Source organism: Salicibibacter cibarius (genome assembly GCF_016495725.1).
GTDB classification, from domain to species: Bacteria; Bacillota; Bacilli; order Bacillales; family Marinococcaceae; genus Salicibibacter; species Salicibibacter cibarius.
Map to the genome: position 1 here is coordinate 3,568,927 of NZ_CP054705.1, position 57,671 is coordinate 3,626,597.

Annotated in this window: 55 protein-coding genes and 2 pseudogenes (2 of these 57 only partly in view); 17 read left to right on the forward strand and 40 right to left on the reverse strand. The window is 46.4% G+C overall.

Features of this window, described 5'->3' with window-relative positions; genetic code table 11:
- The 4 genes from HUG15_RS18010 to HUG15_RS18025 form a co-directional block, all read right to left on the reverse strand.
- A protein-coding gene (locus tag HUG15_RS18010; protein WP_200124427.1) for a GMC family oxidoreductase crosses the window boundary here: on the reverse strand, positions 1 to 81 show its 5' portion. It extends 1,662 nt beyond the left edge of the window; 81 of the gene's 1,743 nt are visible here — the first part of the coding sequence; its start codon is at positions 79 to 81; its stop codon lies off the left edge, out of view.
- A gap of 31 nt (positions 82 to 112) precedes the next feature.
- Positions 113 to 883, reverse strand: coding sequence for a gluconate 2-dehydrogenase subunit 3 family protein (locus tag HUG15_RS18015; RefSeq protein ID WP_200124429.1), 771 nt, complete (start codon positions 881 to 883; stop codon positions 113 to 115).
- 169 nt (positions 884 to 1,052) lie between these two features.
- Positions 1,053 to 2,564, reverse strand: a complete 1,512-nt coding sequence (gene glpK, locus HUG15_RS18020) for a glycerol kinase GlpK (protein ID WP_200124430.1) — start codon at positions 2,562 to 2,564, stop codon at positions 1,053 to 1,055.
- Between the two features lie 19 nt (positions 2,565 to 2,583).
- Positions 2,584 to 3,291, reverse strand: a complete 708-nt coding sequence (locus HUG15_RS18025; protein ID WP_200124431.1) for an MIP/aquaporin family protein — start codon at positions 3,289 to 3,291, stop codon at positions 2,584 to 2,586.
- A gap of 332 nt (positions 3,292 to 3,623) precedes the next feature.
- Here HUG15_RS18025 and HUG15_RS18030 point away from each other — a divergent pair, with 332 nt between their 5' ends.
- Positions 3,624 to 4,343, forward strand: a complete 720-nt coding sequence (locus tag HUG15_RS18030) for a type II toxin-antitoxin system prevent-host-death family antitoxin (RefSeq protein WP_200124432.1) — start codon at positions 3,624 to 3,626, stop codon at positions 4,341 to 4,343.
- Between the two features lie 497 nt (positions 4,344 to 4,840).
- Here HUG15_RS18030 and HUG15_RS18035 read toward each other — a convergent pair whose 3' ends face one another.
- From HUG15_RS18035 to dnaE, 12 genes are all read right to left on the reverse strand, one after another.
- Positions 4,841 to 4,978 carry a MerR family transcriptional regulator gene (locus tag HUG15_RS18035; protein ID WP_200124433.1) on the reverse strand — a complete coding sequence of 46 codons (138 nt, stop codon included), beginning with the start codon at positions 4,976 to 4,978 and terminating at the stop codon, positions 4,841 to 4,843.
- 179 nt (positions 4,979 to 5,157) lie between these two features.
- Entirely contained in the window at positions 5,158 to 5,388 is a 231-nt protein-coding gene (gene tatA, locus HUG15_RS18040; RefSeq protein ID WP_281393622.1) for a twin-arginine translocase TatA/TatE family subunit, read from the reverse strand.
- 499 nt (positions 5,389 to 5,887) lie between these two features.
- A complete protein-coding gene (gene mdh / locus HUG15_RS18045; RefSeq protein ID WP_200124436.1) occupies positions 5,888 to 6,826 on the reverse strand; it encodes a malate dehydrogenase in 939 nt (312 codons plus the stop codon).
- A 21-nt stretch (positions 6,827 to 6,847) separates the two neighbouring features.
- Positions 6,848 to 8,110, reverse strand: coding sequence for an NADP-dependent isocitrate dehydrogenase (icd, locus tag HUG15_RS18050; protein ID WP_200124438.1), 1,263 nt, complete (start codon positions 8,108 to 8,110; stop codon positions 6,848 to 6,850).
- A gap of 135 nt (positions 8,111 to 8,245) precedes the next feature.
- Positions 8,246 to 9,364, reverse strand: coding sequence for a citrate synthase (gene citZ / locus HUG15_RS18055; RefSeq protein ID WP_200124440.1), 1,119 nt, complete (start codon positions 9,362 to 9,364; stop codon positions 8,246 to 8,248).
- A gap of 242 nt (positions 9,365 to 9,606) precedes the next feature.
- A complete protein-coding gene (locus HUG15_RS18060) occupies positions 9,607 to 9,999 on the reverse strand; it encodes an FxsA family protein (RefSeq protein ID WP_200124442.1) in 393 nt (130 codons plus the stop codon).
- A 47-nt stretch (positions 10,000 to 10,046) separates the two neighbouring features.
- Positions 10,047 to 11,801: a pyruvate kinase gene (gene pyk / locus HUG15_RS18065; RefSeq protein WP_200124444.1), complete on the reverse strand. Its 1,755-nt coding sequence runs from the start codon at positions 11,799 to 11,801 to the stop codon at positions 10,047 to 10,049.
- A 345-nt stretch (positions 11,802 to 12,146) separates the two neighbouring features.
- Positions 12,147 to 13,106, reverse strand: a complete 960-nt coding sequence (gene pfkA, locus HUG15_RS18070) for a 6-phosphofructokinase (RefSeq protein ID WP_200124446.1) — start codon at positions 13,104 to 13,106, stop codon at positions 12,147 to 12,149.
- A gap of 12 nt (positions 13,107 to 13,118) precedes the next feature.
- Entirely contained in the window at positions 13,119 to 14,072 is a 954-nt protein-coding gene (gene accA, locus HUG15_RS18075; protein ID WP_200124448.1) for an acetyl-CoA carboxylase carboxyl transferase subunit alpha, read from the reverse strand.
- Positions 14,050 to 14,937, reverse strand: a complete 888-nt coding sequence (gene accD / locus HUG15_RS18080) for an acetyl-CoA carboxylase, carboxyltransferase subunit beta (protein ID WP_200129045.1) — start codon at positions 14,935 to 14,937, stop codon at positions 14,050 to 14,052. Before accD ends, accA begins: the two co-directional genes overlap by 23 nt.
- An 86-nt stretch (positions 14,938 to 15,023) precedes the next feature.
- Positions 15,024 to 16,220, reverse strand: coding sequence for an NADP-dependent malic enzyme (ystJ, locus tag HUG15_RS18085; protein WP_200129046.1), 1,197 nt, complete (start codon positions 16,218 to 16,220; stop codon positions 15,024 to 15,026).
- A 170-nt stretch (positions 16,221 to 16,390) separates the two neighbouring features.
- Positions 16,391 to 19,690, reverse strand: a complete 3,300-nt coding sequence (gene dnaE, locus HUG15_RS18090; RefSeq protein ID WP_200124450.1) for a DNA polymerase III subunit alpha — start codon at positions 19,688 to 19,690, stop codon at positions 16,391 to 16,393.
- A 141-nt stretch (positions 19,691 to 19,831) separates the two neighbouring features.
- Between dnaE and ytrH the strand changes: the two genes are divergently transcribed.
- Positions 19,832 to 20,170, forward strand: a complete 339-nt coding sequence (gene ytrH, locus HUG15_RS18095) for a sporulation membrane protein YtrH (RefSeq protein WP_200124452.1) — start codon at positions 19,832 to 19,834, stop codon at positions 20,168 to 20,170.
- Entirely contained in the window at positions 20,167 to 20,670 is a 504-nt protein-coding gene (ytrI, locus tag HUG15_RS18100) for a sporulation membrane protein YtrI (protein WP_200124454.1), read from the forward strand. Before ytrH ends, ytrI begins: the two co-directional genes overlap by 4 nt.
- A 99-nt stretch (positions 20,671 to 20,769) precedes the next feature.
- Here ytrI and HUG15_RS18105 read toward each other — a convergent pair whose 3' ends face one another.
- The gene (locus HUG15_RS18105) at positions 20,770 to 21,717 is read right to left on the reverse strand and encodes a DHH family phosphoesterase (protein ID WP_200124456.1); all 948 of its coding nucleotides are present in this window, start codon (positions 21,715 to 21,717) and stop codon (positions 20,770 to 20,772) included.
- A gap of 91 nt (positions 21,718 to 21,808) precedes the next feature.
- Between HUG15_RS18105 and HUG15_RS18110 the strand changes: the two genes are divergently transcribed.
- Positions 21,809 to 22,132 (forward strand): YtpI family protein, encoded by a 324-nt coding sequence (locus HUG15_RS18110; protein ID WP_200124458.1) that lies wholly within the window; start codon positions 21,809 to 21,811, stop codon positions 22,130 to 22,132.
- A 348-nt stretch (positions 22,133 to 22,480) separates the two neighbouring features.
- On the opposite strand, the gene HUG15_RS18115 is transcribed toward HUG15_RS18110, so the two are convergent.
- The 7 genes from HUG15_RS18115 to HUG15_RS23415 all read right to left on the reverse strand — a co-directional run bounded on the left by HUG15_RS18115 (position 22,481) and on the right by HUG15_RS23415 (position 27,953).
- Positions 22,481 to 23,788 (reverse strand): DRTGG domain-containing protein, encoded by a 1,308-nt coding sequence (locus HUG15_RS18115; RefSeq protein ID WP_200124460.1) that lies wholly within the window; start codon positions 23,786 to 23,788, stop codon positions 22,481 to 22,483.
- A 112-nt stretch (positions 23,789 to 23,900) separates the two neighbouring features.
- Positions 23,901 to 24,161 carry a hypothetical protein gene (locus HUG15_RS18120; RefSeq protein ID WP_200124462.1) on the reverse strand — a complete coding sequence of 87 codons (261 nt, stop codon included), beginning with the start codon at positions 24,159 to 24,161 and terminating at the stop codon, positions 23,901 to 23,903.
- Positions 24,162 to 24,299: 138 nt separating this feature from the next.
- A complete protein-coding gene (locus HUG15_RS18125; protein WP_200124464.1) occupies positions 24,300 to 24,980 on the reverse strand; it encodes a metal-dependent hydrolase in 681 nt (226 codons plus the stop codon).
- A gap of 57 nt (positions 24,981 to 25,037) precedes the next feature.
- Positions 25,038 to 26,174, reverse strand: coding sequence for an alanine dehydrogenase (gene ald, locus HUG15_RS18130; protein WP_200124466.1), 1,137 nt, complete (start codon positions 26,172 to 26,174; stop codon positions 25,038 to 25,040).
- A 368-nt stretch (positions 26,175 to 26,542) separates the two neighbouring features.
- A complete protein-coding gene (locus tag HUG15_RS18135) occupies positions 26,543 to 26,935 on the reverse strand; it encodes a hypothetical protein (RefSeq protein WP_200124468.1) in 393 nt (130 codons plus the stop codon).
- Positions 26,936 to 26,976: 41 nt separating this feature from the next.
- A complete protein-coding gene (locus HUG15_RS18140) occupies positions 26,977 to 27,741 on the reverse strand; it encodes an SDR family oxidoreductase (RefSeq protein WP_200124470.1) in 765 nt (254 codons plus the stop codon).
- Positions 27,742 to 27,818: 77 nt separating this feature from the next.
- The gene (locus HUG15_RS23415; protein WP_281393555.1) at positions 27,819 to 27,953 is read right to left on the reverse strand and encodes a hypothetical protein; all 135 of its coding nucleotides are present in this window, start codon (positions 27,951 to 27,953) and stop codon (positions 27,819 to 27,821) included.
- A gap of 92 nt (positions 27,954 to 28,045) precedes the next feature.
- Here HUG15_RS23415 and HUG15_RS18145 point away from each other — a divergent pair, with 92 nt between their 5' ends.
- The 5 genes and pseudogenes from HUG15_RS18145 (at position 28,046) to HUG15_RS18165 (ending at position 34,779) form a co-directional block, all read left to right on the forward strand.
- A complete protein-coding gene (locus HUG15_RS18145) occupies positions 28,046 to 28,522 on the forward strand; it encodes a universal stress protein (protein ID WP_200124472.1) in 477 nt (158 codons plus the stop codon).
- A gap of 191 nt (positions 28,523 to 28,713) precedes the next feature.
- Entirely contained in the window at positions 28,714 to 29,340 is a 627-nt protein-coding gene (locus tag HUG15_RS18150) for an RNA-guided endonuclease InsQ/TnpB family protein (RefSeq protein ID WP_200124474.1), read from the forward strand.
- 681 nt (positions 29,341 to 30,021) lie between these two features.
- A pseudogene (ltrA, locus tag HUG15_RS18155) lies at positions 30,022 to 31,823 on the forward strand (group II intron reverse transcriptase/maturase).
- 690 nt (positions 31,824 to 32,513) lie between these two features.
- Positions 32,514 to 34,286 (forward strand): group II intron reverse transcriptase/maturase, encoded by a 1,773-nt coding sequence (ltrA, locus tag HUG15_RS18160; RefSeq protein ID WP_200124476.1) that lies wholly within the window; start codon positions 32,514 to 32,516, stop codon positions 34,284 to 34,286.
- Between the two features lie 133 nt (positions 34,287 to 34,419).
- Positions 34,420 to 34,779, forward strand: coding sequence for an RNA-guided endonuclease InsQ/TnpB family protein (locus HUG15_RS18165; protein WP_200124478.1), 360 nt, complete (start codon positions 34,420 to 34,422; stop codon positions 34,777 to 34,779).
- A 213-nt stretch (positions 34,780 to 34,992) separates the two neighbouring features.
- Here the strand turns inward: HUG15_RS18165 and HUG15_RS18170 are convergent, their stop codons facing one another.
- A complete protein-coding gene (locus tag HUG15_RS18170) occupies positions 34,993 to 36,294 on the reverse strand; it encodes an IS91 family transposase (protein ID WP_200124480.1) in 1,302 nt (433 codons plus the stop codon).
- Between the two features lie 140 nt (positions 36,295 to 36,434).
- On the opposite strand from HUG15_RS18170, the pseudogene HUG15_RS18175 reads away from it, so the two are divergent.
- Positions 36,435 to 36,662: pseudogene (locus tag HUG15_RS18175) on the forward strand (zinc ribbon domain-containing protein); the annotation flags it as partial.
- Between the two features lie 207 nt (positions 36,663 to 36,869).
- On the forward strand, positions 36,870 to 37,169 hold the full coding sequence (locus HUG15_RS18180) for a helix-turn-helix domain-containing protein (protein ID WP_200124484.1): 300 nt from the start codon (positions 36,870 to 36,872) through the stop codon (positions 37,167 to 37,169).
- A gap of 254 nt (positions 37,170 to 37,423) precedes the next feature.
- Here HUG15_RS18180 and HUG15_RS18185 read toward each other — a convergent pair whose 3' ends face one another.
- The 8 genes from HUG15_RS18185 to HUG15_RS18220 form a co-directional block, all read right to left on the reverse strand.
- Positions 37,424 to 38,311: a DUF1186 domain-containing protein gene (locus tag HUG15_RS18185; RefSeq protein ID WP_200124486.1), complete on the reverse strand. Its 888-nt coding sequence runs from the start codon at positions 38,309 to 38,311 to the stop codon at positions 37,424 to 37,426.
- A 137-nt stretch (positions 38,312 to 38,448) separates the two neighbouring features.
- The gene (gene argH, locus HUG15_RS18190; protein WP_200124489.1) at positions 38,449 to 39,831 is read right to left on the reverse strand and encodes an argininosuccinate lyase; all 1,383 of its coding nucleotides are present in this window, start codon (positions 39,829 to 39,831) and stop codon (positions 38,449 to 38,451) included.
- Positions 39,828 to 41,033 (reverse strand): argininosuccinate synthase, encoded by a 1,206-nt coding sequence (locus HUG15_RS18195; RefSeq protein ID WP_200124491.1) that lies wholly within the window; start codon positions 41,031 to 41,033, stop codon positions 39,828 to 39,830. The genes argH and HUG15_RS18195 overlap by 4 nt, the downstream gene beginning before the upstream one ends.
- A gap of 211 nt (positions 41,034 to 41,244) precedes the next feature.
- Positions 41,245 to 42,093 (reverse strand): EcsC family protein, encoded by an 849-nt coding sequence (locus tag HUG15_RS18200; RefSeq protein ID WP_200124493.1) that lies wholly within the window; start codon positions 42,091 to 42,093, stop codon positions 41,245 to 41,247.
- A 13-nt stretch (positions 42,094 to 42,106) separates the two neighbouring features.
- Entirely contained in the window at positions 42,107 to 43,102 is a 996-nt protein-coding gene (locus tag HUG15_RS18205) for a class I SAM-dependent methyltransferase (protein ID WP_200124495.1), read from the reverse strand.
- 91 nt (positions 43,103 to 43,193) lie between these two features.
- The gene (gene tpx / locus HUG15_RS18210; protein ID WP_200124497.1) at positions 43,194 to 43,694 is read right to left on the reverse strand and encodes a thiol peroxidase; all 501 of its coding nucleotides are present in this window, start codon (positions 43,692 to 43,694) and stop codon (positions 43,194 to 43,196) included.
- Between the two features lie 98 nt (positions 43,695 to 43,792).
- Positions 43,793 to 44,227: a GerW family sporulation protein gene (gene ytfJ / locus HUG15_RS18215; RefSeq protein WP_200124505.1), complete on the reverse strand. Its 435-nt coding sequence runs from the start codon at positions 44,225 to 44,227 to the stop codon at positions 43,793 to 43,795.
- Between the two features lie 5 nt (positions 44,228 to 44,232).
- Positions 44,233 to 44,805: a DUF2953 domain-containing protein gene (locus HUG15_RS18220; RefSeq protein ID WP_211202262.1), complete on the reverse strand. Its 573-nt coding sequence runs from the start codon at positions 44,803 to 44,805 to the stop codon at positions 44,233 to 44,235.
- A 234-nt stretch (positions 44,806 to 45,039) separates the two neighbouring features.
- On the opposite strand from HUG15_RS18220, the gene HUG15_RS18225 reads away from it, so the two are divergent.
- On the forward strand, positions 45,040 to 45,318 hold the full coding sequence (locus HUG15_RS18225; RefSeq protein WP_200124509.1) for a YgaP family membrane protein: 279 nt from the start codon (positions 45,040 to 45,042) through the stop codon (positions 45,316 to 45,318).
- Between the two features lie 540 nt (positions 45,319 to 45,858).
- Here the strand turns inward: HUG15_RS18225 and HUG15_RS18230 are convergent.
- From HUG15_RS18230 to HUG15_RS18255, 6 genes are all read right to left on the reverse strand, one after another.
- The gene (locus HUG15_RS18230; protein ID WP_246516396.1) at positions 45,859 to 46,407 is read right to left on the reverse strand and encodes an RDD family protein; all 549 of its coding nucleotides are present in this window, start codon (positions 46,405 to 46,407) and stop codon (positions 45,859 to 45,861) included.
- A gap of 14 nt (positions 46,408 to 46,421) precedes the next feature.
- Positions 46,422 to 47,435, reverse strand: coding sequence for a signal peptide peptidase SppA (gene sppA / locus HUG15_RS18235; protein ID WP_200124511.1), 1,014 nt, complete (start codon positions 47,433 to 47,435; stop codon positions 46,422 to 46,424).
- A gap of 47 nt (positions 47,436 to 47,482) precedes the next feature.
- Positions 47,483 to 49,072, reverse strand: a complete 1,590-nt coding sequence (locus tag HUG15_RS18240; protein WP_200124513.1) for an amidohydrolase — start codon at positions 49,070 to 49,072, stop codon at positions 47,483 to 47,485.
- 102 nt (positions 49,073 to 49,174) lie between these two features.
- Entirely contained in the window at positions 49,175 to 50,377 is a 1,203-nt protein-coding gene (thiI, locus tag HUG15_RS18245; RefSeq protein WP_200124515.1) for a tRNA uracil 4-sulfurtransferase ThiI, read from the reverse strand.
- Positions 50,374 to 51,525, reverse strand: coding sequence for a cysteine desulfurase family protein (locus HUG15_RS18250; RefSeq protein ID WP_200124517.1), 1,152 nt, complete (start codon positions 51,523 to 51,525; stop codon positions 50,374 to 50,376). Before HUG15_RS18250 ends, thiI begins: the two co-directional genes overlap by 4 nt.
- Positions 51,526 to 51,808: 283 nt before the next feature.
- A complete protein-coding gene (locus tag HUG15_RS18255; protein ID WP_200124519.1) occupies positions 51,809 to 53,533 on the reverse strand; it encodes a septation ring formation regulator EzrA in 1,725 nt (574 codons plus the stop codon).
- Between the two features lie 163 nt (positions 53,534 to 53,696).
- Here HUG15_RS18255 and hisJ point away from each other — a divergent pair, with 163 nt between their 5' ends.
- Positions 53,697 to 54,530 carry a histidinol-phosphatase HisJ gene (hisJ, locus tag HUG15_RS18260; RefSeq protein WP_200124521.1) on the forward strand — a complete coding sequence of 278 codons (834 nt, stop codon included), beginning with the start codon at positions 53,697 to 53,699 and terminating at the stop codon, positions 54,528 to 54,530.
- Between the two features lie 54 nt (positions 54,531 to 54,584).
- Positions 54,585 to 54,833 carry an AbrB/MazE/SpoVT family DNA-binding domain-containing protein gene (locus tag HUG15_RS18265; protein WP_200124523.1) on the forward strand — a complete coding sequence of 83 codons (249 nt, stop codon included), beginning with the start codon at positions 54,585 to 54,587 and terminating at the stop codon, positions 54,831 to 54,833.
- Positions 54,834 to 54,936: 103 nt separating this feature from the next.
- Here HUG15_RS18265 and refZ read toward each other — a convergent pair whose 3' ends face one another.
- The gene (gene refZ / locus HUG15_RS18270; RefSeq protein ID WP_200124525.1) at positions 54,937 to 55,575 is read right to left on the reverse strand and encodes a forespore capture DNA-binding protein RefZ; all 639 of its coding nucleotides are present in this window, start codon (positions 55,573 to 55,575) and stop codon (positions 54,937 to 54,939) included.
- Between the two features lie 147 nt (positions 55,576 to 55,722).
- Between refZ and HUG15_RS18275 the strand changes: the two genes are divergently transcribed.
- From HUG15_RS18275 to panD, 3 genes are all read left to right on the forward strand, one after another.
- Positions 55,723 to 56,208, forward strand: coding sequence for a GAF domain-containing protein (locus HUG15_RS18275; RefSeq protein WP_200124527.1), 486 nt, complete (start codon positions 55,723 to 55,725; stop codon positions 56,206 to 56,208).
- Positions 56,209 to 56,506: 298 nt separating this feature from the next.
- Complete coding sequence (gene panB, locus HUG15_RS18280) at positions 56,507 to 57,358, forward strand: 3-methyl-2-oxobutanoate hydroxymethyltransferase (RefSeq protein ID WP_200124529.1); 852 nt, start codon at positions 56,507 to 56,509, stop codon at positions 57,356 to 57,358.
- Positions 57,358 to 57,671: the 5' portion of an aspartate 1-decarboxylase gene (gene panD / locus HUG15_RS18285; RefSeq protein ID WP_200124531.1), read on the forward strand. Its footprint extends 70 nt past the window's final position; the window shows 314 of its 384 coding nt (coding positions 1–314); the start codon lies at positions 57,358 to 57,360; its stop codon lies off the right edge, out of view. Before panB ends, panD begins: the two co-directional genes overlap by 1 nt.

A 57,671-nucleotide genomic window follows, 5' to 3' on the forward strand; every position in this document is an offset into this window, starting at 1 on the left:
GCTAAGTTCGGCAGCTATAATTCCTCCCGTCCACCCTACCCCTACAGTCACAACATCCACTTTATCCATTTTTTCAACCACACAAAACACTCTCCTTCATATGGAAAAGTATTTAACTTTCGCTCAAACTTATCGGTTCTATTACAATGAATTCATCTTCTTCAACCATGTCCCGATAAGACGTTTGCACGCCCGGAAATTCTTTCATCCTCCACCCTTCCATATTTTTATTGCCTCCATGCATCGGATCGGAATATACCCCTTCTAACGTGGTTTGCCTTAGCAGTGAAAAAAACTTAGATGACTCCACACGATTAAGTGTGACTTCATCATTTTCAAATGATCCCAATATTTCTATTTGCTGTTCTTCATCTAAGTCAGGAAAAGCTTCTCCATAATTATCATTACTAATTTTATTCATTTTACGGATACCTTGGAGAAAAATTTCTCCTTTATTTAATGGAGATTCTCCATCTTGAAAAGGTTTTACCATATAAACGTCTAAGTTTTTCCCCCACGGCCCTGCAAGTTGTTTATCAATAAAATAGGGAACGCCCAATGCGATTGCACCAGGACCGAGATCATCTTCCGGAAAAATTCTTTCCGTTGCCGTACTCAGTACATCAAAATCTTGCTGACGTAGGAAAAATTGACGAGCTTCACTATAATTTACCTGCTCCCTTTCATCCCCTTCCCTATCTTCACTAGCTGTTTCTGCACCTGTTCCTAACCATTGATTTCCTAGTACACCACCTAATAATCCTCCCCCAACGATCCCTCCGGTAACGAGCCCCGTATTCTTAATAAACGCCCGACGGCTAATTCCTTCCTTCGGATTTCCCTCGTTGTTCTGATTTTCTGGATTCGTATTATTCTCTGCCATTGTCCACACCCCTTTGCTCAATCGTTCAGTACTATATCGTACTATTATCAGGCGGCCAGTTTACTTAATGTTATGATGACATTACAATAATATGACACTTGTCAGAGTCCGCAAAAAAACCATAGGGTGGCTTTTAAACTAAGTTCAGCCACCTCTATGGTCTACTTTTTTATACGTCATGGTTTTCCGGCTTAAAAACCATCGTCGCTTCCACGGCTTTTTTCCAGCCGCCATACAGCTTTCTACGTTCCGTATCTTCCATGGCCGGTTCGAATGATTGATCTACTTTCCATTTCTTCGCAATATCTTCTTTGCTGTCCCAGATACCGACTGATAAACCGGCCAAATAAGCGGCCCCCAAGGCTGTTGTTTCACTGACGGTCGGCCGTTCCACCGGTGCATTAAGGAGGTCACTTTGGAATTGCATGAGGAAATTGTTTTCAGCAGCACCACCATCGACACGCAACTTTGTCGAAGGAATGCCCGCGTCTTTTTCCATCGCTGCCATGACATCTTTCGTTTGATAGGCTAAGGATTCCAAGGTTGCCCTAACGATATGGGCCTTCTCCGTTCCTCTCGTAATCCCGAACATCGCTCCGCGTGCGGCACTATCCCAATAAGGTGTGCCCAATCCAACGAAAGCAGGCACAAAATAAACACCTTCAGACGAGGTTACGCGCGTGGCAAAATCTTCGCTATCCGGCGATTGATCAATCATATTTATGCCATCCCGAAGCCATTGAACGGCAGAACCCGCTACGAAAATACTACCTTCCAACGCGTACTCAACTTTGCCATCGAGCCCCCAGGCAATTGTCGTTAACAACCCGTTTTCGGATATGACTGCTTCTTCACCCGTGTTCATCAAAATAAAGCAACCGGTGCCGTACGTATTTTTCACCATCCCTTTTTCAAAACACGCTTGCCCGAATAAAGCCGCGTGCTGATCGCCGGCCACACCGGCAATCGGCACTTTTGCGCCAAAGAAATGGTAATCAACGGTTTCCGCATACACTTCCGACGAGGATTTCACTTCAGGTAGCATATTTTTCGGAATGTCTAAAATATCGAGAAGTTCTTGATCCCATTCCAAACTATGAATATTAAACATAAGCGTGCGCCCGGCGTTCGTATAGTCCGTCACGTGTGCCGCGCCTCCACTTAGCTTCCAAATAAGCCACGTATCGATAGTGCCGAATAACAGGTCACCGTTCTCTGCTTTTTCCCGCGCGCCTTCAACATTATCAAGGATCCATTTTACTTTTGTTCCTGAAAAATAAGGATCGAGCAAAAGCCCGGTTTTTTGTCTAAACGTTTCATTCAGCCCCTCTTCCTTCAACTGATCAACAATCGGTTCTGTTTGCCGGGACTGCCACACGAGCGCGTGATAAACCGGTTTGCCCGTATGTTTATCCCAAACAACCGTTGTCTCCCGCTGATTCGTAATCCCGATACCGGCGATTTCATTCGGCTGAATGTCCACTTCAGTAAAAAGACCAGCGATAACCGCGAGGACAGAACCCCAAATTTCATTCGCGTCGTGTTCGACCCATCCCGGCTTTGGAAAGTGCTGCGTGAATTCTCTTTGCACCGAGTGAACTTCCTGACCTTCGCCGTCAAATAAAATCGTCCGTGTACTTGTCGTTCCCTGATCAATTGCTAAAATATGATTTTTCGCCATGATTTTTCCTCCTTCTTTTTTATCCTAACAGCAATACGTACAGCACTGCACCAAGAACTGCTCCAACGATTGGGCCAAATACCGGTATCCATGCATATTTCCAATCAGACGATCCTTTTCCATGAATCGGCAAAACAAAGTGTGCGAGCCGCGGTCCAAAATCTCGGGCAGGATTAATCGCGTATCCTGTTGTCCCGCCGAGTGATAACCCAATCGCAACAATTAAAAGACCGGTAGAAATCGGTTCCAAGCCATCTGTAAATGTATTTGCTCCAATTCCAAGAAGCGCAAACAACAACATAGCCGTGCCGATCACTTCACTCAAAAAGTTGGAAGGATAATGCTTAATTGCCGGGTCTGTCGCGAATGTTCCTAATTTCGCACCTGGATCATCTGTCGCTTTCCAATGAGGAAGGTAATGAAAATAGATGATGACCGCGCCAACAAAGGCGCCGACGGTTTGACCGACAATGTAAAAAGGCACTTGCGACCATGGAAAATCACCAATTGCCGCGAACCCAAGCGTTACCGCGGGATTAATGTGACCGTCACTCACTGTTCCGGAAACATAGACACCGAGAGCGACAGCAAGCCCCCATCCGATGGATATGCCAACCCAGCCCATCCCTTCGGATTTTGTATATTTCAGTACATTGCCGCCGACAACCCCTGCACCAAAAATAATCAGTACCATTGTGCCGATTAGCTCCGCCAGCATTTCATACATAGGCTTCTCCCCCTTTGCCATAAAAAAACGGACAATTCTTTACAGGTTACTTTATCTACCATAACCTATAAAAAACTGTCCGCTCTTTTCTCAGCAGTTTTCATCATTAACTTTGATTATAATGATACAGCATGCAAAAATTTTTGTAAACCCTTACAGCCTTTTTGATAATGCTAAGTTTCCAAGCCCAGTGTACAAGCATTTAAGGCGCTCGTTAAAAATTAGAGGTGCATGCGCATCTCTTTTTTGCGTTTTCATTTTAGCTAATATATTGATTACTTGCCTAATAATGTATATAATATAAGAAAATTAGCTAAAAGGGAGTGGTACAGATGAGAGTGCCTTCAACAAAAACGCAAAATAATTTCGGGAAATACTTGAAGTACGTAGAAGCGGGTGAGGAAATCATTGTAACGAAAAGCGGGAAAGCCACAGCCAAAATCTCCCCCTGTCATGACGAGGACATTGTCAGTGAAGAACGGTCAGAATACCGGTCTTCGGGGGATTGGGTGACTTATGACGAATTTCTGGAGTTAACGGAAGGATCGGAACAAAGATTTGAATTAATTGACGGCATCATCTACAACCTGGCCTCCCCTTCCTATAAACATCAACACGCAGTTGTGGAACTCCAAGGCACATTTTACAATTGGTTTAAAGGAAAAACATGTGAATCGCTCACATCCCCGTTTGACGTGACTTTTTTTAAAGAGGAAGACAACATTTGTGTCGTTCAACCGGATATTATGGTCATCTGTGACAAGGAAAACCTGGATGAGAATGACAAATATCATGGGACGCCAACCCTTGTGGTGGAAGTGTTATCACCTTCCACAAGAAGCAAGGACATGTTGAAGAAGCTTGAGTTATATAAGCAATGCGGCGTGAGAGAGTACTGGATTGTCGACCCAATCAATGAACACATTTTGATTTACTCACTGGAGGACAATGACATTGTCAACAACAAAACCTATTTAAAAGAGGCTCACCGCACGGTTCGATCCGACGTATTTGCCGGGTTGCAAGCGGATTTGCAGGATGTGTTTGCATAATGGCGTTATTGGCGGTTTTTAACTACATTTTCATCAGTCAGTTGCGGCCACACGCTTATGCCAAGGGGGCTTCAGATTAACGCAGTGGAAAGAACCGCAAAGGATTGACATCATATCCTTATACCGTCTGAACATTGCTCTTTTTCCTTCAGCTCTTTGTTTTTTATCCAGTTCCAGGTCATCACATGGTTAAGTTCTGCAATAATCCATGGAGGCCAAATAGGTTTAAAGAGGTGCTCAAAAGCAGTGGCAACTAAATGCTTTCTATTTTTTGGAAAGCAGGACGGATGTATCTAACACAGCAATGATGGTCATTTATTTTCTGGTTCCTCTCACAGAAGTCTACCCATTTTCCTATCTGACATTTAAGACAAATCCCTTTTTGTCAACTCAAAGTCCAAATCAGACATATCATCAAACCGCTTTTTAGGTTCTGAAACGTCTTGACGTTTTCATCTCACGATTTCAACAAACGTTGAATGGTTTCGGCCCACCTTTTACCCGCCCAACTTGCTTTCGGCGACCCAACGTTTCACGGTATTTACAGAACTTACGCTTAATATTTTCTTTGCTTCACCTGTTGTCATCCAATCAGATTGCATAATTTTTTCTACAGATTCTGTTGCCGATTCCATGTCCTCTACACCGTCCTTTCTATGTTCTTTATCTTCATTATTGTCAAAATTATCAATAACTCACAAACAGTATATCCATCAAATCCTTGTCTTACCTTTTTTTAGAACTCCTATAAAGTTCCTTTCAACATATAAAAACCACCGCCCGCAAGCAATGGTTTTATATATATGTTCTGATTTTACGACTGCTTCTGAGATTCGGACGTTGTGTTCGCCGTTTCTTCATTGATTTCTTTTCTTTCCGGTTCGGGCGGGTCATCTTCCATCATCTGTGAGGTGGATTTTTTGAATTCATTCAGTGTTTTTCCAAAAGCACCGCCGATTTCCGGTAGTTTCTTCGGACCAAAGATCAAGAGGGCGATCAAAAGGATGAGAATGAGACTGGGGATGCCAATATTTGGAAGCACAATGTTTCCTCCTTTTTCAACATAGCTGTATCTTTACGACTTAGTGTGACCACAAAACCATGCACTATACTTTATATCTATCGTATCACACAAATAGCTAATTGGACATGGTATAGCTTTCCCATTCTACAAAATTTTTATCCCGATGGTAAGCGCCCCTGCGGAAGCGGGATGGCAAATGACGATTCCTCGGTTTCTGTCAGGGATCCCACGGGGTGTGTAGTTCCTTTCAAAGTAATGCTACTTATCTTTGAGGAATTACCAGGGATATATTATTCCTCTCAAACCAACGCTCCTTACTCTTGAGGGATTACATCGCGCTTGTTTTACCTTTCAGAGCGGTGTGCCATTATTTTGAGGGATTACTTGGGGTTTATTACCCTCGATCCAGTCTTATAGCCACGAACATGAGACCGACTTCCGGCTCCCGATGCTGACTCCCATTTTTTACCCCTATGGATGTCAAAAGACTGAACGCGCACAACGTTCAGCCTTTCATTATTTACTTCAACAGTTTCATGACATTTTTTACGGAGTCCACGGATGTGGAGAGGTCCTGTTTTTCTTCCTCCGTAAGATTCAGTTCGATGACTCGCTCGACACCATCGCCCCCAAGGACGGTCGGGACGCCAACATAAAGATCATTATAGCCATACTCGCCTTCGAGATAAGCAATCGTCGGCAATATACGTTTTTTGTCTTTAACGATCGATTCAACCATTTGCGTTAATGCAGCGGCCGGCGCATAATAAGCGCTTCCGTCGCCGAGCAGTGAAACAATTTCACCGCCACCTTTACGCGTGCGTTCAATGATTTTGTCGATACGGTCTTGGGATAGCAAGTCCATTAACGGTACACCGCCAACACTTGAGTAACGAATCAACGGTACCATGTCATCGCCATGGCCCCCGAGGACAAATCCTTGTACGTCTTCGACCGACATGCTTAATTCCTGGGCAATAAACGCGCGGAAACGAGCCGTGTCCAAAACGCCTGATTGGCCGATTACCCTGTTCTTCGGTAAGCCGGATGCTTGGTATACTGCATACGTCATCGCATCCGCAGGATTTGTCAGTACGATAATGTACGTATCCGGTGAATATTTTACAATTTGCTCGGTAACGGATTTCATGATGCCGGCATTTGTGTTAACGAGATCATCCCGGCTCATACCCGGTTTCCGGGGAATGCCCGCAGTAATAACCACGACATCAGAGCCCTCCGTGTCTTTGTAATCGGAAGTCCCGGTCACATTCACGTCTGCACCTACGACAGGGGTGGATTCAAGCATGTCGAGAGCTTTCCCCTGTGTTGGACCCTCTTTATCCGGGATGTCCACGAGGACAACGTCTGCAAGCTCTTGTTGCGCAACATTAAGGGCCGTTGTAGCGCCTGTAAAGCCGCTACCGATCACAGATACTTTTCTACGTTTAATAGTCATTGATCTGCCTCCTTGGAATCCTTACATGTTCTTGATGAGTTCATCCGCAAACCCGGAGCATTTCACTTCTCTTGCGTTATCCATTAACCGAGCAAAATCATACGTAACAACTTTGTTGCCAATGGTCGTGTCCATGGACTTTGTAATAAGGTCGGCCGCTTCATTCCAGCCAAGATGGCGGAGCAACAATTCTCCGGATAAAATCAACGATGATGGATTCACTTTATCCTGACCCGCGTATTTAGGGGCAGTGCCATGTGTCGCTTCAAAGATGGCATGGCCGGTATCATAGTTAATGTTCGCTCCCGGCGCGATACCAATGCCGCCTACTTGGGCTGCTAAAGCATCAGAAATGTAGTCACCGTTTAAATTCATCGTCGCGACAACATCATGTTCTTTCGGGCGCGTAAGGATTTGCTGCAAGAAAATATCGGCGATCGCTTCTTTTATGATAATTTTCCCTGCTGCTTCCGCTTCGTCCTGCGCTTTGTTGGCTGCCTCTTTGCCTTCTTTTTCTACGATTTCATCGTAAGTTTGCCAAGTGAACACTTGATCACCGAATTCACGCTCTGCGAGCTCAAAGCCCCAAGCTTTGAAGGCTCCTTCCGTGAACTTCATAATATTCCCCTTATGAACAAGCGTTACGTTTTTGCGATTTTCGTCAATGGCGTATTGAATCGCAGAGCGAACGAGACGTTCCGTTCCTTCTTTAGAAATCGGTTTGATGCCGACGCCGGACGTTTCCGGAAAGCGAATGTTCTCTGATCCCATCTCATTTTGGATAAAATCGATCACTTTTTGCGCTTCAGGTGTTCCTTCTTGGTACTCAATGCCGGCATAAATATCCTCCGTATTTTCGCGAAAAATCACCATGTCCACTTCTTCCGGACGCTTTACCGGGGAAGGCACACCTGAATAGTGGCGAACCGGTCGCAAACAAGTGAACAGATCCAATTTTTGGCGAAGAGCAACGTTCAAAGACCGGATGCCGCCGCCGGTGGGTGTTGTAAGCGGACCTTTAATGGCGATTAAGTTTTCGCGAATCGCTTCCAACGATTCTTCCGGGAGCCACTCTCCTGTCTTATCATGAGATTTGCCGCCAACGAGGATTTCTTTCCAATCGATTTTTTTCTTGCCATCATAGGCTTTCTCTACAGCCGCATCGATGACACGGGAAGCTGCCGCCCAAATGTCGGGACCCGTGCCGTCTCCTTCAATGTATGGGATGACGGGGTTATCCGGCACATTTAATCTTCCATTGTTTACTGTAATTTTGTCAGACATTACAAATTCCTCCCAGAAAAAATTAAATCTCGCGCATCGGCTATAAGTAGCCGATACTTTACCCTAAGGGTGACTTCATGCGCTAGTCAATATCATAATCCCTACAGTAAGGGTTGAAACCTGAAGCATCACACGCTACGAACGTTCATCCAATGGAATATATTTTTGCGTATCCGGACCGACATATTCCGCACGCGGGCGAATGAGACGATTGTCGGCATACTGTTCCAAAATATGCGCGTTCCAACCTGCCGTCCTGCTCACAGCAAAAATAGGGGTGAATAGATCGTGGTCAACGCCTAAACTGTGGTACACAGATGCTGAATAGAAGTCCACATTCGGAAGCAATCCTTTGTCATTGACCACTTTTTCCTCAATAGCCACAGACATGTCATACCACTTCGATTCTCCGGCGATCTCTGTCAATTTCTTCGACATGTCACGCAAATGTTTCGCACGCGGATCCCCGCTTTTGTAAACACGGTGACCAAATCCCATGATTTTTTCTTTTTTGTCAAACAATCCCTGAATATGGTCTTCAACGCGGTTGACTTCCCCGATTTCACTTAACATAGCCATCACACGTTCATTGGCACCGCCGTGCAAAGGACCTTTTAATGCACCGATGGCAGCGGTGATTCCGGAGTAAAAATCAGACAATGTCGCTACACACACGCGCGCTGTAAAAGTGGATGCATTTAATTCATGATCTGCATGCAAAACGAGCGCTTTGTTTATCGCATCAACGGCAACATTTTCCGGTTCCTCACCATTCAACATATAGAGAAAATTTGCGGCATAGCCAAGATTTTCTTTTGGTTTAACCGGTTCTTTCCCGTTTCGGATTCTTGCAAATCCGGTCACAAGTGAGGCAATCTTTGCCTGCAATCGCAAGGCAATCCGTTTTGCGGCGTCTTCTTCGACTTCGTCCGCTTCCTTGTCGTAAAGGCCCAATTGCGAAACCGCTGTCCGTAATGCCGCCATCGGATGTACATCGGCAATTGGATAGGCTTTCATATCATTAAATATTTCATTCGGCACTGACATATTAGCCACTAAATCGTTCGAGAATGTCTCCAGCTCCGTTTTGTTCGGCAGCTTGCCATTCCATAATAAGTATACCACTTCTTCAAAGGACGAGTAATTAGCCAGATCATCAATATGATAACCTTGGTATGTGAGAACATCGTCAATAATCGAGCTTACGCTCGAAGTTGTAGCTACGACACCTTCCAGGCCGCGCGTTTGGCTCATAAAAAACCTCTCCTTTACACCTGAGAATCCGATGACCGGCGGACACAACGGCTTGTCCGTATCTTCAGCACAGCAAGGGCCACTCTGTTACATTTGGCCACCGGTTTTTTCACCATCCTCTATTATATACATTTTTGTAGGATTTGTGAATGAATAGTCCTTATTCTTTACGACAAATTGTGATTCATGCTTTTTTACGAAAGACAACGCCGTAAATTATCGTGTAGGAGTAAACAGTGGATTCAACGTCGGATAACCATTATATTTCGATTCATCAGCACTTTATTGAAAAAATAGCGGACGAAGCCTTTGATATACGTTCGCGTAAACGGAAGGATGAGCATAAAGCCAAGAAGGTCAGTGAGAAAGCCGGGGGCGATGAGCAAAAAACCGCCGAAAAGAATACAGATGCCATCAAGCGCAACGCCAGTCGGCGTTTGCTGATTTTGTATTTGCAGTTGCAACACTCGCCATGTTTGCCTGCCTTCTCTTCGCGCCAACCATATACCGAGGACACTTGTGAGGACCAGGAGGAACAATGTGGGCCAAAAACCAAGTGCTCGTCCAACTAACCAAATGACGATGATTTCAATAATCGGGATCGCGAGTAATAAAAGAATGAACAACCTCGCCAAAAATAACCCTCCTTTGGCTGATAAAATCTACTAATAGTTCCGTTCGCTTATAAAACACTGGCATGTCCCCTGTAAATATCTCCACGTGCACTGTCTAACGTTAATTCTTCTCCATCTTCGAAGCGTTCAACGGCGCGCTCGACACCAACGACAACGGGAATCCCGAGGGTTAAGCCGACAACGGCAGCGTGGCATGTCAAACCACCTTCTTCGGTGATGACGGCCGCTGCTTTTTCAAAAGCATTCATCATCTCTTTGTCCGTCGAAGGCGCGATTAAAATATTCCCTTCTTCCATTTTATCGTTCGCTTCTTGGGCGTTGCGGGCGACAACGGCTTTCCCGGATGGATTTGTCTGGCCTATTCCTTGCCCTTTCGCGGCTACTTCCCCGATGACGTGGACTTTCATCATATTGGTTGTCCCAGTTTCTCCTACCGGAACGCCGGCAGTGATCACAACGAGGTCGCCATGTTTGACCACTCCGGATTTAAGGGCTTCACTCACGGTTATGTCAAACATTTCATCGGTGGTAGCCACTTTTTCGCCAAGCAATGGGTAGACGCCCCACACGAGGTTTAAGCGTCTGAGCACACGGATGTCGCTCGTAACGGCTATGATTTTTGATTTAGGTCGGTATTTGGAAACGAGCCGTGCCGTATAGCCGCTTTCCGTCGCTGTAAGAATCGCGGATGTATCCAAGCTTAACGCTGTTCTCGTAACCGCTTGGCTGATCGAATTTGTGATCGTGGTCCTGCTTTCTTTCGTCCGGTTATCCAACACCTCTTCATAGTTTAACGCGGACTCCGCCTTAACAGCAATACGACTCATCGTTTCAACCGCTTCGACCGGGTAGTCGCCAGCAGCCGTCTCTCCCGACAACATAATCGCATCCGTGCCATCGAAGATCGCGTTCGCGACATCACTTGCTTCCGCTCTGGTGGGGCGAGGGTTTGTCGTCATCGATTCAAGCATTTGTGTGGCTGTAATGACCGGCTTTGCCAGATTGTTGCTGTAACCAATCAACTTTTTTTGAATGAGAGGAACTTCCTCGGGGGGGATTTCCACGCCTAAATCGCCTCTTGCCACCATGATCCCTTCGGAAACTTCGAGGATTTCTTCGATGTTTTCGACCCCCTCTTCGTTTTCGATTTTGGGAATAATGGGGGTATTTTCAGCTTGATGAAATTCTAGTAATTCCCTGATCTCAAAAACATCGGCCGCTCTTCGAATGAATGAAGCGGCAATAAAATCGATGCCTTCCTCAAGTCCAAAGCGGATATCTTCGGCATCTTTATCTGTCATTCCCGGTAAGTTTACTTTAACTTTCGGCAAATTGACGCCTTTATTATTTTTTAATATGCCATCATTCATGACGGTTGCCTCGACGTCATTTCCGTCAACGGCTTCCACCTGCAATTCAATTAACCCATCGTCTAGGAGGACGGTGTCACCGGAGGTGAGGTCTTTCGCTAAATCTTTGTATGTAACGCCTATTCGCTTTGCATTTCCCGGGATATTCTCACCTGTGAGACGAACGACGGACCCTTTTTGCAAGTGCACCTTTCCATTTTCCATTTCATACGTGCGAATTTCAGGCCCTTTCGTATCCAATAAAATCGATATTTCTTTTCCTGTCTCCGCTGCCGCTTCTCGAATCATCCGTATTCTCGCGCGGTGTTCTTCATGATCTCCATGGGAAAAATTGAGACGGGCAACATTCATCCCGGCATCAATCAACTGTTTCAAAGTTTGTTTATCCTCTGATGCAGGGCCGATCGTTACAACGATTTTCGTTTTTCTCATCATAACAAATCCTTTCAGGTTTTAGAGGTGGGAAGTGAGGAGAGGGGAACCCCAAGTGCAACGTGCCGGACAAAATACTCGCATATTCAGCATTTTTGGCTGCATTTACACCTTTTCGAGACAAACCTTTCGCATATCCAGATTTTTTGTCCTCGTTTCCCCGTTTGAATGACAAAACGTTCGCTTTACCCGTTAGTTTGTCTTGATTCACGCTTTCTCAAAACAAAAATGTCACTTCACCGATCATTTTGTTCTCATCCAGCCTTTTGCGGAACAAAATTTTCGCATCAGCTGCGTTTTTGGTTTCATTCACCCGGGTAGCGTCATATTTTCAGCTTCCAATCGCTAAATGGATAGTTCTTGGGATAACCGGTACATATTTTCATCAATGTGATGGGGTTTTTCAAGCGCATAGTCGAGCGGTTGATCATCGATTTCATTCGCTAACATTCCTACCATTCGCCCGGACTTCCCTTTGATTAATAATTCCGTTGCGTGTGCGGCCAGCCGACTCGCGAGCACACGGTCAAAAGCGGACGGTGAACCGCCGCGTTGAATATGGCCCAGAACGGTGACTCGCGTCTCATAACCTGTGCGTTCCTGAATTTCTTTTCCGAAGTTCACCCCGCTCGCGGCCCCTTCCGCCACGATAATAATGCTATGTTTCTTGCCTCGCTTATGTCCTCTTACAAGACGACGGACCGTATCTTCCATATCATAAGGCTGCTCGGGAATAAGGATCGTTTCTGCGCCGTCGGCCAACCCGGACCATAGCGCCAAGTCCCCGGCGTGGCGCCCCATGACTTCGATCACATAGGTTCGTTCGTGGGAGGTGGCCGTGTCCCGTATTTTATCGATCGCTTCGATCACCGTGTTCAAAGCAGTGTCAAAGCCGACGGTAAAATCAGTTCCGGGAACGTCATTATCAATGGTAGCAGGCACACCAATCGTCGGGAAACCTAAATTGTCCAGCGTTTGGGCTCCCCGAAAAGAACCGTCCCCGCCAACGACAACGAGGGCATCCATTCCGGCCTCTTGCAAATGCCGAATCGCTTTTTCCTGTCCGTCTTTTGTTTTAAATTCCTCACACCTTGCCGTATAAAGCATCGTTCCCCCGCGATGGATAATATCGCCGACATCGCCGATTTCCAAAGGATAAATATCATTGTTCAAAAGTCCGGAAAACCCATAATTGATCCCCCACACACGCACATCATGGTAGATCGCTTTTCGTACGACTGCTCGGATGGCTGCGTTCATCCCGGGAGAATCCCCCCCGCTCGTCAAAATTCCTATGTTTCGCATAGAATCCCTCGCTTACTCTTCTGTTTTCCCGATCCTATTGAATTTCTCAAAGCGATGCTGCCGCAATTCTTCTGAAGATAGGGTAGAAAGATTGGCTAAGCTGCCATCCAATGTTCGCTCGATGAAACCGGCCTGTTTTCTAATATCATAATGAGCGCCGCCGCGCACCTCCGGAATAATGCCGTCGATAATCCCGAATTCATCAAGATCAGGGGCGGTAATGCGCATCGTTTCCGCCGCTTTTTGCGCTTGGGAAGCATCTTTCCAAAGGATGGTAGCAGCTCCTTCCGGCGATATCACGGAATACGTCGCGTTTGCAAGCATGTACATATGGTTGCAAACCCCAAGAGCAAGCGCGCCTCCGCTGCCGCCTTCTCCGATGACTATGCCAATCGATGGCACACCAAAACCGGCCATTTCCATCAGGTTTCGCGCAATGGCTTCACTTATCCCCCGTTCTTCTGAAGCTTTCCCCGGAAACGCCCCTTTCGTATCAATAAAACAAATAATCGGCCGACTGAATTTGTCTGCCTGCTTCATTACACGTAACGCTTTGCGATACCCTTCAGGGTGAGGGCTTCCAAAGTTACGTCGTATGTTTTCCTTCGTATTCCGCCCCCGCTGATGGCCGATGACGGTCACCGGAAGCCCCTTGTAAGTGGCGATACCTGAAATAATCGCTTCGTCGTCTCCATAGAGGCGATCCCCGTGCAGCTCAAGAAAATCGGAAAACAAATAATCAATGTAATCCAACGTCGTCGGACGCTCCGCGTGACGCGCAATCTGGACGCGCTCCCAAGGGCTCAATTCATCGTAGATTTCAACCTCGAGTTCCTGCAATCGTTCTTCCAGGTGGCGAATTTCCGATTCCAAATTAATGTCCTTGTTCTCGGTAAAATTTTTTAATTCATTAATTTTATTCTGAAGCTCGACCACCGGCTTTTCAAATGGAAGATTTTGGCTCATTGTTAATCTCCTTCTGTTCCCGCGCATGGATTTTCAGGATATTTACAAGTGTATCTTTCGCTTCCGAGCGAGGCACGACCCTGTCCAACTGCCCGTGCTCCAATAAAAATTCCGCGGTCTGAAAATCATCGGGCAGTTCTTCGCGTATCGTCTGCTCGATCACCCTTCTTCCCGCAAAACCGATCAGAGCTCCCGGTTCTGCAAAATTGTAATCGCCCAAAGACGCGAAGCTGGCCGAAACACCTCCGGTTGTCGGATGGGTCATGATGGAAATGAAAGGGATCTTTGCCCGATGTAAGCGTTCCAGGGCAACACTCGTTTTCCCCATTTGCATCAGGCTTACAACCCCTTCTTGCATTCGCGCTCCACCTGATGCGCTAAACATGATAAACGGCACGCCGGTTTTTTCGGCCTGTAAGATGGCGCGGGAGATTTTTTCTCCAACGATAGCGCCCATGCTCCCCATTCTGAAACGCGCATCCATGACGCCAAGTACAACCGGATACCCTTTGATCGTTCCTTCTCCGGTGACGACCGCTTCGTTCAACCCTGTTTTTTCTTGATCTTTACTTAATTTCTCCTCGTATTCGGGAAAATTCAAGGGATTTCCAGAAAACATCCCCGTGTCCATTTCCCGAAACGTTTCCTCATCAATGACACAATCGACGCGCTCATAGGCGGTCATACGAAAGTGATGCCCACACTCGCTACACAAATTCAAGTCCTTCTTTAGTTCACGTGAGTACATGATTGTTTTACAGCTGGGGCATTTCGTCATTACACCGTCATTCATTTTTGTTGGCTGCGTTCGTTCCGAAGGAATCGTTGCATACTTTCTTTTTTTTGAAAATAAATCCCTAAACAAGCTGTTCACCTCTTTGGTTCTCCTGAGCCGTTCGTTTGAAAAGCGACCGCCTTTATTGGCGATCGCTTTTTCCCCATCGCGCTTGCTTACTCCTCAATCAAAGCTTCTTTGCGCGTTCGTTCGGCAATTTCCTCAGGGTCGGCATTTTTTCTTGCCACACCTGTTTCCATAGCGGCTTTCGCTACCGCGGCAGCAACTGCCGGGGCAACACGAGGATCAAATGGAGCCGGAATCGCGTAATCTGACGATAATTCATCGTCACCGATAAGATCAGCGATCGCGTAAACGGCTGCTTGCTTCATCTCCTCATTAATATGGGAAGCATTGACATCAAGAGCTCCTCTAAAGATCCCCGGAAAAGCAAGGACATTGTTCACTTGGTTCGGATAATCCGATCGCCCGGTACCGATGACAATCGCGCCGGCTTCTTTCGCGACGTCAGGCATAATTTCCGGCGTTGGGTTTGCCATTGCAAAAATAACCGGGTTGTCATCCATCGTACGGACCATCTCTGTCGTTAATGCCCCTTCGACGGAAACGCCGATGAAAACATTGGCTCCGTGAATGACATCCACTAATGAACCTTCTTTTCTCTCAAGATTGGTCACTTTCGCCACGCTTTCCTTGACTTCATTCATGCCCTCGGCTCTGCCTTCATAAATCGCGCCACGGGAGTCACACATGATGATTTCTTCAACCCCCATGTTCATGAGCAATTTAATCACGGCAATGCCCGCTGCCCCCGCGCCATTGATGACAACTTTGGCTTCCGAGAGACTCTTTCCCGCTACCTTTAATGCGTTGATCAGTCCGGCGACGGTCACAATCGCTGTGCCATGCTGATCATCATGGAAAACAGGAATATTTGTTTCTTCTTTCAATCGATCCTCAATGATAAAGCAATCCGGCGCGGCAATATCTTCAAGATTAACGCCGCCGAAAGAAGGCTCCATCATTTTCACCGTTTCGATGATTTTTTCGTTGTCTGCAGAATTCAAACAGATTGGAAAGGCGTCTACACCTGCAAACGATTTAAACAAAACCGCCTTTCCTTCCATGACGGGGAGAGAAGCAGACGCCCCGATATTCCCCAAGCCTAACACGGCGCTCCCATTTGATACGACAGCAACCATGTTGCTCTTCATCGTGTAATCAAAGACCTTTTCAGGGTCCTCTTTAATTTCTTTGCATGGCTCGGCTACGCCGGGCGAATAAGCAAGGCTTAGGTCGCGGCTGTTACGAACTGGGATTTTTGACTTGGATTCAAGTTTTCCTTGTTTCATTTTGTGAAGATGTAACGCTTCTTCTTTTATTGTATCCACGATCTGCACACTCCTTTTATGAATTTTTTGCGAAAATATGTGCTCCAGTTCGCTCTGCTTTCTGATTGAGATCTATTATAACAAAGACAACCTGCCCGTACACCCTTTTTTACCTTTTATTTAAATATTTCTTACTGGCTGTCCTCTGACTTTGTCCGTTCCGCGACGTTTCCTTCCCCTACAAGCAGCTTTACGTTAGAGCGAAGTTCGTCATTGATGCGTACGCGGTAGCGGTCATCAAACGCAAATAATTGATTGGTTGTTTCATTGTATACGCGCACTTGGGAGAAGCCGGGCATTTTCTGCAAAATCTTTTTTAGTCGGCGGGATTGGGTATTTGCATGAGATTCATCCGACCATTTAATGTAAAGCACGGTTTGTGCCTCCTCCTGCGCACGTTCTACAGCGATCACATCGTCGGCAATGACTTTATTCCCGTATTGGTCAACCGTCCGCTTTCCGCGAACAAATACGTAGCGTTGTTCCTCCAGTTCATGGTGCACTTGCCGATATACGTTCGGAAACAGAACCACTTCGCAAGAGGCACTCTCATCACTAAGTTGTAAAAATGCCATTGTTTGTCCGTTCTTCGTACGAATTTGCTTCACATGTTCGATCGCGCCCATGATCCAACATTCTGTTTTCACGGGCGCCTGTTCCACTTCCGCGAGTGCCAAAGGCGCGCGCGTGGCAATCAGATGTTCAAATTTATCGAGGGGATGCCCGCTTAAGTAAAAGCCGGTCACTTCTTTTTCGTACATGTAGCATTCTTCCGGGCTCAACGGCGCAGCATCCGCATAGCGAAAATCTCTGCTTCCCCGCTCAAACAGTTGGCCCAAATCCCGCTCGAAATCTACAAATTCGAGCGCCCGATCGATCGACGCGAGTAATTTGGCGCGGTCACTGTGAAGGTCATCAAATGCACCTGCTTTAATAAGATTGGCGAGCAGGCGGCGATTTACCGACAAATGAGCGGTGCGTGCACAAAAATCAATAAAGCTTTGAAACGCCCCTCTTTTGTTCCTTTCCCGGATGAGCTTCCCACTGACTTGCCTGCCGACCTGGGTAATGATTTGAAAAGGAAAACGCACGCCTTTCTCTTCCGGTGCAAAGCGTTCCGTGCTTCTGTTAACCGCCGGCGGATAGATGTGCAGCCCTTGGTTTTTCAACTCCCGAATGGCTTTTCCAAGCCGGTCCTTATCATTTTCTACCATCGACAAATAGGCAGAAAAGAAAACGAGGGGATAATGCACCTTATAATAAGCCAGCCGGTAAGCAATAAAGCTATAAGCAACTGCATGGCTGCGATTGAACCCGTACTCGGCGAAACGCAGGATCCATGCATAAATTTTGGTTGCTGTCTCTTCCTCATAACCATTGGCAAGTGCACCTTTGACAAAAGACGCCTTTTCATTCTCCAATTCTTCACGGTCTTTTTTGCTCACGGCTCTGCGGAGCAAGTCCGCCTGTGCCAATGAGTAACCCGCGATTTGCACAGCTACTTGCATAATCTGTTCCTGATAAACGATAACCCCATACGTCGGAGACAAAATCGGCGCCAAATCCTGATGAACGACATTCACCTCACGGCGATTATGCTTACCTGCAATATAAACATCGATCTGCTCCATCGGACCGGGACGGTATAAAGCATTGACAGCAACCAAATCTTCAAACGTTGTTGGCTGTAATTTCTTTAACACTTGTTGCATCCCCGCAGATTCAAATTGAAAAATTCCTGTCGTCTTACCGGCGGCAAGCATCGCCAGCGTTTGCGGATCATTCATCGGCATCGCCCCGGGATCTTCGCCGGTGCCGCTTCGTTGCACCTCATCGCGAAGCTGTTCCAACAAAGTTAAATTCTTGAGCCCCAAAAAATCAATTTTCAGTAGCCCATAAGCTTCCAGATCTTCCATCGGAAATTGGGTCACGACCGTTAACGAGCCAGGGGCAGTAGGCACAATTTCCGTGAGCGGCCGGGCGCTGAGAACGACCCCGGCCGCGTGCAAAGACGTATGGCGGGGAAGACCTTCGATGGCTTCGGCATATTGAAACAATGTGTTTGCTTGTTCATTTTCCCTTAATAACTCCGAAAGCTTCTCATCGCCTTCTCTTGCTATCTTTAGCGTTGCATTCGCTGAAGGAAGTGTGCGAATGATTCGTTCGACGAGCGCCTGCGGGGTTCCCAATGCTTTTCCCACATCCCTGAGCGCGGCTCGGGCCCCGAACGTGCCGAACGTAATAATTTGCCCAACATGGGCGGTCCCGTATTTATTTCGCACGTATGCGATGATTTCTTCCCGGCGATGATCGGGGAAATCAATGTCGATATCCGGCAAAGACACGCGCGCTTCATTTAAAAACCGTTCAAACAGCAATCCATAGGCAAGAGGGTCAACGTCTGTAATATACAGACAATACGCAACGATTGAACCCGCGGCCGACCCGCGGCCAGGTCCGGTTAAGACACCTGCGTCTCTGGCATAAGCCATAAAATCCCAAACAATGAGGAAATAATCTTCAAATGCTTGTCTTTCAATAACGGCAAGTTCATGCTCCAGTCGTTCGACCACGCGGTCGTTCAAACGGCCGTAGCGCTCGTTAGCACCTTGAAAACAAATCCTTCTCAATTCTCCGCGGTGATCAGGAGAAGGGAGTTTTGTCTGCAGTTGATCCGGTTCCACCGAACAACGTTCCGCGATTGCCACGGCATTTGCCATCGCACCTCCGTCATGTGCCCAAGCCTGTTCAGCATAAGAGACCGAAAAAAGCACATGTTCCTCACGCCACTCCAACGGGCTTACGTCCTCGAGAGGACGATTGCTGCGAATGGCTTCCAAACAGCGCCGCCATTTTTTATCTTCCTCTGTTAAAAAAGAAACATTGCCGCACGCCACCCGATTCATTTTCATCGCATCGGCAAACGCGATCCAATCTTGACGTTCTTCCCTTTCCGGTAAAGGAGCGGGAAGGCAACCGGCGTATAAGTGATCCGGCCCGATCTTTCCCTTCAAGTCTAGAACAATTCCCCGGGCATGCGCCCTATCCGTCTCCTCCGGAAGAATAACGATTAGATCGCTGCAATGCCGATAAAAAAAATCAGCATACACGCCCGGCTCCGATTGAGATTGGGCCTCGGCCGACAGCGCCATTAATTGCTGGTAGCCTGTCAGATTGACGGCGATTAAAAGGAGCGTCCCTTTCGTCTTTTCTTCAAAATGGACATCTAATTCCAAACCGAAAAGCGGTTTTATTTTTCGTTCCTTACAGAGGTTATAAAATTTATGGGCGCCATACATGACGTTTCGATCTGTCAGAGCCAGTGCGGAATAACCGAGAGAAGCCGCCCGGTCCACTAGGGGCTCGATGCGGCACGTACTCTCGAGCAAGGTGTATTCGCTTCGCACTTGTAAATGGACAAATGAATCCACGGCACTCTCTCCTTTTCCCACATCTCACTTCCCGCTTCTAAACCAAGCATAACTTGGCCATCTATTGATTATACATGAAAATAGACGATCCATGCTTACGCGGGAAAAAGGTTGTTTCGACAGATAGGGGGAATCCGGCACATGTTTACCAGGGATTTTTTGGCTACATTGGTTTTGGACTTTTTCGTTGCCTTCGGGGTTGTGCTCGGCGGGGCTATTATCGGCGGGATTGGCGCGTTCATGATCGGAAAACCGCCGCTTGCTACCATCCACGATTTAGCCGGCAGTTTGAAAATTTGGGCGCTTGTTGCCGCCATCGGAGGAACGTTTGACGCGATCACCAGCTTGGAGCGCGGCCTTTTTTACGGCACACATATTGATATCTATAAAACCGTTTGTATGATTTTAGCCGCGTTATCCGGCGCAAATGTCGGCGCGCTGATCATCCAATGGATTACACAGGAACAGATCTCCCCATGAGAATTCCACCCTATCACCGGCGTCCGGGCTGGCAAAGATTTTTTGCAGGTGTCATTATCGGCGCGCTGATTGGCTGGTGCATTTTTCTCTATCAGTTTGGCAAAGTACATGAAGAGATGGTCGTAGAACTCGGAAAAAATGAATTGCACATCGAGCAGCTCGAGCGAAATCTTGAATCGCTAAGGGAACGGGAACAGGAAGAAAATAGCGATGACGACTTCATCATTGAAGAGATTTCGATTGTCTTTGAAAACGAGGAAGAAAGCCGCCTCAGCGAACTCGCCCTCTATGACATCGAACAACAAGCCATTGAAGAATTGGAGCACCTTTTAGACCAGGAATTGGAAAATGTTGCTGAAAACCGCGAACTACTCGTGAGAACGATTGAAAATAAACGGTATCCAGCCAATGATTATGAATACAACCTGATTGTGCACCAGTTAACCCTCTATCGAACATTGGAACTCCATGTAGAAGTTGTCCCCGTTGCCGATGACTGACGAATGGCTGATAACTCATTTGTTTTGGCTGATATATTGATGTTTTCGGCTGATATATTCCGACATTTGGCTGATATCGAGCCGTTTTCGGCTGATAAATTATGCCCGGTACGCTTTACAAATCTCTTCCAACTGCTCCACCACTTGCGCCCGTTCTTGATCGTTTTCTGCGGTTGCACCTGCAGCGAGCGGGTGCCCTCCACCTTGAAATCGGCCCGCCAGCTCGTTAACAACAGGGCCTTTGGAACGAAGCCTCACCCGATAGGTTTTGTCTTCCAGTTCGACGAACGTTACCCAGGCCATGATGCCTTCCACATTCGCGACAGAATGCACGATCGCTGATGATTCATTTACGCTCACTTGATACTTCCGAAGTTGTTCCTGGCTAAGCACGATAACGCCGACCCCATTTTCACTCAGCGTAAAGTCGGAAAGCACCTCTCCTTCTAAACGTAACAACGAAAGGGGTTTTTTGTACATCTCATTAAATAATCGACGCACATCGAATTCTCTTTCAAATAGAAGCTGAACAGCCTTGAACGTACACGCTGATGTGTTCGGGTGTGAAAAGCGCCCCGTGTCCCCGACAATCCCCGCGTATAATAGGCGGGCACACTCACCGTCGAGTTTCCAATCATGTGCAGAGGCGACCGTCTCATACCAATGAACGATCATTTCCGAGGTTGAACTGAATGTCGGATCCACCCACGCGAGGGAGGCATAATCATCTACAACCGGATGATGGTCAATTTTAAAAAGTTCACGGGCGTTTTTATAACGCTCGTCGTCAATCCGTCCGGTGTTCGCCGTGTCGCATACAATAACGAGTGCTTCCGAAAATGCTTTATCATCAATCTTATCCATTTCAGATAAAAAAGAAAGGGACGGTTCCTCTTCCCCGGCCAGCTGTACTTTTTTTCCGGTGTTGATTTCAATTAATCTCGCTAACCCGGCTTGTGATCCGATCGCGTCCGGATCCGGCCGCTCATGACGGCAAATAATGATTTGCTCAAAGGCAGAAATCGTATCAAAAAGTTTCTGTTTCATTTTTTTGGCTCCTTTGCCTCTTTAAACTTATGCTCTGACTTTCATACAGACGGAAAAAAAGGTACACTAGAGCTTGTAAGGAGGTATTTTGATGACAGTAGTCATTCCCATCGTTATGGCGATTTCAATCGCGCTTTATGCGTACAATAAATTCAAACGTTTCCGCACCTCGGGGGAGGCCATTAAACAATGGTACCAAACAAAAGCGATGATCGCATTGGGCTTTTTCATTCTGGCACCCGGCCTGCTTTTCATGCTGCCGCCCATGTGGGGTGTTGTGGAATTCATCGTCGGACTTGTTTTCTCGTTGCTCGGGCTCGTCTATGTGATCTACGGGAGCAAATACTACAGGAAAGTGCTGCCCTTTGCGAAAGAAGAGTCTGAAGCCATGCGAGTGTCCGGAAGTGGGAAATGAGAGGTGGGAGATGGGAGTCTCTCCCTACCTCGGATCCGCCGGCATGGGGACCTTTTCGGCTGGAAGTTTATCGTTTCGGGACTCATGAGCAATCGATGGCGACCGCCTCTGATTTCGGGCTTCATGAAACGCTCATGGCGACCGAAAGGCTCCGGGCCTGGCGCTTTCGGGTTTCATGAACCGCCCATGGCGACCGAAAGGCTCTGTTCCTGGCGCTTTCGGGCTTCATGAACCGCTCATGGCGACTGACAGACCCCGGTTCTTACGCTTTCGGGCTCCATGAACCGCCCATGGCGACCGAAAGGCTCCGTACCTTGCTCTCTCGGGTTCCATGAATCGCCAAGCCCGTTATTTTTCCAACAGCTGGGCCATCATAAGGCCTTTCCCAACGAGTTCATCTTCGAGATAAAGCTCCACATCCACTTTCCCACTTTTTCGGCTGACCTCCAATATCTTTCCTTTCATCTCAATCTCGCTTTCAATTTGAACCGGCTTTAAAAAATATAAGGAGAGGTTTTCAACGACGAGGTCTCCCTTACGATGACGGCGCAATAAACGACTGCCCACTTCTGTAACCAGCGTGGACAAAACCCCATACGAAATCATCCCGATCGGATTGGTCATCTGCGGGGTTAATTGACATACGTAATCGTATACGGAACCGCCGGGTGCTTCCTCAACATTCCCGGTGATAAGGTCGTCAAGCGTATCCCCTACATGTGGTTGCCGCTGGGCAACCTGCAAAGCCTTTAACACATCCTGCCGGCTAATGACCCCGAGCAAACGGGATTCTCCATCGACAACAGGAAGAAGTTCGATCCCCTCCCAAACCATGACATGGGCGGCAGATGCCAAAGATGTTTGCGCATTAACGGTAATCGGCTCAGCGGTCATAACTTTCTCAACAGGCGTACTTTCTTTCATCGATAATATATCTTTTGCCGCTACCATGCCGAGCACTTTCATTTCATTGTTAACGACCGGAAAGCGACTATGGCTCGTATCTGTATTAAGTTGATGCCAGCGTTCCACCATATGGTCGGTTGTTAAAAAATGCGTATCCTCCAACGGGATTAATATATCTTCAACAAAAACGATTTCTTTTTTGATTAATTGGTCATAAATGGCCCGATTGATCATACTGGCTACCGTAAACGTATCATAACTTGTCGTGATGATCGGAAGGGAGTGTTCGTTGGCATAGGCAATCGTTTCTTCGTTCGTATCAAATCCGCCAGTGATCAACACCGCCGCCCCTGCTTCCAATGCAAGTTGGTGGACTTGATAACGGTTGCCTACAATTAGTAAATGTCCCGGCTCCACGTAGCGCATCATCGCTTCCATTTTCATGGCACCAATTACAAACCGCTGCAATGTTTTATGTAATCCGTCACGGCCGCCAAGGACTTGTCCATCCACAATATTGACGACTTCAGCAAACGTAAGGTGTTCGAAGTTTTCCTTTTTCTTTTCTACACGAATTGTCCCAACGCGCTCAATCGTAGTAACGATGCCTTGATTTTCCGCTTCCTTAATGGCTCGGTACGCGGTTCCTTCGCTTACGTTCATCACCTTGGCAATTCTGCGCACAGAGATCTTCTCCCCGACACCCAAATGATAAATATGTTGTAAAATCTGTTCGTGTTTCGTAGACATGTGGCATGTTCACCCCCTATCCTATGAAATGAAAAAACTTGGCAACCAACCAAGTTTTCGTGCAAACAATCGTGCTCGTTTCCTTTCATTATAAAGGCGGGACGACAGATGATCAAGCGCGAAGCCGTCCACGCGTCTGATCACCTTTGCTGCGACTTTCGAGAATCGTGCTCGTTTCAACGGCCCCGTTTTTCTTTTTATACCTTTCATGCAACAAAGCCGAAAGGTTCCCACCGACGACAAGCAAGGCAAAAACAAACCATACGCTGGCAAAAACACCGGCTAACCCTCCCGATTGTATAGAAAACTGTTCAACCGCGTGCCATATGAAGAAAACCGCGACCCCCAATGAAATAAGCAAACGTAAACGCATACGATCCCCCTCTGCTCATTAGCATATGAGCGAAGCGCCTTTCCTATGACTCGTCCAGGCGAACGGGTTTCGGCTGATGATCACACCTGAATCCTTAAAAAGGCCCGGGCAACATTTAGTTGCTCCGAGCCAATCGTTTTAGATATCCACACTTTCTCCCGGCTGCAGCGCCCGGCCTTTAATCGGCGATAGTTCATCGACGAACTTTTGCCCGTCTTGTTCAATGAGCGGGAAGGTGTTGTAGTGGATAGGAACGACGAGTTCCGGGTTAATCCATTCCGTTGCGATCTTCGCGTCATCCGGACCCATCGTGAAATTGTCTCCAATCGGGATAAAGGCGATGCTTATATCATTGTGGTCGCCGATTAGTTTCAAATCGGAGAACAATGCAGTGTCACCGGCGTGATAGACCGTCTTATTATCCGCAGTAAACAAAATCCCGGTAGGCATGCCTGTATAAATGATCTGGCCGTCTTCTTCCGCGTAGGAAGAACTATGCCAAGCCGGTGTTAATTTGACGTGTCCAAACTTAAATTGGTAACCGCCGCCAACATTCAACGGATGCGTTTCAACGCCTTTCGAACCAAGGTATCCGGCAAGTTCATGCGTCGCTACGACAAGGGCATTTGACCGCTTGGCGATAGCTACTGTGTCCCCGAGGTGATCCTGATGTCCGTGGGTAAGTAAAATCGCATCCGGATTTACATCTTCCGGATTAATATCACATGTCCCGTTCCCGGTAATAAAAGGGTCGATAAGAACATTTGCGTCAGGTGTCTCAATTTCAATAAAAGATTGGCCGTGAAAAGTTAGTTTCATTGTTTTCCATCCCCTTATTTATAATTCTAAAACATCTATTTCCGAATGAATGTATAATTAAACGTGTTTTTTGCCAAAAGAAGCAAGGGCTTCGTCCACATTTTCAGACGTAATGTTTTGCGCTTGACCGACCGCTTCATATGTTAATTTTCCCGCGATCGTATTCAAGCCTTTTTTCAAATTTTCATCGTCACTCATGGCTTGCAATAAGCCTTTGTTCGCGAGATTTGATACGTATGGCAGTGTAACGTTCGTAAGTGCCATCGTGGCCGTTCGCGGAACAGCGCCAGGGATGTTGGCAACCGTATAATGGACAATGCCGTGTTTGACATAGACCGGATCATCATGCGTGGTGATACGGTCCACCGTTTCGAAAATCCCCCCTTGATCAACGGCGATATCGACCAATACAGACCCCGACTGCATCGCTTTTACCGTTTCTTCCTTCACGAGTGTCGGCGCTTTTGCGCCCGGGATAAGAACGGCACCGATGACAAGGTCCGCTTCCCGGACGGCTTGATCAATCGAAACAGGATCAGACATCCGTACATTGATCTGCGAACCAAACAAATCGTCAAGATCGCGAAGTCTTTGCGGATTAAGATCGAGCACCGTGACGTTCGCTCCCAAACCGAGTGCGATCTTAGCTGCATTGGTACCTGCCACGCCTCCACCGATAATCGTTACTTTTCCTCGCTGGACCCCGGGGACACCGGAAAGCAAAATGCCTTTGCCACCTTTCGTTTTTTCTAGATATTGTGCACCCATTTGGGTGGACATGCGCCCGGCTACTTCACTCATTGGTGTCAAAAGCGGCAACGACCCGTCCGCCAATTGCACAGTTTCATAAGCGACCGCGGTCACTTCATTTTCCAACAGCGCTTTCGTTAACTCCTTTTCAGCGGCCAAATGCAAATATGTAACTAATAATTGATTTTTTCTAAAATATCGATATTCAGATGGAAGGGGCTCCTTCACTTTTACGATCATCCCCGCTGCCCAAGCCTCTTCCGCACTGTTTACGATTTCAGCCCCCGCCTGTTCATACTGCTCATCCGTAAAACTTGAACCTTCTCCCGCCTTTGTTTCCACGAGCACCTGATGACCGCTTTGTTTTAATTGCACAACAGCTGCCGGTGTGAGTGACACACGATTTTCTTGATTTTTTATTTCTTTGGGTATGCCGATTTGCATATTCCCCGCCCCCTAAATTAGTCTTTACATGTAATTGTCAGAACGCTCTTTATTGCAATAAAGGACTGAATGGCAAGGTCTTTGAACGCTGTAAAAATAGTGTATTAGCTTGATTCCCGAACTTAAGTTTGACATTATAAATATAGCCAAAGTTTCCCCGCGGGTGTGAAATGCAAGTGCATCTCTTTGGTGCTGATCTGTGCCTATGCAGTATAATCTGACATAAGAGCCTCACTGTGGCATGAGGTATGGTTGTCGTGTTGAGTGTGGGTCCGAAAAGGAACAACGGGGTGTATAGCTTGAACGGTATAGGACCTCTACAGGAGCGAGCAACCCCCATTACATGGCATTTCAATACCGAGAGGATGTCACGATTCTTCCACCGGTTGGTCATTTTTCTTCCATCTCCACGTGTACAATTCACTATCTCCGTTTCGCCAACGAATATCCATGCTTTCCAGCTTCGGAAATTCTTCTTTAATCCGTTCCGCCAATGTCTCTGCTTTTACATTTTCATTGACATTAATGAGCACTGCCATGTTATCCACTTGTGTTTTCGCTTCTTCATCCCGTAACACCCGATCCTCATGTTGGAACTCATAATAATCGGGACTATCATATTTCCATTGATACACTTCTTCATCCGCTTCAATGATTACCCTAATCGAGAACATGTCCATCAGTTCATCAGCACGAACCTGGCCAAGGAAAGAGGTTAGCAAAAGTAACACAGCCATCACGATAAAAAGAAGTTTTTTCACACTGATCACCTCAGTATATAAGGTGACCCATCTCCGTATTTTTATTCATGACGGCGGCGGTGAATGACATCTACGCCTCCGGTTACTTCAATAATCGTGCCGGTAACCATATCTGCATCATCGGCGGCAAAATAAAGCACCGTACGCGCGATATCTTCGCCCGTTCCGGAACGCCCCACCGGTGTATCAGGGTCCGGGTGCTTCCTGCTCTCGGCAATCGTGCTTTCTTTCCATTCGCCGCGAATCTCTCCGGGAACGACCATATTTGCCGTAATTCCATGCTCCGCCTCTTCGATTGCCAAGGTCCTGATCAAAGAAGCCAACCCGGCTTTTGCTGCCCCGAATGCACCGCGATACAGCCATCCCGGTGCATTGCCGACGTCCTGATAACCATAAGCGATAATGCGTCCGAATTTTTGCTTCCGCATTTGCGGCAACGCTTGTTGTAACATCGTGAACATAGCCGTTAAATTGCCATTCACCATCTCATTCCACTCATCAGCAGTGTAATCATGGATTTTTTTTCGTTTAAATATATACGGTCCTGCATTATTCACTAAAATATCCAAACGGCCGAATCGTTGGATCGTGGTGGTGAATAAGCGCTCGATGTCCTTTTGATCGGTTACATCAGCCCGTACCGCATGCAAGCGAGTGTCATCTACTTCCAATGCTGCGCGCAAATGTTGGACCGCTTGCTCATCATTTCTGTAACTGACCGTAACGGTGTATCCTTCATACAAAAGGGCTTCGGTCACTTTGCGCCCAAGCCCTTTTGTACCTGCCGTAACAATTGCGTGCCTCATCTCCGGATCCTCCTGCTATCTTTCTTTTCATTTTACTACGTTTTCAGCCGGAATAAAAGTTCGAAAGCTTTTCCTCCCTACTTTTTGTCTTTTTCCGCTTTCTTCTCCTCGTCGTTTGCAATCTGATAACTTTTTAACATCTGCTCATGGACGATTTCATCCCCATCTTTTTTCTCTTTCAATGATTTTTCACGTTTAAAATCTTCCTTCAACGGGTACACCTACCTAGAGATTTATTATTTTACATTCCTGTATTTTTCCCTTACTCCACAGCACTATACCATCCACTGAAGGAGGAAATTAAATGCGTCGTTACAACAAAATTCTCGTAGGGGTCGATGGTTCCAATGAATCAAGCTTCACATTTGAACAAGCATGTGAATTTGCCGTAGATCAAAATGCAACTTTGTACATTACCACGGTGATCGATACGAAGACATTTGCAACGATTGAGCGCTTTGACCGCCAAATCGTCAAAAAAGCTGAAGAACAAGGGTATGACACGCTTAACAGGTTTAAAGAGAAGGCATTGGAAATGGGCGCCCCGAACGTGGAAACCATCCTCGATTTCGGTTCCCCGAAAGTTCGCATCACGCGGCACATCGCCCCTAATCATGACATTGACTTAATTATGGCCGGCGCGACAGGCGCAAACCGCGTCGAGCGAATGGTCATCGGCAGTGTATCCGAAGCAATTGTGCGGCATGCGCCCTGTGATGTGCTTATCGTGAGATGGGACCGTCAATTGCCGAGTGAAGATGATGAACTGCCTGAAGAATGAGGTGAAAATATGTAAAACGTCGTTCCCAAACGTTTTGTTTGGGGATTTTTAACCGTTTTGCCGAGAAGTCCCCTTCAAAATCTTTGATTTAGTGGGGGATGAATCGGCTTTTTTATTAGAAAAAAAGGCTTGATAAAAAACATAAGTTTGGTATAATAGAATCAGATCAAATGTTCGGGAAGTGACAACAAATGTTGGTACGCATGAATTATAAATACGAAATGTTTCCAACCGAAAAACAGATGCAAACGATGGATCGTTGGCTGTCTATTTGTCGTCAACAGTACAATTCTGCACTTTTGGATAAACAGCGTTTTTACGAAAAGAATAAGACCGGACTATCCCGACATGAATTGCAAAGACAGCAAACTAAGGATAAACAAACATTCCCTCTTCTTAAAACAATGCCGTCGCAACCTTTACAGGAGGTATTCTTCCGTCTGGAAGAAGCGTACAAGAACTTTTTCGAAGGGCGTGCACGTTATCCAAAAATCAAAAGGCATAAAGATTACCACTCAATGACATTTACACAATTCGGGGTGGATAAACGAAAGATAAAAAACAAGAAAACCGGTAAAGTTAACGTACGGGATGTGCGTTATGCTGCTTCGTTAGACGAGAACAATCATCTTTTTATTTCAAAACTCGGATCAGTGTATGTCAACTTTCACCGCCCAATAGAAGGAAAGGTGAAACAAGTCACGATCAAACGCCGGGGTCATCGTTGGTTTGCGATCTTCAGCGTCGAAAGACACGTAAACGAAACGGTTGATTTCCCTGTTCAATCCACAGGCGTCGCTCGACAAGTTTTGTTATAAACACTTTTTAGCGTGAAATACAGGGGATTCTCTATGAATCCTAACGTTACAACCGAGGATGGGAATGACGGAGCCATGTTTCCCGAAACCATCCCGCCAATACTCCTGCATGCGTCATGACAGACAGGTCATGGGGTTTGAAGACAGGTAGAGTCGGCAGAACGAAGGCTAGAGCCACCTTACGAGGAAGGTATGCCAACGGATATGCCGGACGGCTGAAAAACTGGATATGGTGAGAATGGTTTCCGTGGAGGGAAACTGACGAACAACCGAATGTACAGGTCTATAGTGGAACTATAGGGAAACCTATAGGCCATCCAACGATGGCGTGAGTAGCGTGGAGTAAAACTGCGCCTTCTGAAACACGCTATACCGAACAATGGCGGTATCTCGCTCACAGGCTTAAAGGGAACACCTACGTTCAGAAAGGATAGCTAGGTTGTAAGGGACTTGGAAAACAAGGAACGTTGAAACAAGGACTGTCATCCGAAACGTTTGCTATAAGACTTGATGTCGAAAGGCATTGATCCTTGCGAGGGTAGGGGCATGACCAATGAAACTCCTGTAATGGGAGGGGAGGAACAGCCCCAAGTCTAGCGAATGGAACGATCATTTTCCAAATGTGCATTGCATCGATCGGGTAAGAACGTGGGAACATCACTCTTTAGAGAGGATGCCACAATGCAAGCTTTACGTTATTGGGATTACTACGATATGACGGAAATATTCACGGATTTGTATGAAAAGTCCATCGAACGCCAAAGCTTTTCTCGTCTCTATGATGTCATCACATCACGGGAAAATATCCTTTTAGCCTATCGGACCATCAAATCCAACAAAGGTTCAAAGACATCGGGAACCGACGGGAAAACCATTGCCGATTTAAAATCGTGGTCGGAAGAAGATTTAATCGCTGAAGTCGGAAGCAAACTCAAAAACTACTGCCCAAAGAAAGTACGAAGGAAGTGGATTGAAAAAGATAACGGGAAATGGCGACCACTGGGTATTCCATGCATACTTGATCGTATTATCCAGCAATGTTTTAAACAAGTGCTGGAACCGATTGCGGAAGCACAATTTTACAATCACAGCTATGGATTTCGCCCACTTCGGTCTGCTCATCATGCCATGGCAAGAATCCAATTTTTGATTAATCAGGCACACTTCCACTTTGTGGTAGACATTGATATCAAAAGTTTCTTTGACAATATCAATCACACACTACTGATCAAGCAATTGTGGAATATGGGCATACAAGATCGCAAAGTGATGGCATGCATCTCGAAAATGCTAAAAGCTGAGATCGACGGATAGGGAACTCCAGTTCGTGTCGTGCCGCAAGGTGGATTGTTGTCAACGTACTTTCAAATGTCGTGTTGAATGATTTAGACCAATGGGTCGCCGATCAATGGGAGTTCTTCCCGTTATCAAAACCCTATCAATCCAAAGAAGGCGAAAGAAATGCCAAGAAACGCACCCGACTCAAAGAAGGTTACCTTATCCGTTATGCAGATGACTTTAAAATCCTCTGTAAAGATGGGGAAACAGCTCAGAAATGGTATCATGCGGTTCGCCTATACCTCAAAGACCGTTTGAAACTGGATATATCGCCAGAGAAATCCCAAATTGTGAATCTGAGGAAAAAGGAATCGGAATTTCTCGGGTTCACCATCCGTGCGAATAAAAAGGGCAAAAAGAGAGTTGCGCATACAGGGATCAAAGCAGTGAAAAAGCAGAAGATCAAACAAGAAGCGAAAAAGCTTATTCGAAGAATAAGATCTTCCCCATCTGCACTCAACGCACTCCTCTTCAATAGTTTTGTTTCTGGACTGCATCAATACTTTAAACGAGCTACAAAAGTAAATCTAGAGTTCTCGCGTCTTGCCTACGATCTTCAACCGTACATCTACAATCGTCTCGGACCTGTAGGAAAATATGAACACCCTAATAATCCGCCACCCACGTATAAAAAGCTCTATAAACAAAGCTTTAAAACGTTCAAAATTTGTGGCGTGTATTTATTTCCCCTTGCCGATGTAAAAACCGTCCATGCGATGGGTTTTACGCCAACCGTTACCCCTTACACGAAGAAAGGTAGGGAAAAGATTCACAAACGGTTACGTCCAGATTTAGGGCGAGAGATCGGGGTGCTGATGAAAGCAACGATTCCTCATCGAAGTGTCGAATATTTGGATAATCGAATCAGCCGATACAGCATGAAAATGGGGAAATGCGAGATTACAGGCATGGAGTTGCCCGCCTCGGAAGTTCATTGCCATCATTACATTCCAAGGCAGCTGGGTGGAACCGATCAATTTCATAACTTGCGAATTGTTCATAAGGATGTACACCGTCTCATCCATCATACGGATGATGAAAAGGTGCGAATCCTTCTTCGTCAATATAAAATCAACGCATTGCAATTAGAAAAGATCAACAGGTATCGAGAACAATGTAGATTACGAAGCATCGAGCAATCCTAATCACAGAAGTAACGAGGAACTTATGATCCAGTATATTTCGTTAGATGGAACGCGGAGTGCGGGGAAACTTGCACGCTCCGTGTGGAGCAGGGGGTGCGACAAGAAGTGACTTCTTTCGTATGAAGCCAGTGTCTATATAGATTATCCAGTTGCATCAGGGTATTCCCTTCCGAAACTGCATGATGAGTAATCGTGATGTGGGTTGCATGAGGATGTGCTAAACCTGAAACTTCGTGTCTAAGTGGATGGGGGCAAGGGAAAGAGTAGTATGGTTAATGATAAATGAATCTCTATAAGCATCGTCACCACAGTCGTTAGATAAAGACATAGTTGGACTGACGTTTTCATAGGTAGGGAAAGTATTCTCCCCTGAATACTTTTAATGCAACCCCACAGACCTATCGGTGTATTGGAGGAACCTAACCTACTCGCATCTGGCAGAAGTTAAACTTGGTAAGTCCATTTGGGGTCCTGTAACTGAAAGGTAAGCCGAGCGTAAGCAAAGCCCAATTCCCCAATGGATATGGGAGGTTGAAAGAAGCGAATGCCACCATGCCGAAAGGCATCAGGAATCGAAAATAACTGGGTGGATAGTGTTTGATAACATCACTCGAAAGAGGGCTGACTTTCAACTGGTGTGCAACATGGGATAAAGCGTTGATGAACAACTCAAAAGGATGGTAAAAGACGATGAACACTTCTATAAAGAAGTCCGCATTACCATACATTACGGACTGGGACTGGGACAGTATTAATTGGTCAAGCATTAGTCGGTATGTAGAGAAATTACAACAACGAATATTCCATGCCGAACGTCTAGGAAGAATCCGTAAAGTAAGAAATCTTCAAAGGCTGCTAATGAAAAGTCAAGCTGCACTACTCCTCTCAATCCGAAGAGTTACCCAAATGAATAAGGGGAAACGAACGGCTGGAGTTGACGGGCATAAAGCCTTATCTCCCTATGAGAGAATTGAACTCTACAATAAAATGAAGGACATGAACATCAAGTGTCATAAACCCAAGCCGGCTTATCGAACGTATATCAAAAAGAAAAACGGGAAGCTTAGACCTCTTGGAATACCGACAATTAAAGATAGAACTTATCAAAACATTGCTAAATTAGCCCTTGAACCACAGTGGGAAGCTAAGTTTGAACCAACTTCTTATGGTTTTAGACCTAAAAGAAATTGTCATGATGCCATTCAAAGAATTCACACCACTGTTGGTAACAAGAAGGTGTGGATATTTGAAGGAGACTTCAAAGGCTGTTTCGATAATTTAAACCATGACTATATCCTTGAACAAATTAAAGGATTTCCAGTTTTCAATATAATAGCCAAGTGGTTAAAAGCAGGTTTTGTAGATAACAATGTATTCCATGAATCAGAAGATGGGACACCTCAAGGCGGCATTATATCACCACTTCTAGCTAACATCGCACTACACGGTCTAGAAGATTTACTCAACATAAAATATCGGAAGGTAAAGAGGAAAACTAAAACATCTTATGAAAATCGGGCTAAGTTTGCCGTTACAAGATATGCAGATGATTTCGTCATCATGTGTGAATCCAAGGAAGATGCTAATGGTTTATATCATAAACTAGAGCCGTACCTTGAGGCGAGAGGGCTTGAGCTAGCCATGGACAAAACGAAAATAACGCATGTTGAAGAAGGGTTTGATTTCTTAGGCTTCAATATAAGAAAATATAAAACTCATAATGGCAGTAAAGTTCTTACCAAACCTTCCAAGGATAGCATTAAAAATGCGAAGACGAAAATCAGCGATAAAGCAAGGCAATTATACGGGAAAAACGTACAAAAACTAATTGGTACGCTTAATCCTATTACTTTAGGCACGGCGAATTACTGGAGTCCAACTGTCGCTAAAAAAGTCTTTTCTGAAATGGATTCTCATATTTGGAACGTCCAATACAGATTTCTACGAAGACTTCATCCAAAAAAGAGTTGGGATTGGATAAGGAAAAAGTATTTTAAACCAGACAAAACGGGTCAAAGTCAAAATCGTTGGATTTTAACTGATCCGATAACCAATAATCAACTGAAAAAGGTATCTTGGATACCCATTGTACGACATGTGCAAATTAAACATGATTATAGTCCTTTTAATAAGAATCTTAAAGATTATTTTAAGAATCGTGATATTAAAGAGTTTGATAGAAACAATGTAGCATATAGACAAAAGTTAGCAAAAAAGCAGAAATACAAATGCTCTCTGTGTAGTAAATCCATTGCAGATGGAATTGAAGGTTTGGAAATGCATCATAAAATTCCTAGAACCAAAGGTGGTAGTAATGAATACAAGAACATAGAATTGGTTCACATATCTTGCCACCTGGAATTCCACAAGGTATTTCCTGCAAGAGATGACATTCCGAATGACGCTCAACTAAGGAGCGTTAAGAAGTATCTCGAAGGTAAGAAGATCACAGGATTGATCTAAACCTAGACGTGGATAAATGCATGCTTGAGCCGTATGTGCTGAAAGGCACACGTGCGGTTCTTAGGGGGGAAGGGGATAGTAATATCCCTAACCTACCCGACAAAAGCTAGAGATCACGTCAAAGGCTTACCTATTGCTGACTGATGTCGGGATTCATAAGTTTGCCGTGCTATCGGATGGAACCAACGTCGAGAATCCGAAATTCCTTTTGAAAACAGAAAAGAAATTGAAACGAGCACAAAAGAAACTTTCCCGCATGAAACAAGGCTCAAATAACTGGAAGAAACAGCTTCAAAACGTGCAGCAACTGCACATAAAAGTGGCCAACCAACGGCGTGATTTTCTCCATAAGCGAAGTTATCAGCTTGCGAAAACGTATAAATTCGTTTTTGTTGAAGACTTAAAGATTCGAAATATGGTGAAAAACCGCCATTTGGCAAAGTCGATTCATGACGCTGGTTGGGGTGCTTTTTGTCAAAAGCTTGAATATTAAGAAAAACCTAGCTTGGGAAAACCGCCCAAGCTAGGTCCTTGTCATGATCACTGCTTGTCCGATAGCCGGTACTCATAACCGTGAACGCCTTTATAATACTCCGGATACATCTCCCCTTCACATTGTTGGCAGGCAAACATGGGTGGGACACTGGGGTTGCCGGGATCCATTGCGTCAAAATCGCGAACCACAGTGTAAGGGATCACTTCGTGTTCATGACACTGTAAACAAACAAAGTTGACGGTCTTGGGATGCTGATTCGTCGGTGATTTCTTCTTCTTTTTTTGTTTCTTTTTTCGGTGTTTCGATACGGGGGACATGACCGATCTCCCTTTCCAAATAGCTTCTGGCCGTTTCACCCAAGGCGACTTTAACCACTAATCGCCCGTTCTCAAGACAGACTTCTCCCTTATACTCAAAGTAGTTATCACATTTGGGACACCGCAGAGGACCCTTATGTCCGCTGGCTATGACCCTTTCTCTCCAAGTTTGGCGGCGCGGGGTTCGCTTCACCTGGGTGATCCACGTCTTCTTCGTTTTTTGCCACGCTGCCAGTAACTTTTTACTCACGTTCTTCGTTCTTCTCGAGTACAGCCCATAATGACGGATCGTTTTAAACTGTTCATCCGGGATATGACGGATCAGACGCATGATAAAGACCTCAACACTTATCGTTTCATACTTCTCTTTCCCATCGACTTTATCATGGTACTTAAACGTCACCATTTGCCCGTCATAGGCCTCGATCCGATTGATGCCAATCGCCGGTCGACGCATATAACGGCCAATATATCGGAGTTGGTCTTGCACCTCCCCCCGTTGTTTAGGGGCATAGATATAAAAGCCCTCTCCGTTTTTGGAAAACGCTTGTTGGAGACGCGCTTGCACGCGTTTCTTGTCCTTCCCGGATAAATGCTTGCGAATCAGCTTCAAGACAACGGTTTGCCATTGTTTGCGAAGCATCTGGAAGGGGATAAAATCATACGCCTTCCATTCTCCCTTCTTTGTCATCCCGCCCATCGTCACCAACATGTGAATGTGGGGATTGAAATTGACTTGGGAGCCAAAGGTATGTAACCCCGCAATGATTCCCGGGGTCACTTTTTTCTTCTTCTCGAAATATTCTTTGAGCAGCCGTGCACCTTCATCCATCAACATTTTTAATAATTCCCGGTGGAGCAGAAACACTTCTCTTAATCCCTCATCGATCGTCAGAATCACATGCCGATGGTTGACCTGGAACACGTCTTCCATGAGCAGACGACTCCATTCCTCGCTTTCTCCAATCGAACAGGTCGTACAAAATCGCCCTTTACAGCGATAGGGGACTTTTCGAGTCTCGTGGCAGCCTTCGCATACAAAGAGTTTGAATCCGTTCTCGGGATTCCCACAATCGCGGAATTTTTCCACTTCTTTATGGACAACAGGGCGGATGCGATCCCCGTGTTTTTCGACAAATTGTTCCCAATGATGATGGTGGTCAAAGAATATACGTCGAAGAATATTAGGTTCCATATCTACACCCTAACACATTCCCCGGCATAATAGGGGCCGAAATTTATACTTTCTTATCTTTTTAGAAAACTTGGCTTTTCGCCAAGCTTTTATGGCGAAAAGGCTTAGTTGCACTTATGCAGGTAATAAAGTTGGTTTGCACTTTATTACCTGCCAAGTGTAAAAACAATGGTAGATCACTCGTCAAAATTAAACCTCATTATACGAGTCAAGACTGTTCCAGCTGCGGGGAGCGTGTAAAAAAGGCCCTGTCCGTTCGCACGCATGTATGCAAGTCATGCGGAACAGTTTTAGATCGCGATCATAATGCGGCCATCAATATCGAAAAGGTTGGACAGGATCTTTTGGGTTTGTGTCCAACTGTATAAATCGATTGCTTCGACTGTAGGGCAAGGTCCTGTCCGAGCAGTATAAAACAAAGCCCTGGGAGATGATGTAAGACTCGGTTCATATAGAACAAAGCCATCGTCTATGAAAAGGGAAGCTCCACCAAAATCTTTGATTTAGGTGGAGAGGTTCACTTATTGTATTGATGACCCCTCCCTTTATCCCATCAGAAAAGGAGAGTGATTTGAATGACCTTCACCATCAACAATGACTTTAACAAACAATTAGCTGAAATTGTAGGAAAGGGGCGAGTAAAAGACTTGGAACATCGAGGTTTTCTCGCTGCACAGATTGTGAGTTATCGTCATAATAAGAACATGACTCAACAAGATTTGGCGAATGCCATCAACGTCACAAAATCTACCATCGGGCGGTTGGAAGCAGGTTTAACGACTCCGAATTATAAAACACTTTTAGCTTTATCTGACGCACTACAGGCACCTATAATCATTGATGCCAATCGGGAGAGTGAAAAAGCAAATATATAAGAATCAGCAGGGAGGCGACCAGGCCCCAGGCGGCTCCCATCTATATACCCAATTGCTTTTGCACTTGGCACTCGCCATGCACCAAAACAATGACAGCTTTTTTCTTTCCTGGCTGCCAGTGACCAAAACTCAACTGACAATCATGATTTTCGTGCCCGAGTGTCCACACAAATGAGCCACAAGATCGCACGATTAGTGACCGGGCTTTAGATGATATCGCTAAGCGTCATGTTGGTTTAGTACAGATTAATCATTTACCCACAACATTTTTTGTATTTCTTCCCGCTTCCACAAGGGCACGGGTCGTTACGTCCGATCTTTTCCACTTTTTTAGCCGGATTCGTCGTCATGCTTAGCTGTGGCATAGCTGTTTGTCGCTCTTTCCTTATTTTCCGCTTCGGTTGTTCGAAAGAAGCCCACCTGTGCAATTCCTCTACAGTATCATCAATATATAAGGCACGAGTGAGTTGCTTTTGTCTTTTTAAATGCATTTCTTCCGATTCTTGCAATGTTTGATCCACATTATCTATGTTAATAACACCAAGTTCGACGACACCTTTTTTATATAAATCTTCAATTTCCTCATATATTTCAACCGGATACAATGCATTGCTCGCAGCAACAATCGCTGCATTTACATAATAATTGTCGGTCTGAAGCTTTGTTGTCATAAGTGTTTTGAAATAATCAAGCACGTCTTCCCGGGAAAGTTCACCATTGAGCACCAATACAGCCAAGCACCTCATTGCTGCGCTACGAACGTATTCACCCACTTCCGCATCTTCGATTAACCCTTTTATCACTTCGATGTCACCATCATAAACGGATGCTAATATCCGGTCTGCATCTTCGGTGATCACATCTCCGAATAAATCATGCGGCATTCTACCAGGGAATCTCAAAATATCGACCCACAAGGGGAAAAATTCCTTAACCCTGAACTGAGCAAGCAAATAACATGCATAGATGTGGTCAAAACGCGTGGGAGCATCGAGGACAGCATTAGGATTCTCCCTTAATTCTTCCATAATATCAAGAAGGTGAGGGATAGCTTCTTCTTTTCCATCAATCAATTCCTGCAGTTTCTTGCGTGGAAAAATTCTATCATCGTTATAACGTATCGAATCTAATATTTCTTTCATCGTTGGAATCTACCCCTTCTTTACTATTTTCCTAGCCTTTTTCAGTATATCTGCTTAAATTTTAGCACATTATCGTCTTTGTTTGGACCTTTCCCACCGAAAGAACCGCCTACATGAAACGTGTAGACGGCTCTTATTTATTCTGAAATCCCCAAGCGTTCTTTCCACCTGTCGATAGCCTTGCGGACTTGCGTAAAGCCCGTGCCTCCTTCGCTGTTGCGGCGGGCGACCACTTGATACGGATTCAATGTCTCGTAAATGTCTTCCTCGAACCGGTCACTCGCCTCTCGGAAGACGGAAAAAGGACAGTCGGCGAGGACGATGTCGTTTTCAATACAGTAGAGGACGAGTTTTCCGACCACCTCATGGGCTTCCCTGAACGGCATTCCCTTTGCGGCTAGATAGTCGGCAAGTTCCGTTGCATTGGAAAAGTCCGAAGAGACGGCCTGCGCGGTTGTTTTTTCTTGAACAACCATGGAGTCGACCATCCCGGTGAAAATTTTCAATGATCCTTTGACAGTCACGACGGCATCAAACACGCCTTCCTTGTCCTCCTGCATATCTTTGTTATAGGCGAGCGGCAAACTTTTTAACGTCGTCAATAAACTTACAAGACTACCGTATACGCGCCCCGTTTTCCCCCGAACAAGCTCGGCCATATCCGGGTTCTTTTTTTGCGGCATAATGCTGCTTCCGGTGGCAAACGTATCGTCAAGTTCAATAAAACTGAATTCCTCGCTTGACCAAAGAATGATCTCTTCGGACAACCGGGATAAGTGCATCATAATCGTAGAAGCGATACTTAAAAATTCAATTAGAAAATCACGGTCGCTGACCGCATCCAGGCTATTTTCATAGATCGCGTCAAACCCTAATGTTTCCGCCGTTTGCCGGCGATCAATCGGGAAGGTCGTTCCCGCGAGCGCGCCGGCGCCAAGCGGTGAGATGTTCACGCGTTTCAAACTATCACTAAGCCTGTCCGCGTCCCGCTCCAACATCGCTACATACGCGAGCAAATGGTGTCCCATGGATATCGGCTGTGCTCTCTGCAAATGGGTGTACCCAGGAATCATCGTTTCCGTATGTTCATCGGCCCGGCTCACGAGCACCCGTTGAAAATCGCGAATCATGGCAATGATCGTTTCCGTTTCTTCACGCATAAACAGATGCATATCCGTTGCCACTTGATCGTTTCGGCTACGGGCGGTATGAAGTTTACCGGCTACTTCGCCGATTTCTTCCGTTAACAATTTCTCAATGTTCATATGAATATCCTCATATTTCACATCAAAAGAGAGCTCCCCGTTTACTGCCTTTTTTTCCAACGTGGCAAGGCCATCGTGAATCTTCCTGCCTTCTTCTTCACTAATAATATTGCAAGAACGGAGCATGGCCACATGAGCCATGCTCCCTTGAATATCCTGAGCGACGAGTTTTTGGTCAAAACCGATCGACGCGCCGAATTCATCGACCCAGGCTTCCGCTTCTTTCGTAAATCGACCGCCCCACAGTTTGGTCATACTTCCACACCATTCTTATTGACTTTGCTATGCACTTTCGTCGGCAATCCCCACAATTGCATAAAGCCGACGGCTGCATTGTGGTCAAACTCATCCTCCGGCGTGTATGTCGCCAGTTTTTCATCATAAAGGGTGTAAGGCGAAGTGCGCCCTTCAACGATCGCGTGGCCTTTAAACAGTTTCACGCGCACCTTGCCGGTGACGCTTTTCTGTGATTCTTTTATAAATGCTTCCAATGCCGGTCGCAACGAAGCGAACCAGAGCCCTTTATAAATGAGTTCCGTCAATTCTTTCGATACGATCGGTTTGAAATGGGCCATTTCACGTGGCAACGTCAAATCTTCCAACTCTTTGTGCGCAGTTAGAAGCGTCATCGCTCCCGGGCATTCATACACTTCACGGGATTTAATGCCGACGAGACGGTTTTCCACGTGATCGATTCGTCCAATGCCGTGAGTGCCCGCTTTTTCATTCAAGTGCATGATCAATTGATCGAGTTCATAAGCGACGCCATCGACGGCAACGGGTTTGCCTTGTTCGAAGTCAATTTCAATAACCTCAGGCGAATCCGGTGTTTTTTCAAGTGGGTTCGTTAAGTCGTAAGCACCCTCCGGCGGCGTTGCCCACGGATCTTCAAGAATGCCGCATTCATTGCTGCGTCCCCAAAGGTTTTCATCGATGGAATACGGGTTATCGAGATCGACGGGAACCGGAATGTTATGTTTTTTTGCATATTCAATTTCTTCATCACGGGACCAACCCCACTCACGCACAGGTGCAATGACGTCAAGATCCGGATTTAACGCTTGAATGGACACTTCAAAGCGGACTTGGTCATTTCCCTTTCCGGTACAGCCGTGGGCAATTGTGCCTGCACCCGTCTGTTCGGCAATTTCCACGAGTTTTTTCGCGATCAACGGACGTGAAAGCGCGGAAACGAGCGGATACTTTTGTTCATACATGGCTTGCGCTTGAAGGGCAGGCAAGACGTATTCTTCCGCAAATTCTTTTTTCGCGTCAACCGTATACGATTGTGCCGCTCCTACATCCAACGCTTTCTGTTTCACCGTTTCCAAGTCTTTTCCTTCCCCGACATCCAAACCAACCGCGATGACTTCATACCCTTGGTCCATCAACCAACGAACGGCAACGGATGTGTCCAGTCCGCCTGAATAGGCCAAGACAACTTTCTCTTTATTCATGGGATCTCCTCCAATTTATACGAATAAAAATTCTTTTAAAGTTATTTTTATGCATTGTTGTGTAAAAAAAGAGGGCGAAAGCTCCTCTGCAATTTCTATTTTTAACTTTATCATGGTTTTTACCGAAACTCAATACTTATACATGATTTTTTATATTAATGTATTCTTGGCCAGCGTCCATTAATGACAAAGGCTGGCGTCAATTTCAGTATTAACCTCTGCCATGCCAACGATCCAGTAAATATCGTTTTTCATAGTAAACGCCGGATATGTCTGAAACTTGTTTTGCTAATCGGTAGTTACTATACGCTCCGTATGCAATGCCAACCAAAGGAACGCCTTGAATAAGTTTTTTCCGCAACATAAAAATCATCGCCAATTTTCCGATTTGCCGAAGCGGTTGATGCAGCCACTCCTCATTAATAATTTGTTCGTTTCCATTATAAAAACCCGGAAAAGCGCCAACGATATTCTCCTCCTCCGCCTCGAGTTCTTTCCACCCTTGGAATTGCGTAGAGGAGGGGGAGGTTCCCACTTCAAACACTTTCAAGGCGATCATCATTTCCGCCGGGTGACGCATATCGTAACCAAACGAGAGCGCGGATAACTGCACGGTGCGTAAGTTGATAGCCATGAGCAACGGGAGGTCTGCCGCCAACAAAAACGGGCCGCCGAACCCGGTAATGCCTCCCTGACCGAAAGCGAACAGCCGTTGTTTTGCCACCATTTGCATACGAATGAATTGATTTTGTTCGAGCGTCAATTTTCTTACGTCCGTTATGGTCGCAATGTCGTCGCGAAACACACGGGCCGTCGCGAGAATACGTTCTTCAACTTCCCGTTGCACGTTCGCGTTCAGAATCATGCTTTGCGTATAAAAAAGAAAGCGATCGACACCTTCGATTAATTTTTCCTGCCATTTTTTCGGCAACCGGGATGCTGCCTCCGCTTGCAATTCTTGCACGGACCACGTTTGCATATCCCGATTTTCAAAATAGCGTTCTTCCCACTCGCGAATGGCCTGCAATCGTTCTTCAATTTGCTCCGGTGACGATGGCATGATACGTCCTCCTTTACCCGTTTTGATGGAAAAACTGCTCGAACCACTCATTGATGCGCTTGATCATATCGCTTAACGCTTCCGCACGTGTAAAAGACGGGAGTTCGGCGAATAATGCTTGTGGCGGGGCCTGTACACCCGGACCGTTTTTCTGCAGCAGCCAGATGCTCTTGGCGTACTGGTCGTTTTTAAACATGGATTCCGGCAATTGCAAAAGGCCGAGCGTTACCGCTTCCCTTTTTACAAATTCGCGGAGGGCTTCCGCGCCTTCGCGCGTAAACATCGTGTTCGGGATCAAAAACATGGCAAACCCGCTTTCTTTAAGCGCTTTCCAGGAATTTTCAAAGATTGCATATTCAACAGGCATTCGCCCTTCTTCGGGACGTGTGTAAAAATCGGCAACGATCTCGTCGTTTGCATAATAGCCAACGGGCAAGTCCGATACGATGACATCAACTTCGGGCAGTCCACGCTGGCTAACGCTATCCATTTGCAAAATTTGCAGGGAGTGGCGTTGTAAATTTGCCATTGCAAATGCGATACGGACTAACGCGTCATCAACTTCAGCGCCAATCGCGCCCTCCACCCCGTCCGTATCATTTAGGATTGCCGTCAGTAAATTCGCGGTACCCATGGCAGGGTCAAATAACCGAATGTCTCGTTCTTCGCCGATGAGTTTTTTTAACAAGTAGGAGACAAAGAACGCGACACCATCCGGCGTCATAGCATGATGAGGTTGGACGTTTTCCTTCATCCCTTTGAGGATCGCCAGTTGAAAAGCCTTGCGCACAACTTCACGATCTAGCTGCCCTTTTGGAGCATCTTTCAAAAATCGCTTGATTTTTTCTTTCGCTGGATCGGAAAAAGGTTTTTCGGTGGTGCCCTGGTATAAAATATCGCCCGCTTCCGCCAATGCATCCAAATATGTATATGCGTGGTCCTCGCTTATGGCGATTGCCATTTGATCCAATGCATGAAAAAGTTGTTCGATCTCCGTTTGCTCCGTCATTCCGCTCACCTCACGACTTTTATTTTACCACAGAATGCCATATCCAAAAAATACCCCAGCGTAGGCTGAGGTTCGTTCGCTTTTGCGTTGTTTACTTTGTTTCTTTTGCCGCTGAAATAGCCGCATCATAATCGGGATGATTGGTGGCTTCAGGTACGTATTCAGCATGTGTAACCGTTCCGTTGCTATCAAGCACGAACACACCTCTTGCAAGCAGCCGCATTTCCTTAATGCCGATCCCGAATGCTTCTCCGAATGAAAAATCACGATGGTCCGAAAGCATGGTGAGGTTATCGATGCCTTCTGCGGCACACCAACGCTTTTGCGCAAACGGTAAATCGACGCTAATCGTTAACACTTCAACGTTGTCCAATTTCGCCGCCTCTTCATTAAAGCGCCGTGTCTGCTGGGCACAGACACCGGTATCCACGGAGGGCACAACGCTAATAACTCGAACTTTCCCCTGATGGTTGCCCAAGCTATGCGCCTGCATGCTCGTATCAAGGGCTGTGAAGTTCGGCGCTTGACTGCCTTCTTTTACTTCTGTCCCGATTAATGCCACCGGGTTTCCATTAAATGTTACGCTTGCCATGATTAATCTTCGCCTCCTTGTTTTTCTCCGACAGTTCTCTATACCCAATTTTTCGGAAAGAAAAACAAGCCGAAGCGAGCCATTCCGTCGGTCATTGCTTAATCAATATGCGGATAGTGCCGATCATCGACGTGAGGCGCCTCATGGTGATCATCACGGACCAATTGTTTTATTTTCTCAACGACTTGCGGTGCAAATTCGAGCAGTTTCTCATAAAAATGGGCTTGATTATCAAGATGAATCATTTTCACCCCTGCCGTACCGACGATGAGGAATGCTATCGGAGTAATGGAGACACCGCCACCGCTTCCCCCGCCAAAAGGATAACTGTCTTCATCGTCGTAGGCTTCTGTTCGATCCGTCACGATTTGGCTCCCTCCGGCGGCAAAACCGAAGCCCACTTTTGACACAGGTACGATGACGCTGCCGTCCGGTGTTTCGACGGGGTCGCCAATAATCGTATTTACATCAACCATTTCTTTAATGTTTTCCATCGCTGTTTTCATTAAGCCTTGAATCGGGTGCTCTGACATAAACACTATGCCTCCTTCGATACATTTCGATCCTGAGGGTTATGTTTAGGACTTTGTTTTTTCCTTTTACGGACATGAATCAAAACCCGGATCAACCCACGCATAGCGTTCCCGACAGAAAAAGATACTATACAAGTTAAAGAGGTGCGAAAAAAAGCTGCTTGAAAGACAGGCGTTACGTTTAAATGGGGCATATGCCTCACTGTCATCAATTTCGCAATAAGCGCAAAGACCGCTGATTTCCCCATCCAAGCAAATCCGGATAAGGTTCCTGCAGTCGCGGCATCACCGGTACCGAGAACGGATTCCCATCGAAATTCGTGCACGCGGATGTTTTTAAGAAATTGCCCGACTATTTTCGTAAAATCCGTGACACGATTCAAGGCTGACTGAGCCGTTTCCTTCTGTTTTTCCACATCCGTCGGCGTTCCTTTCTTTTCTGACTGCTTCGTTTTTCTCTTATTGAATGCGCCGGACGTTTGTAGATCATAGTCCACGGAGAAAGAGTCATCATCCATTTTGATCGAAGGGATGTCCCAACGTTTTTTTATGAGCCCACGGAAAACGGATACCGTCAAATTTCCTTCGTTATCCCGGCCCTGTTGGGTATAGCTTACGTGGACCCTCACACGGATAAAAAGGCACAAAATGAGCAATAAAACGATTATGAGTCCTAAAAGCAGCCAAATCATAGCAATCACCATTGTCAGTATGGGCATCTCTCGAAGGAGCTAAACGCACTGTATGTTGTATGGAAGCATTGGGAAGCTAAAAAGGCGAAGCGAATATTACAGAAAAAAGGGGTTGAAAGCATGAAGACAAACGTGGGAACACTCGATGCCATCATGCGCATCACTTGCGGTTTAACGGGGTTGGTTTGGGGCGCCTCAAAAATGTCCAGGCACTATGACCGGACAATGCCTATGCTCGTTTCGATTTATTCGGCAATGAAAGTCGCGGAAGGAATCACTCGTTATTGCCCGATACTGGACATGTTAAATGTGAACAGCGAGAGATTGTTGACGCGTAACGAGAACGATCCATCCCCGTCTTCGGATAAAAATGTGCAAGAACTCACCCGTTCCCATTAAAGGTTAAGAGAGCTGTTGTTATCTGCCAGTTTAAAACGAAGTGATCTCGCGCCACCCGACGATTGGGTGGCGCCTAGTCGCGTATTTCAAAAGTTCTGCCCCAGCCCCATTCCGCAACGGCTTTTTGTCCCTCTAGGAGCAGCTTAACCTCCGTTTGAGGGATTACCTTGCCTTTCTTGTTCCTCTCAGAGCGGCTCGACCTCCGTTTGAGGAATTACTTCGCCTCCCTTGTTCCTCTCAGGGCAGCTCGACCTCTGCCTGAGGGATTACTTCGCCTCCCTTGTTCCTCTCAGAGCAGCTCGACCTCCGTTTGAGGAATTACTTCGCCTCTCTTGTTCCTTTCAGGGCAGTTCGACCTCTGCCTGAGGGATTACTCGCAATTCCGAGCAGACTGTGATTCGTAACCTCTTTTTCGTTCTCCCTCTTCAAAGTGTCCGAGGTTACGCTTGCAAACTCGCCGATTTGAATAACCGGACGTATGGAATATACACTTTAAACAGCAAAGAACCGCACTCCCGAAGAGATACGGTTCTTTTTCCGTCATTCTGCATCATCATTCTTATTCTGGCGACGATCAAAAACAACCCGTGTGTCGGCAAGCAAATCATGAACACCTGCTTTTTGCGGGTGTAAACCGACAACGATGTACATCAGATTTGTAAAACCGAGCACCCGGTGGATCATGCGACCCGCGACTTCCCGAAAGAACGCGTCACCCCACGTTAAGGGATTGCCGTCTTCTCGTTGCACGCGCAGACCAAAGATCATTTTGCCGAGCGTTTGCCCGACCAGTTTCGTCATGATGCCGAAATAAACATAAGCGACAACGGAAGTCAGAAGGCCGACAACCGTGATTCCAAAAAATAACGTCGGAGAGGCATCGAGGAACATGAAGATTGGTCTGATAAACAAAGCATTCAAGGAAAAGACGATAAGCAGGTCCACCAAGTAAGCCCAAAAGCGCATCCAGAAGCCGGCATACATGCTCACTTCAACGGAATGAGACGGGTTCTTCCGTAGAGACTCGCCTTCGTCTTGTTCTCGTTGGCCTCCAAACCTTTCCCCGTTTTCATTGTAAGGTATGTCCAAAGTCCACCCCTCCTTTACTGCTCATATAGATACATCAATCTCGGTGAGTTTTCTTGTTGAAGCAAGCCGACGAGTTCGGACAGTTCGTTGCTGTTGTCTGTAAACTGCTCAATCCCGGCCCCAAACAGTGAACCAAAGCCACCAAGGTCCGGTTGATAACGCACGACCTGAGGGCTCTCAAGACCAAGATCTTCTTGCATCGTCTCAACCGTATCGTCAAGGCCGCCGAGGCCGTCAATCAATCCGTTATCCAACGCTTGATTCCCTGTATAAATGCGGCCATCCGCCAAATCTCTTACGGTATCCTCCGGCATATCGCGACCTTCTACAATAACGTCCACAAATTCATCCAGCATTTCATCGGCCATATCTTGCAAGATTTCTTCTTCATCTTCTTCCATCTCCCGGGTTCCGCTCAAGATGTCCTTATAAGGTCCGGTTGTAATGGTATTATCTTCAACGCCTAAGTCCTCTAAAAGCTCGGAAAAGTTCAGGCCACCGATCCCGCCGGACAACACAACACCGATCGATCCCGTTAGTGTGGATGGATGCGCTGAAATGTAATCCGCCGGCGCAGACACATAATAGCCCCCGGAAGCGGCCATTCCGCCCATTGATGAGTAGACCGTCTTCTCATACGTTTCTTGTGCCTCTACGATTTTATCATGAATTTCTTCGCTTTCAATTAAACCACCGCCGGGGCTGTCCACCTCTAGCACAATCCCGTCGACAGTCGGATCTTCCATAGCATTGTCCAGCATATCAAGGAGTTGCTGGTGATTATAACCCGCGGCCATAAAGGCTGACTCTTGTCCCATATCCTGAATGACACCGTCTAATTCAATCACCGCAATTCGACCATCACTTCCTTGTTCCATCACTTCTTCCCTGAAGGGATCATCCAAGCCTGCCCCTTCAAATGCCTGGTCGAAATCCGCGCTAACAATCGTTGCAAATAGGTTAAACATTAATGAAATCCCTACGACGGCGACAGCAACAACGAGCGCCACCCAACGTTTCACGTTCATATAATCCCTCTCTTTTAGAAAAATCGGCTTTATTTTCAACCGTTAGACTACCCATACTCGTACATAATGCTTTCATCAACAACCGTGTATACAACTTTCATATGCAACAGTTCATCGGGGTCCTCCATCGATAGCGGATCGCCGTCCAACACGGTAAAATCCGCACGATACCCGGGGGAAATCCATCCGTAATGGGCATCATCCCCGCTTGCTTTCGCGCTTCCCCGCGTATATAACTGCACGGCTTCAAATGCGGATAACTTCTCGTCCGGTAGAAAGCCTGCATGTGCCTCCCCAGGTTTACGGCGTGTTATTGCCGCGTGTAAACCCAGCAACGGGTCAGGAGGTTCAATCGGGACATCAGATCCGCCGGCGCACACAAGGCCGCTCTGCAATAATGTTTTCCATGCATAAGAATAAGAGAGCCTTTCTCGGCCCAAAAGTTTTTTTACCCACGGGAAATCTGAAACGGTAAAACGCGGTTGCAAATCAAGCACCACCGGCAATTGCCGCATCCGTCGGATCAGTGTTTCGCTAGCAATCTGCACGTGGATGAGCCGATCTTTTTTTCCTTCCGGCGGCGGATGAGCTTCAATGGCGTCAAGAGTGTACGCCAAAGCCGCGTCTCCGATTACATGGACGGCAACCGTCATTTCCTTCTCGCGAATGCGCTTAACGGCAGCTTTTAACGCTCCAGGTGAATAAATCGCCACCCCTCTGTTTCGCGGATCATCGGTGTATGGTTCCAATAACCAAGCGGAATGGCTGCCCAATGCACCATCGGCAAAGATTTTCACCGCACCAAATGTTTGAAAATCCGACGATGTTTGCTCCGAAGCAAGAAAATCGGCAAGTACATGCTCGTTCACGAGGTGATGGACACGAAATTTTCTTTTCTCTTCGTCAAAAGTTTTCCGATAAGCTCGAAGCACACGTGAAAAACTGCCATAATAAGCAAGGTCCTCCGTATGTACGCCGGTAAGGCCTGTTTGAACCATATGATCAAATGCAATCGTTAATGCCTTCTCCAGCACGGCCTCTGTGGGATCGGGCGCGACACGTTGAATGAAATCCTGCGCTTCATCCAATAAAAGCCCGGTCAATGCTCCTTTTTCATCTTTGCCGATCACCCCACCTGACGGATCCGGGGTTGAACGATCAAGACCTGCCAGTTGCATCGCTTTGCTGTTTACGATCATCGCGTGCCTGCATATACGCATGAGCACAACCGGACGGTCCGGAAAACGTTCATCCAATTCTTCTTTTCGGATCATGTGCTGATCCGAAAAATTATTTTCGTTCCATCCCTCTCCAATCAACCATTCCCCATCTTCCAACGTCGTTGCTTCGTTTTCCAACTCGCGTAAAAGTTGACGGCTGCTCGTTACCGATGAGAGATTCAGACGCAATAGATTTTGGCCAAAGCCCATCATATGCCCATGGCTATCCACGAAGCCCGGGAACATCGTGGCTCCTTGTAAATCAACGTTCGAAAAAACGCGAGGCTTATAAGCTTTTTCAAGCGATTGCAAATCACCGACATCCACAATACGGCCATCTTCGGTGAAAACAGCTTCGGCACGTGCATGCGCATGCTCCATAGTACGAATAATACCGTTATACCATAGCGTCCCCATTGATGGCCCCCTGTCTCCCTCATGAAACAATTTTGTTGTCACGTTTTATTTTCCCAAACAGATGCCAGAAATGCAATTCTAGCGGTCAGAAGCGGGAGGGGGTTATAGCAATTCCTCGAACGCCGGGCTCAAGGGCTCATTCGCGTCAATCGTTAACGTTTCCCGGTTTGATACGGCTTTTTCCAGCATCTCGTCCATGTCTAAAAATGACTCGTAGAAATTGGCTTTTTCTCTTTTCGGTTTTGTTTTCGACTCTGCCGGCAAGAAAATAGTACAGCAATCTTCATAAGGCAATATTGACGTTTCAAACGTTCCGATCTGCTCGGCGATATCCGTCACTTCGATTTTGTCCATCGTGATCAGCGGGCGCAAAACCGGTAAATTGGCAACCTCCTCGATCGTGTGCATGCTCGCGAGCGTCTGCGACGATACTTGGCCAAGACTTTCCCCGTTTACGAGGGCGAGCGCTTCCCGTTCTCTCGCCACCCGTTCACTAATCCTCATCATCATCCGCCGCATGATCGTCATTTCGTAATTAGTCGCTACTTCTTTGTGAATATATTGCTGTATTTCTGTGAACGGAATCACATGCAGACGAATGGTCGTCCCGTACCCGGCGAGAATACGGCTTAAGTCAATCACTTTCTGTTTCGCGCGCTCGTTCGTGAACGGCGGACTGTGAAAATGCACGGCTTCTAATTCTGCCCCGCGTTTTAACGCCAGATAGCCTGCTACCGGACTATCAATCCCTCCGGAAAGCATAAGCATGACTTTCCCTGATGAACCGACGGGTAATCCGCCCGGACCCGGAATTTTTCCGGCGCTAATATACGTTCCATGTTCACGCACTTCAACGAGCAATTCCACATCCGGATGGTGAACATCGACCGTGATGTCCTCCGTGTTTTTCAAGACGTGACTTCCGATTTCGTGATTCAACTGCTGCGAACGGATTGGAAAAGATTTAAAGGAACGACGCGCGCTCACCTTGAATGTTTTCGCACCCGGTTGATCTTGCATGACTCGTAGCGCAGTTGCCTGAATATCCAACAGTTCATGGCTTGTTTTTCGTGCATACGATAAGGACGAGATTCCAAAAATACACTGTAATTTTCCCATGATTGCTTCTGCGTCTTCATCATGTGTATCCACGACTAACCTTCCGGTCGTACGCCGTGCTTTTGCCCCGGGAAAAGCAGCAAGCGCACGGTTAATGTTTCCTTTTAACGCCCGTTCAAAATCTGCACGGTTTTTGCCTTTCAGGGCGATTTCACTGTATCGCACAAGAATGTGGTCCACTTTCATACATTCACCTCATTCACGCGGCGGATTTCCGGTACTATTTCGTCGAGAGCTGATAGGAGCTGACGAATGTCCGCTTCCTTCGTTTCATGAGAAAAGCTGAAACGAAGTCCTGTTTCCGCCCGTTCTTCATGGCCAAATTGGGCGGCGAGTACTTCACTAGCCGTCTGCAAACGGGACGCACAGGCGGACTTTGACGATACATGGATGTTCTTCTTCGTAAGCGCCTGAATCACGATTTCCGGACGAGCGCCGAGTACGGAAACGTTCACTATGTGGGGAGCGCTTATCTCGTCCGGTGTGTTGACAACCATCCCTTCACGATCCCGGCATGCTTGGATGAGTAGCTCTTTATTTTTTTCAAGCGAATCTTTTGCATCCTGATACCGTTCGAAAGATAAGCGTAACGCTTTTGCAAATGCCACGATCCCCGGGAGATTTTCCGTTCCCGAGCGCACGTTCTGCTCCTGGCCGCCCCCGTGGAATAAAGGCTCAACCCGGACCCCATTACGGATATAAACCAAGCCCGTGCCTTTAAGGCCGTGGATTTTATGGGCAGAAAATGTGCAAAGATCAATACCGCTGTTTTTTAGTTCCAGCGGCACTTTTGTCGCGCCTTGAACGTGATCCACGTGGAAGCGGATCTTTTCTTGGCTTTTCAGCCACTCCCCAATCTTTTCTACCGGTTGAATCGCTCCGGTTTCATGATTCACGTGCATGATGGAAACGAGAATGGTCGATTCTCGGATGGCTTCTTTTACATTTTCGAGACTTACACGACCTTCCCGATCCACAGGGAGATAGGTGACTTCGAATCCATGGGTTTCCAAGTAACGACACGTTTCCAGCACCGACGGGTGCTCAACGGCACTCGTAATGATATGGTTGCCGCGCCCGCGGCGGGCATAAGCGGCTCCTTTAATCGCCAGATTGTTGCCTTCGGTACCTCCTGACGTAAACGTAAGTTCACCGGTATTTATATCCAAAATGTTCGCGATCGACTGTCTGGCTTTCCGTAATAACTGTTCCGCCACTGACCCGTAATCATGTAATGAAGACGGGTTGCCGAAATGGCGAATCGCGGTTTTTTGATACGTATCCAGCACTTCATCGTATGGCAAGCTCGTCGCGCTGTTATCTAAATAAATCATGATTCAATCCCTCACATTGCTTACTTTCGGTCAACGGCACTATATTATAGCATACCGTCGGGTGGTTGACGAAATATGAAGCTGATCGAAAAAAATGAGCTTCCCGCATAAAATAACGGCAGTTTTGGAAAAAATCGGCTTCCGCCAAGTCCTTATGGTGGAAGCCTTAGTTTTACTTATACTTTAATTCTTTACCAAGTTAAACATACTTAAAGTACAATAAAATCAACGCCGGAGAGCAGGGGAACAGCTCCACTCGCTTTCCGATTGGTTTTCCTTTCCCTTATTTGACAGAGTCCAAAGCCATTTGCCGTTGACTGCGCTTGTCCCATTCCGTTTGGAGAGTGCTGAATGCGTACGGCACAAGACGCTCCAATGCCCTCGCCGTGTCATTAATGGCATCCTCATAATAACCATTTCTGAATTGCCATTCCGCTTCGTTAAGGATCGGGGGTAACTCTGCAAATTGATTGCGATAGCGATTTCCGAATTGCAACAATCGCTCAGCCCAATTGGCTTGATCGATCGTTTCGTTAAGCGTATGGGATGCTTGCTCGATTCCTTGCCGGCTTTGTTCAAGTGCCTCTTGGATAACTTTCATATTCAGAGGTGTCGTTTCCAGCATAGCCGTGGCTTTTTCAAGTTCTTTCCCGGCATAGTCGAGATGGTCAACGAGTATTTCCGGAACCGCCGGAAGCTGGCTTTTTTGCAACTTAAACTGGGTTTCCATCATCCAAACGCGCAACTCTTTTAATAGTTCTATCGCGCGTGTTTCATCGCCGCGTATTTCTTGCAGCCGTTCCAGCGATTCATTAATACTGTCCTCAATCTCGCCCATTCGAAGATTCAAATTTTCCAGTTTCTCTCGTAAATCAGCGTAGGATTGTTTTTGATTCGCATGCAAATCTTCAAACGCTCGCTCCTCTTTACCAACATCCGCGACTTCTTTTTGGATCGATTCAATCTTCGATTTATCTTCCTCGGGCAATTGATAATTTATTTCCACACCACTGCGCTCGTCTTCTAAATCGGAAAGTAAGTTAATAAGGGCTTCATGGCGTACTTTTAAAGACGCCAAGCCATTTTCGACCTCGTGCTTCGCTTCTTTTTCCCGTTCCAATAAAGCGACATTTTGCGCGAGGGTTTCCTTGATTTGCTCAAGTTTCTCTTCCACGTCTGTCAATTCCAACGCAGACACGTTTTCCTTCAAGTAGATTAACGTTGCATCGATTTCATCAAGATCTTCATAAACAGTAAAATGTTCAAAAGAAAACGCATTCTCTTCCATTTCACGTATGTCCGAACGCAATTCCCTCGCTTGCTCCGGAATTCCACGGTCGATTTCACCTAAAAATTTGGGCACGTTTTCGATTTGATCATGTATCTCCTCTAACGTTTCTTGTAAAAATAACAAGTGCTCGCGTGCGCGCATGTAGTTCCCGCTTTTCGTCTCTTCGTCGTACGCCTCCAGTTCCTCCCGGCATTGTTTTACTTTTTCTTCCAAAAGAGGGCCGGCTTCGCCTAACGATCGCCATTGGCGAGAGAGTAAAGATCGGACTTCCTTGTATTTTTCGGTGACCTTTTCGATCTCCTCACGGTTCTTTTCTTCACTGTTGACGAGTTGCTCAACTTCTTGTCGGATCGTTGATATATCTTCTTCAATTGCATTTAAATGATGGTCGGCTTCTACAAGTTTTTCTTTGGCACGGCGAAATTGATACTTATTTGCGATTTCTTCGATATCAAACAAGTACATTTCCATTTCCGGCAGGCGCTCATCGGCAATTTCATCCCATGTCTCGCGCCATCTTTCGAATTTTTCTTCTGTTTCCCCGGAAATGGTCAATCCTTTTACCCGGCTGATTTCATCAGCTACAGGTTCGCTCATCATTTGCCCTTTTCGTTGATCGAGATTGTCAACACTTTGATAGATTTGCCGTCGATTGAATACGCCGTATGCAACCACTAAAGCAATGGCTACCACGATTCCGATGAAAACGTACACCATTATGCTTCACTCCAGTTATCCGTAGCATTCCAAGTTATCACTATTTTATATGTATTTTTCGTCATAAGAAAGCAATATCCTTTAATTTCATAGGAAAATGTGTCATTTTTTCTATGATAACATGGAATGGGGATAAATAGGGAAACGTATGGAGGTAAATTTAATGAAAAAAATTCAATATGATGGGCATGTCCACACGCCATTTTGCCCACACGGAAGCAATGCATCATTGGAACAATATATTGAACAGGCCATTTCACTTGGGTATAAAGGCATTAGTTTTTGTGAACACGCTCCCCTTCCGGAGGGTTTTCCCGACCCGACGCCGAACAAAGACAGCGGAATGTTACATTCCCATATGGAAGGTTATATCGCAGCGATCCAAAAGGTGCGCGAACGTTATAAAAAAGATATCGCGATTCAAATTGGTCTGGAAATTGATTTTATTGAAGGGTTTGAAACGGGGACGAAGGCATTTCTTGATGAATACGGCCCACACCTTGATGACGCGATTCTTTCAGTGCATTTTATTTTTACGAGGGGTGCGTACGGACTGCTTGATTATAGCGCAGAAGCCTTCGGGGAGATAGCAAAACAAGCGGGCGGCGTCGATCAGCTTGTCGAACGTTACTATGAAACGGTGCTACTTTCCATTTCTTCCGACCTTGGAAAATATAAGCCGCACCGCCTCGGTCATGTGAGCCTTGTGCGAAAGTTCCGTAAAAACTTCAAGCTACCGAAAGATGCGTACTGGCTTGAAACGGTTTTGGCCGCGACGAAAAAAAGTGGGCTTTCATTGGACGTCAACGGCGCCGGCGTCATCAAACCGTTGTGCGGAGAACCCTACCCACCGGTAGCTATTGTTGAAAAAGCCGAACGTATGGGCATTCCGCTCGTCTACGGATCCGACGCCCATCACCCGGACGGACTCGGGCAGGGAAGAGTAGGATTGCCGGAGGTGGCGTTCGATGCGCCGGGAAAACACCTACGGAATTGACACAACCTAATTTCAATGACACGGTATAAAAATGATTATCACGGAGATGTTGTTATGAAAAATGAAACGAAGGTTAAACTCTTTGACGGAGGAAAAGTGGTTATCCCGGTTAAATTTCGTAATGCTTTGGGTCTTGATGAAGGCGATGAATTAATTCTTAGGATGGATCAAGGGAGTTTACGGTTGCTTACCGACAAGCAAGCAATCAAAAAAGCCCAATCGGTCGTTCGCCGTTATACAGGAAAAAACCGATCATTGGCTGAGGAAGTGATCGCCGAACGACGGAAAGGAGTCGGTTACTAGACGCATCTGCTAAGAGAGGTCGGATACGGAACGCCACTAAAAACAGGAAGTTTGTGGCGCTTCTAGTATCCGACCAGTGCTTGCGTTTTTGCCTCGGATGTTGTTAGGACAACATCATCATTGCCGGTGGCGATGATTGTTTCTCGCAAATTTGCACTTCCACAAACTGGCGCACGTGCTTCATATAATGATATAAAAATGTGCGGTCGCTAGGTTCTAAATGAAACACTTCACGGATATGTTGCGCGTGCAAAAAAGGCATCGTGACCATTCCGCGCAAATGCAAAATCGCCCACTCTTTCCGCATGCCTTTAAATACGCCCTCTTTTTTTCCCGCTTCCAATACCTGTCTAAATAAATGTTTTTCTTTCATATAATAACTGGCCATCACTTCACGAACGAGAATGGAATCGAGCGTCAATTCCCGTAAAACGAGCCTGGCCATACGATGATGCGTTTGCTGGAACTGAAGGGCGGCTTCAATGATCGCGAGCAGACGTTCAAAGCTTCCGGACGTCTGTTCCAAAGCTTCTTCGATTTCTTTTAAGTATCCTTCCAGATACGTATTAATCAAGTTTTCCAACATCCCTTTTTTTCCACCAAAATAATACGAGATAAGCGCAACATTAACCCCTGCGCGATCGGCTATTGCTCGCACGGACGTCCCGCTGTACCCTTTTGTCATAAACAAGTCAATTGCTGCTTCGGCGACCTTGTCTTTCGTGCCTTGGTTTACTGCCATCTTCGTCGCCTCCATTCATATTGTCCTTCTCTTGCTATATTCGCTTCTCCCTCGCGCGTTCCTGCAAATACTTCTCGACTACTTATAAGGGTTTTCGGCATGTTATAATAATTCCGGACATTCAACAAAAGAAAGAGGGCTGGAAACATGTTTGAACCTGTGACATACAGCAAAAATATGGAGGAAAAATACGAACAATTACGCAAGCAAGGAGAAGCGTTACTGAGCGACGAAAAAGATCAAATCGCCAATTTATCCAACATCACCGCACTTTTAAATCAATTTCTCGATCGCGTCAATTGGGTAGGATTTTATCTTTTCAAAGAAGGAGAACTCGTTCTCGGACCGTTTCAGGGACTCCCCGCCTGTATTCGCATCCCAATCGGAAAAGGCGTGTGCGGCACGGCTGCTGAAACGGGCAAAACGCAAGTCGTGGAAAACGTTCATGACTTCCCCGGACACATCGCCTGTGATGCACAATCCCAGTCAGAGGTCGTCGTCCCGATCATGATCGACGATGAGTTATTCGGCGTGCTCGACATCGACTCTCCCGAAATTGGCCGTTTTTCAGAAGAAGAAGGGGTGTTGTTGGAGAAGTTTATGCAACGGGTCGTGCCATTCATCCGCGGTTAAGACAGAGGGAGACCGATTCACCCCTCAACTTTGACGATATTTTTTGACACAGAATAGACACAAACGAGCAAATTCATGCTATACTACTGTCACAAGGGCTGTATCTGTGAGGAACGGCACCGATGTGTAGTGGGAACATGCAAAAAGCCCAGCTGCTTGGATCCCGGAAAGGACCTGGACAGCACGATAAAAATGCTTTTTCGTATGCGCTATCTTTCTGCCTTCATCCCTTGGAAGAAGGCTTTTTGCCGTTTCATGCAGGTTCTTGAAATACCACATGAAACCGGAGGGAAGAAAGATGAAAACTACAGCTCAATTGAAAAAAATGAAGAAAGACCGGGAACCGATTGCCATGCTCACCGCGTATGATGCGCCTTCCGCTCACCTTGCGGAACGTGCAGGTGTTGACTTAATTTTGGTCGGCGATTCGTTAGGCATGGTTGTGCTTGGCTACAACTCCACGATTCCGGTGACGGTCGATGACATGGTCCTTCACACGAAGGCAGTGAAAAAAGGAGCGCGTGATACATTTGTCGTTACGGACCTTCCGTTCTTTTCTTACCACGGAGATTTTCCCGAAACTTCCAGTCATGTCAGACGTTACCTTCAGGAGGCCGGCGCTGATGCCGTGAAAATGGAAGGCGGCATTGAAACAGTCGACACTGTAAAAAAACTTGTGCAAGCCGGCGTTCCCGTCATGGGCCACCTCGGATTAACGCCACAATCCGTCGGCGTGATCGGCGGTTATAAAGTGCAAGGCAAGGAATCCTCGGAAGCGGAACATCTTATCATGGAAGCACAAGCACTGGAAGAAGCAGGCGCTTTCGCTGTCGTCCTTGAATGCGTTCCGAAACAGCTGGGCGCACTCGTTGCCGAGCGTTTGGACATTCCGGTCATCGGCATTGGCGCCGGAGCGGAAACCGACGGCCAAGTGCTCGTTTACCATGACGTGATCGGCTATGGCTCCGAACATGTGCCAAAATTTGTGAAGCAATATGCAAATATATCGCCGCATATTGAAGCAGGCCTGGAAAACTACGTTAGCGATGTTAAATCCCGCACGTTCCCCGAAGAGGCAAACACATTTACGATGAAAGAGGAACAACTCGAAGGATTGTACGGCACGCAATTTGCAACGGAGGGGAAATAATGTTTCGCACCATGATGAAAGCAAAGCTGCATCGCGCGCGTGTGACAGAGGCAAACCTTGAATATGTAGGCAGCATTACCATCGATGAGGATTTAATGGACGAGGTTGATTTGTTGGAAAATGAAAAAGTCCAAATCGTAAACAATAACAACGGCGAACGTTTTGAAACATATGTCATAAAGGGGACGCGCGGAAAGCGCGACATCTGTCTGAACGGCGCCGCCGCCAGGCTTGTGCAACCAGGCGATGTCGTCATCATATTATCTTACGCCCTCATGCCAGACGATGCCGCGCAAAATCATCGACCGAAGGT

Coding starts and splice junctions, on each gene's coding strand:
- HUG15_RS18200 (WP_200124493.1), bottom strand. CDS start 42,093: ATGCCATCGTCACCGGAGCAAATTGAAGAACGATTGCAGGCCATTCGC.
- HUG15_RS18110 (WP_200124458.1), top strand. CDS start 21,809: ATGACAGTAGTCATTCCCATCGTTATGGCGATTTCAATCGCGCTTTAT.
- HUG15_RS18265 (WP_200124523.1), top strand. CDS start 54,585: ATGAAAAATGAAACGAAGGTTAAACTCTTTGACGGAGGAAAAGTGGTT.
- HUG15_RS18225 (WP_200124509.1), top strand. CDS start 45,040: ATGAAGACAAACGTGGGAACACTCGATGCCATCATGCGCATCACTTGC.
- HUG15_RS18205 (WP_200124495.1), bottom strand. CDS start 43,102: ATGACGGAGCAAACGGAGATCGAACAACTTTTTCATGCATTGGATCAA.
- HUG15_RS18145 (WP_200124472.1), top strand. CDS start 28,046: ATGCGTCGTTACAACAAAATTCTCGTAGGGGTCGATGGTTCCAATGAA.
- mdh (WP_200124436.1), bottom strand. CDS start 6,826: ATGACTATTAAACGTAGAAAAGTATCTGTGATCGGTAGCGGCTTTACA.
- pyk (WP_200124444.1), bottom strand. CDS start 11,801: ATGAGAAAAACGAAAATCGTTGTAACGATCGGCCCTGCATCAGAGGAT.
- HUG15_RS18105 (WP_200124456.1), bottom strand. CDS start 21,717: ATGAAACAGAAACTTTTTGATACGATTTCTGCCTTTGAGCAAATCATT.
- HUG15_RS18030 (WP_200124432.1), top strand. CDS start 3,624: ATGAGAGTGCCTTCAACAAAAACGCAAAATAATTTCGGGAAATACTTG.
- ald (WP_200124466.1), bottom strand. CDS start 26,174: ATGCAAATCGGCATACCCAAAGAAATAAAAAATCAAGAAAATCGTGTG.
- thiI (WP_200124515.1), bottom strand. CDS start 50,377: ATGAAAGTGGACCACATTCTTGTGCGATACAGTGAAATCGCCCTGAAA.
- HUG15_RS18195 (WP_200124491.1), bottom strand. CDS start 41,033: ATGAATAAAGAGAAAGTTGTCTTGGCCTATTCAGGCGGACTGGACACA.
- HUG15_RS18025 (WP_200124431.1), bottom strand. CDS start 3,291: ATGTATGAAATGCTGGCGGAGCTAATCGGCACAATGGTACTGATTATT.
- glpK (WP_200124430.1), bottom strand. CDS start 2,564: ATGGCGAAAAATCATATTTTAGCAATTGATCAGGGAACGACAAGTACA.
- ltrA (WP_200124476.1), top strand. CDS start 32,514: ATGAACACTTCTATAAAGAAGTCCGCATTACCATACATTACGGACTGG.
- accA (WP_200124448.1), bottom strand. CDS start 14,072: ATGAGCCAAAATCTTCCATTTGAAAAGCCGGTGGTCGAGCTTCAGAAT.
- ystJ (WP_200129046.1), bottom strand. CDS start 16,220: ATGAAACAAGGAAAACTTGAATCCAAGTCAAAAATCCCAGTTCGTAAC.
- argH (WP_200124489.1), bottom strand. CDS start 39,831: ATGACCAAACTGTGGGGCGGTCGATTTACGAAAGAAGCGGAAGCCTGG.
- sppA (WP_200124511.1), bottom strand. CDS start 47,435: ATGAACGTGAAACGTTGGGTGGCGCTCGTTGTTGCTGTCGCCGTCGTA.
- ytfJ (WP_200124505.1), bottom strand. CDS start 44,227: ATGTCAGAGCACCCGATTCAAGGCTTAATGAAAACAGCGATGGAAAAC.
- citZ (WP_200124440.1), bottom strand. CDS start 9,364: ATGAGCCAAACGCGCGGCCTGGAAGGTGTCGTAGCTACAACTTCGAGC.
- HUG15_RS18180 (WP_200124484.1), top strand. CDS start 36,870: ATGACCTTCACCATCAACAATGACTTTAACAAACAATTAGCTGAAATT.
- ytrI (WP_200124454.1), top strand. CDS start 20,167: ATGAGAATTCCACCCTATCACCGGCGTCCGGGCTGGCAAAGATTTTTT.
- tpx (WP_200124497.1), bottom strand. CDS start 43,694: ATGGCAAGCGTAACATTTAATGGAAACCCGGTGGCATTAATCGGGACA.
- HUG15_RS18120 (WP_200124462.1), bottom strand. CDS start 24,161: ATGCGTTTACGTTTGCTTATTTCATTGGGGGTCGCGGTTTTCTTCATA.
- pfkA (WP_200124446.1), bottom strand. CDS start 13,106: ATGCGAAACATAGGAATTTTGACGAGCGGGGGGGATTCTCCCGGGATG.
- HUG15_RS18115 (WP_200124460.1), bottom strand. CDS start 23,788: ATGTCTACGAAACACGAACAGATTTTACAACATATTTATCATTTGGGT.
- icd (WP_200124438.1), bottom strand. CDS start 8,110: ATGTCTGACAAAATTACAGTAAACAATGGAAGATTAAATGTGCCGGAT.
- HUG15_RS18185 (WP_200124486.1), bottom strand. CDS start 38,311: ATGAAAGAAATATTAGATTCGATACGTTATAACGATGATAGAATTTTT.
- HUG15_RS18140 (WP_200124470.1), bottom strand. CDS start 27,741: ATGAGGCACGCAATTGTTACGGCAGGTACAAAAGGGCTTGGGCGCAAA.
- HUG15_RS18150 (WP_200124474.1), top strand. CDS start 28,714: ATGTTGGTACGCATGAATTATAAATACGAAATGTTTCCAACCGAAAAA.
- hisJ (WP_200124521.1), top strand. CDS start 53,697: ATGAAAAAAATTCAATATGATGGGCATGTCCACACGCCATTTTGCCCA.
- HUG15_RS18255 (WP_200124519.1), bottom strand. CDS start 53,533: ATGGTGTACGTTTTCATCGGAATCGTGGTAGCCATTGCTTTAGTGGTT.
- panB (WP_200124529.1), top strand. CDS start 56,507: ATGAAAACTACAGCTCAATTGAAAAAAATGAAGAAAGACCGGGAACCG.
- HUG15_RS18240 (WP_200124513.1), bottom strand. CDS start 49,072: ATGGGGACGCTATGGTATAACGGTATTATTCGTACTATGGAGCATGCG.
- HUG15_RS18275 (WP_200124527.1), top strand. CDS start 55,723: ATGTTTGAACCTGTGACATACAGCAAAAATATGGAGGAAAAATACGAA.
- refZ (WP_200124525.1), bottom strand. CDS start 55,575: ATGGCAGTAAACCAAGGCACGAAAGACAAGGTCGCCGAAGCAGCAATT.
- ytrH (WP_200124452.1), top strand. CDS start 19,832: ATGTTTACCAGGGATTTTTTGGCTACATTGGTTTTGGACTTTTTCGTT.
- HUG15_RS18170 (WP_200124480.1), bottom strand. CDS start 36,294: ATGGAACCTAATATTCTTCGACGTATATTCTTTGACCACCATCATCAT.
- HUG15_RS18125 (WP_200124464.1), bottom strand. CDS start 24,980: ATGAAACTAACTTTTCACGGCCAATCTTTTATTGAAATTGAGACACCT.
- HUG15_RS18250 (WP_200124517.1), bottom strand. CDS start 51,525: ATGATTTATTTAGATAACAGCGCGACGAGCTTGCCATACGATGAAGTG.
- HUG15_RS18035 (WP_200124433.1), bottom strand. CDS start 4,978: ATGGAATCGGCAACAGAATCTGTAGAAAAAATTATGCAATCTGATTGG.
- HUG15_RS18015 (WP_200124429.1), bottom strand. CDS start 883: ATGGCAGAGAATAATACGAATCCAGAAAATCAGAACAACGAGGGAAAT.